46 protein-coding genes, 1 pseudogene and 1 riboswitch (2 of these 48 only partly in view) are annotated in these 57,671 nt (G+C 68.3%); of the genes and pseudogenes, 33 read left to right on the top strand and 14 right to left on the bottom strand.

The window, feature by feature from the left end; genetic code table 11:
- Both eruA and WNB94_RS08645 read right to left on the bottom strand, forming a co-directional pair.
- Positions 1 to 2,088, bottom strand: partial view of an NACHT domain-containing antiphage protein EruA gene (gene eruA / locus WNB94_RS08650; RefSeq protein WP_341389720.1) — the 5' portion only. The gene continues 1,995 nt to the left of window position 1, outside the view; 2,088 of the gene's 4,083 nt are visible here — the first part of the coding sequence; its start codon is at positions 2,086 to 2,088; its stop codon lies beyond the left edge, outside the window.
- A gap of 2 nt (positions 2,089 to 2,090) precedes the next feature.
- Positions 2,091 to 3,374 (bottom strand): ATP-binding protein, encoded by a 1,284-nt coding sequence (locus WNB94_RS08645; protein ID WP_341389719.1) that lies wholly within the window; start codon positions 3,372 to 3,374, stop codon positions 2,091 to 2,093.
- 190 nt (positions 3,375 to 3,564) lie between these two features.
- Between WNB94_RS08645 and WNB94_RS08640 the strand changes: the two genes are divergently transcribed.
- Entirely contained in the window at positions 3,565 to 4,797 is a 1,233-nt protein-coding gene (locus WNB94_RS08640) for a cyclic di-GMP phosphodiesterase (RefSeq protein WP_341389718.1), read from the top strand.
- A 16-nt stretch (positions 4,798 to 4,813) separates the two neighbouring features.
- Here the strand turns inward: WNB94_RS08640 and WNB94_RS08635 are convergent, their stop codons facing one another.
- The 4 genes from WNB94_RS08635 to WNB94_RS08620 form a co-directional block, all read right to left on the bottom strand.
- Positions 4,814 to 5,743: an esterase/lipase family protein gene (locus tag WNB94_RS08635; RefSeq protein WP_341389717.1), complete on the bottom strand. Its 930-nt coding sequence runs from the start codon at positions 5,741 to 5,743 to the stop codon at positions 4,814 to 4,816.
- A 6-nt stretch (positions 5,744 to 5,749) separates the two neighbouring features.
- Positions 5,750 to 7,189 carry a serine hydrolase domain-containing protein gene (locus WNB94_RS08630; protein WP_341389716.1) on the bottom strand — a complete coding sequence of 480 codons (1,440 nt, stop codon included), beginning with the start codon at positions 7,187 to 7,189 and terminating at the stop codon, positions 5,750 to 5,752.
- A gap of 82 nt (positions 7,190 to 7,271) precedes the next feature.
- Positions 7,272 to 7,844, bottom strand: a complete 573-nt coding sequence (locus WNB94_RS08625; RefSeq protein ID WP_341389714.1) for a TetR/AcrR family transcriptional regulator — start codon at positions 7,842 to 7,844, stop codon at positions 7,272 to 7,274.
- A 14-nt stretch (positions 7,845 to 7,858) separates the two neighbouring features.
- On the bottom strand, positions 7,859 to 9,475 hold the full coding sequence (locus tag WNB94_RS08620) for a peptide chain release factor 3 (RefSeq protein WP_341389713.1): 1,617 nt from the start codon (positions 9,473 to 9,475) through the stop codon (positions 7,859 to 7,861).
- 149 nt (positions 9,476 to 9,624) lie between these two features.
- Between WNB94_RS08620 and WNB94_RS08615 the strand changes: the two genes are divergently transcribed.
- A complete protein-coding gene (locus WNB94_RS08615; RefSeq protein WP_341389711.1) occupies positions 9,625 to 10,371 on the top strand; it encodes a PEP-CTERM sorting domain-containing protein in 747 nt (248 codons plus the stop codon).
- A 9-nt stretch (positions 10,372 to 10,380) separates the two neighbouring features.
- On the opposite strand, the gene WNB94_RS08610 is transcribed toward WNB94_RS08615, so the two are convergent.
- On the bottom strand, positions 10,381 to 13,767 hold the full coding sequence (locus WNB94_RS08610) for a PAS domain S-box protein (protein ID WP_341389710.1): 3,387 nt from the start codon (positions 13,765 to 13,767) through the stop codon (positions 10,381 to 10,383).
- A gap of 197 nt (positions 13,768 to 13,964) precedes the next feature.
- Positions 13,965 to 14,043, top strand: a riboswitch (S-adenosyl-L-homocysteine riboswitch).
- An 84-nt stretch (positions 14,044 to 14,127) separates the two neighbouring features.
- Here WNB94_RS08610 and ahcY point away from each other — a divergent pair.
- The 4 genes from ahcY (at position 14,128) to WNB94_RS08590 (ending at position 18,062) form a co-directional block, all read left to right on the top strand.
- Positions 14,128 to 15,564, top strand: a complete 1,437-nt coding sequence (ahcY, locus tag WNB94_RS08605) for an adenosylhomocysteinase (protein WP_341389709.1) — start codon at positions 14,128 to 14,130, stop codon at positions 15,562 to 15,564.
- A gap of 32 nt (positions 15,565 to 15,596) precedes the next feature.
- Positions 15,597 to 16,373 carry a TlyA family RNA methyltransferase gene (locus WNB94_RS08600; RefSeq protein ID WP_341389707.1) on the top strand — a complete coding sequence of 259 codons (777 nt, stop codon included), beginning with the start codon at positions 15,597 to 15,599 and terminating at the stop codon, positions 16,371 to 16,373.
- 8 nt (positions 16,374 to 16,381) lie between these two features.
- Positions 16,382 to 17,233, top strand: coding sequence for a methylenetetrahydrofolate reductase [NAD(P)H] (metF, locus tag WNB94_RS08595; protein ID WP_341389706.1), 852 nt, complete (start codon positions 16,382 to 16,384; stop codon positions 17,231 to 17,233).
- Between the two features lie 223 nt (positions 17,234 to 17,456).
- Positions 17,457 to 18,062: an OmpW/AlkL family protein gene (locus WNB94_RS08590; RefSeq protein WP_341389705.1), complete on the top strand. Its 606-nt coding sequence runs from the start codon at positions 17,457 to 17,459 to the stop codon at positions 18,060 to 18,062.
- A gap of 517 nt (positions 18,063 to 18,579) precedes the next feature.
- Here the strand turns inward: WNB94_RS08590 and WNB94_RS08585 are convergent.
- A complete protein-coding gene (locus WNB94_RS08585; RefSeq protein ID WP_341389704.1) occupies positions 18,580 to 19,275 on the bottom strand; it encodes a PEP-CTERM sorting domain-containing protein in 696 nt (231 codons plus the stop codon).
- Positions 19,276 to 19,425: 150 nt separating this feature from the next.
- Entirely contained in the window at positions 19,426 to 20,007 is a 582-nt protein-coding gene (locus WNB94_RS08580; RefSeq protein WP_341389703.1) for a 5-formyltetrahydrofolate cyclo-ligase, read from the bottom strand.
- Positions 20,008 to 20,037: 30 nt separating this feature from the next.
- Here WNB94_RS08580 and WNB94_RS08575 point away from each other — a divergent pair, with 30 nt between their 5' ends.
- The gene (locus WNB94_RS08575; RefSeq protein WP_341389702.1) at positions 20,038 to 22,290 is read left to right on the top strand and encodes a lytic transglycosylase domain-containing protein; all 2,253 of its coding nucleotides are present in this window, start codon (positions 20,038 to 20,040) and stop codon (positions 22,288 to 22,290) included.
- Between the two features lie 37 nt (positions 22,291 to 22,327).
- Positions 22,328 to 23,308 (top strand): complex I NDUFA9 subunit family protein, encoded by a 981-nt coding sequence (locus WNB94_RS08570; protein ID WP_341389701.1) that lies wholly within the window; start codon positions 22,328 to 22,330, stop codon positions 23,306 to 23,308.
- Between the two features lie 24 nt (positions 23,309 to 23,332).
- Here WNB94_RS08570 and WNB94_RS08565 read toward each other — a convergent pair whose 3' ends face one another.
- Positions 23,333 to 23,557, bottom strand: a complete 225-nt coding sequence (locus tag WNB94_RS08565; protein ID WP_341389699.1) for a DUF1272 domain-containing protein — start codon at positions 23,555 to 23,557, stop codon at positions 23,333 to 23,335.
- 95 nt (positions 23,558 to 23,652) lie between these two features.
- Between WNB94_RS08565 and WNB94_RS08560 the strand changes: the two genes are divergently transcribed.
- Entirely contained in the window at positions 23,653 to 24,570 is a 918-nt protein-coding gene (locus tag WNB94_RS08560) for a LysR substrate-binding domain-containing protein (RefSeq protein WP_341389697.1), read from the top strand.
- 250 nt (positions 24,571 to 24,820) lie between these two features.
- Here the strand turns inward: WNB94_RS08560 and WNB94_RS08555 are convergent.
- From WNB94_RS08555 to WNB94_RS08545, 3 genes and pseudogenes are all read right to left on the bottom strand, one after another.
- Positions 24,821 to 25,207 (bottom strand): annotated as a pseudogene (locus WNB94_RS08555) (barstar family protein); the annotation flags it as partial.
- A gap of 105 nt (positions 25,208 to 25,312) precedes the next feature.
- Positions 25,313 to 25,780, bottom strand: a complete 468-nt coding sequence (locus WNB94_RS08550) for a guanyl-specific ribonuclease (RefSeq protein WP_341389694.1) — start codon at positions 25,778 to 25,780, stop codon at positions 25,313 to 25,315.
- Positions 25,781 to 25,962: 182 nt separating this feature from the next.
- Positions 25,963 to 28,257: an NADP-dependent malic enzyme gene (locus tag WNB94_RS08545; RefSeq protein WP_341389693.1), complete on the bottom strand. Its 2,295-nt coding sequence runs from the start codon at positions 28,255 to 28,257 to the stop codon at positions 25,963 to 25,965.
- A gap of 138 nt (positions 28,258 to 28,395) precedes the next feature.
- Here WNB94_RS08545 and thiL point away from each other — a divergent pair, with 138 nt between their 5' ends.
- The 3 genes from thiL to WNB94_RS08530 are packed head-to-tail and all read left to right on the top strand — an operon-like array spanning position 28,396 to position 30,529.
- Positions 28,396 to 29,394 (top strand): thiamine-phosphate kinase, encoded by a 999-nt coding sequence (gene thiL, locus WNB94_RS08540; protein ID WP_341389988.1) that lies wholly within the window; start codon positions 28,396 to 28,398, stop codon positions 29,392 to 29,394.
- Positions 29,391 to 29,990, top strand: coding sequence for a phosphatidylglycerophosphatase A family protein (locus WNB94_RS08535; RefSeq protein ID WP_341389692.1), 600 nt, complete (start codon positions 29,391 to 29,393; stop codon positions 29,988 to 29,990). Before thiL ends, WNB94_RS08535 begins: the two co-directional genes overlap by 4 nt.
- A 38-nt stretch (positions 29,991 to 30,028) precedes the next feature.
- A complete protein-coding gene (locus tag WNB94_RS08530; RefSeq protein ID WP_341389690.1) occupies positions 30,029 to 30,529 on the top strand; it encodes a CinA family protein in 501 nt (166 codons plus the stop codon).
- A gap of 32 nt (positions 30,530 to 30,561) precedes the next feature.
- Here the strand turns inward: WNB94_RS08530 and WNB94_RS08525 are convergent, their stop codons facing one another.
- Positions 30,562 to 30,933, bottom strand: a complete 372-nt coding sequence (locus WNB94_RS08525; protein WP_341389689.1) for a phage holin family protein — start codon at positions 30,931 to 30,933, stop codon at positions 30,562 to 30,564.
- Between the two features lie 160 nt (positions 30,934 to 31,093).
- On the opposite strand from WNB94_RS08525, the gene WNB94_RS08520 reads away from it, so the two are divergent.
- The 21 genes from WNB94_RS08520 to WNB94_RS08420 form a co-directional block, all read left to right on the top strand.
- Positions 31,094 to 32,257 carry a GGDEF domain-containing protein gene (locus WNB94_RS08520; protein ID WP_341389688.1) on the top strand — a complete coding sequence of 388 codons (1,164 nt, stop codon included), beginning with the start codon at positions 31,094 to 31,096 and terminating at the stop codon, positions 32,255 to 32,257.
- Positions 32,254 to 33,411, top strand: coding sequence for a GGDEF domain-containing protein (locus WNB94_RS08515; RefSeq protein WP_341389686.1), 1,158 nt, complete (start codon positions 32,254 to 32,256; stop codon positions 33,409 to 33,411). The genes WNB94_RS08520 and WNB94_RS08515 overlap by 4 nt, the downstream gene beginning before the upstream one ends.
- 131 nt (positions 33,412 to 33,542) lie before the next feature.
- Positions 33,543 to 34,193: a Pvc16 family protein gene (locus tag WNB94_RS08510; protein ID WP_341389685.1), complete on the top strand. Its 651-nt coding sequence runs from the start codon at positions 33,543 to 33,545 to the stop codon at positions 34,191 to 34,193.
- Positions 34,190 to 35,110 carry a hypothetical protein gene (locus tag WNB94_RS08505; protein ID WP_341389684.1) on the top strand — a complete coding sequence of 307 codons (921 nt, stop codon included), beginning with the start codon at positions 34,190 to 34,192 and terminating at the stop codon, positions 35,108 to 35,110. Before WNB94_RS08510 ends, WNB94_RS08505 begins: the two co-directional genes overlap by 4 nt.
- A gap of 53 nt (positions 35,111 to 35,163) precedes the next feature.
- Positions 35,164 to 37,038, top strand: coding sequence for a phage tail sheath family protein (locus WNB94_RS08500; protein WP_341389682.1), 1,875 nt, complete (start codon positions 35,164 to 35,166; stop codon positions 37,036 to 37,038).
- A 40-nt stretch (positions 37,039 to 37,078) separates the two neighbouring features.
- On the top strand, positions 37,079 to 37,528 hold the full coding sequence (locus WNB94_RS08495; protein WP_341389681.1) for a phage tail protein: 450 nt from the start codon (positions 37,079 to 37,081) through the stop codon (positions 37,526 to 37,528).
- A 3-nt stretch (positions 37,529 to 37,531) separates the two neighbouring features.
- A complete protein-coding gene (locus tag WNB94_RS08490) occupies positions 37,532 to 39,655 on the top strand; it encodes a phage tail sheath C-terminal domain-containing protein (protein WP_341389680.1) in 2,124 nt (707 codons plus the stop codon).
- A gap of 4 nt (positions 39,656 to 39,659) precedes the next feature.
- Positions 39,660 to 40,208, top strand: coding sequence for a phage tail protein (locus WNB94_RS08485; protein ID WP_341389679.1), 549 nt, complete (start codon positions 39,660 to 39,662; stop codon positions 40,206 to 40,208).
- The gene (locus WNB94_RS08480) at positions 40,205 to 41,488 is read left to right on the top strand and encodes a CIS tube protein (protein ID WP_341389677.1); all 1,284 of its coding nucleotides are present in this window, start codon (positions 40,205 to 40,207) and stop codon (positions 41,486 to 41,488) included. Before WNB94_RS08485 ends, WNB94_RS08480 begins: the two co-directional genes overlap by 4 nt.
- Positions 41,489 to 41,505: 17 nt before the next feature.
- The gene (locus tag WNB94_RS08475) at positions 41,506 to 41,691 is read left to right on the top strand and encodes a hypothetical protein (RefSeq protein WP_341389676.1); all 186 of its coding nucleotides are present in this window, start codon (positions 41,506 to 41,508) and stop codon (positions 41,689 to 41,691) included.
- A 19-nt stretch (positions 41,692 to 41,710) separates the two neighbouring features.
- Positions 41,711 to 42,805: a phage late control D family protein gene (locus WNB94_RS08470; RefSeq protein WP_341389675.1), complete on the top strand. Its 1,095-nt coding sequence runs from the start codon at positions 41,711 to 41,713 to the stop codon at positions 42,803 to 42,805.
- Positions 42,802 to 43,482: a phage baseplate assembly protein V gene (locus WNB94_RS08465; RefSeq protein WP_341389673.1), complete on the top strand. Its 681-nt coding sequence runs from the start codon at positions 42,802 to 42,804 to the stop codon at positions 43,480 to 43,482. Before WNB94_RS08470 ends, WNB94_RS08465 begins: the two co-directional genes overlap by 4 nt.
- Positions 43,483 to 43,492: 10 nt before the next feature.
- Positions 43,493 to 45,385, top strand: a complete 1,893-nt coding sequence (locus tag WNB94_RS08460; protein ID WP_341389672.1) for a hypothetical protein — start codon at positions 43,493 to 43,495, stop codon at positions 45,383 to 45,385.
- Entirely contained in the window at positions 45,382 to 45,828 is a 447-nt protein-coding gene (locus WNB94_RS08455) for a GPW/gp25 family protein (protein WP_341389670.1), read from the top strand. Before WNB94_RS08460 ends, WNB94_RS08455 begins: the two co-directional genes overlap by 4 nt.
- A complete protein-coding gene (locus WNB94_RS08450) occupies positions 45,828 to 48,098 on the top strand; it encodes a putative baseplate assembly protein (protein WP_341389669.1) in 2,271 nt (756 codons plus the stop codon). Before WNB94_RS08455 ends, WNB94_RS08450 begins: the two co-directional genes overlap by 1 nt.
- Before the next feature lie 13 nt (positions 48,099 to 48,111).
- Positions 48,112 to 50,397: a phage tail protein gene (locus WNB94_RS08445; protein ID WP_341389668.1), complete on the top strand. Its 2,286-nt coding sequence runs from the start codon at positions 48,112 to 48,114 to the stop codon at positions 50,395 to 50,397.
- Complete coding sequence (locus WNB94_RS08440; RefSeq protein ID WP_341389666.1) at positions 50,394 to 52,115, top strand: hypothetical protein; 1,722 nt, start codon at positions 50,394 to 50,396, stop codon at positions 52,113 to 52,115. The genes WNB94_RS08445 and WNB94_RS08440 overlap by 4 nt, the downstream gene beginning before the upstream one ends.
- Positions 52,108 to 54,234: an AAA family ATPase gene (locus tag WNB94_RS08435; RefSeq protein WP_341389665.1), complete on the top strand. Its 2,127-nt coding sequence runs from the start codon at positions 52,108 to 52,110 to the stop codon at positions 54,232 to 54,234. Before WNB94_RS08440 ends, WNB94_RS08435 begins: the two co-directional genes overlap by 8 nt.
- A complete protein-coding gene (locus WNB94_RS08430; protein ID WP_341389664.1) occupies positions 54,231 to 55,604 on the top strand; it encodes a coiled-coil domain-containing protein in 1,374 nt (457 codons plus the stop codon). The genes WNB94_RS08435 and WNB94_RS08430 overlap by 4 nt, the downstream gene beginning before the upstream one ends.
- A 22-nt stretch (positions 55,605 to 55,626) precedes the next feature.
- Positions 55,627 to 56,817, top strand: coding sequence for a hypothetical protein (locus WNB94_RS08425; RefSeq protein WP_341389662.1), 1,191 nt, complete (start codon positions 55,627 to 55,629; stop codon positions 56,815 to 56,817).
- Positions 56,818 to 56,825: 8 nt separating this feature from the next.
- Positions 56,826 to 57,671, top strand: partial view of a hypothetical protein gene (locus tag WNB94_RS08420; protein WP_341389660.1) — the 5' portion only. 2,715 nt of this gene lie beyond the right edge of the window; the window shows 846 of its 3,561 coding nt (coding positions 1–846); it begins with the start codon at positions 56,826 to 56,828; its stop codon lies beyond the right edge, outside the window.

Here is a 57,671-nt window from a genome sequence, read left to right as displayed (position 1 = left end):
AGTAGCCAGTGTCAGCAGCCACCGATGCCAGTCTCTTGGGAGCCTCACACCATGCAGCAACTGGCTGGCCTCCCAGAAGTGGGGCGGTGTGGATGCGGGCAAGGCCAGCGTCAGCACCGATTTCTGAACCTGTGCGTGTGCGCTCAACCATTCTCGGATTGCCTGGCCTTCATCCCCCTTCAGGGACCAGAACCCGTGTTCATCCACGGCAGTCATGAGCCAGCGGTGAACCCGCGATGCATCGATGGGCTCGGCCAAGCTGTTCAAGGCCGCAGCAATGATGTTGGCCATTACCCGAGGCATATCGAAGTGGCTTCGGAATGATTCGATGTCCGGATCCAGGTCTGCCAAACCGTCCGCCAGGATGGGAAGAGCAACAGTGGGTGTGCGGGGAATCAGCTCACGACGCCAGAAGCCCATGTAGCTGCCATGAAAGTACTCTGCTTTCGGTGGCCTGAAGTACTGCATCACTTCACTTGGGAGGATGTGGGCGGGGTACAGCGCCTCAAGCAGTGTTCCTGCCAGTTCGTCTTGCGGATCGTCGATCACGTCTTGACGAATGTCGTGTAGCCATGTCAGAGCGGTCCGCATGTCCAGCGACAGCAACCGCGCTTGAGCCAACCAAGCATCCGCTGCTTTGGTGTGAGTGTATGGGGTGTAGCTGTGGTCACGCACGACCTGGTCCAGCGCAGGCAAGAGGTCGGGCAATGGTTGACCGTGCGTGATGGCATCAAGCACGCAATGCAGCATTGACTGATGCGCTTCGGATCGGTCTGGGTTCTCGAAAAACCCTTGGTACGTCTGCTGCATGTCGGCGGTTCCGAGACCACCGAAGGGGTGATCGGCCCAATCGCCATTGCGGAACCAGGCGAACTGTTTTGCCTCCCGTTCGAGCGCTTCAAGAACGTGCAGCTTTTCCTTGACGCTGAAGTCGCTCACGTCTCCGTAGAGCACCACACCAAGCGGATCACGTTCGATCAATGCCAGTCGGTGTTCTGGGCTGTGTGCAGCCAGCCAGGCATGCAAGCCTCGCAGGGGTTGGGCGACGCCGCCATCTTCTGCACACATCAACGCCAGCACCCGAGCAACAGGCAAGGCGCTTTCGCGTAAACGCCGGGCGATCTCTTTGGCGCCAAGGTACTCTGCAACGCTGCGATGCACGGGCTGGATGCTGTCGCCTTCTGACTTGAAGAGCTTGGTTTCCAAGACCGTTCGCAACACCCCTTGCGAAACGTCAAGCGGCAGTGATTTCAGGTGCAACTCATCGGGGCTGTTGAGGGGATCCTCCGTCCACCCTTCGGCGCCGCTCAGCAACTGGATGGCGCACATCATGCCCGCATGACTCAACAGTTCGGATGTGCCGGGGGTTCGATCCCGTTTCTCCAATCGATGAACATCGTTCGCTTCCAATGCAAGGCTTTGGCATGCTCTCTCGAAAGTCTGTGAGCGAGTCTCTGGCAAACGGCCTTGAGTGTCCGCTGCCTCCATCATGAGACGCAGGAAAAGGGGGTTGCCCATCACAGGCATCAAGCCCTGCTGTTCGGCTTGTCGGCAGAACTGATCCACAGCCTCGCCATCACTCAGGCGGGCCCCCAGAATCTGTCGGATCTCTATTTCAGTGAGGGGCTCGAGCTTGAGTTCGACCACGGGTTGCTGGTCGCCCACCAATTGCGAGACGATGCCGCCGTCCAGCGCTTCGATCCAGTCTGCCTCTCGGCAGCTCAAGCGAAAGGGCGGATGTCCCATCGCCTTCAAGATGCCGCAGACAGCGTAAAGAGGACGATTTCGAGGACCATCCCCATTGCCCGCGCGGGCTTCATCTAATCCGTCGATGTACAGGACCTGTCCAGGGGCCAAAGCGGGGGGACTCCAGCTTGGGCTCATCATGTCATGGGCCCTGACGCATGGAGAACCGTTGTGTGCTTCAGCCTCGGTCACCATCGCAACAGTCTTGCCTGCGCCTGGCGGTGCCAGCAACACATAGGCCCTCTCGTACCGCCAATGCGACAAGGGCTGGACCGCCGAGCGCCCCTGGGCCTCGCGAGCGGTCGCGTGGCGGGCAATACGTACCTCAGCGGCGAGATTCATACTCAAGCCACCCAATGTGCTGCAGGGTGCCGCAAAAACTCACCCAAGGGCAGGGCGTCGCTACCCACCACCCACTTCTTGCATGCCGGAAAGCGCTGAGTGAACTCGTCGAGCCCGGCGTGCCGTGCGCTAGCACCAAACCTTCCGCTTTTCACCTCCAGCGCAGCCAGTCGGCCTCGGTGCTCGATCACGAAGTCCACCTCCAGTCCGCCTTCTCGCCAGTAGTGGACGCGGGTGTCCTTGTCGGCAGAGTTGACCAAGTGAGCACCCACTGTGCTTTCCACCAGTCGACCCCAATGACTTTTATCTGCCAAGGCCTCGGCAAAGCGGTGCTGCCCCTTGGCGCTCATCAGGGCGTTGTTCAACACTTGAAACTTTGGGGGCGACTGGCGCTTTCGCAAGACCTGGGCGGCGTGCTTGTGCAGGCCGGACATCAGTCCTGCATGGCCCAGGAGTTCAAGATATCTGGCCAGTGTGGTCACATTGCCAGCGTCGTTGAGGTGGCCCAAGGTCTTGTCCAATGACACGATCTGCCCGGAAAAAGAGCAACCCACCTCGAACAGCTGTTTTAACAAGGCAGGCTTGTCCACGCGGGTCATCATGAGGATGTCGCGTTCGATGTTGGGTTCGATCAGGCTGTGCACCACGTAGTCGCGCCAGCGCGATTCGTCGTGGATGTAGCTTGCGCTGCCGGGGTAGGCGCCAAAGAAGATGTACTGGTCAAGGGAGAAGTTGAACGCGCTGTTCATTTCTTCAAACGACCAGTGCGTGATGGGGATGACTTCGTAGCGCCCAGCCAGGCTTTCAGACAACCCTTTTTGCATCAACAGCGGCGACGATCCAAGCAACATGACTTGCATCGGGTGCGCGGTGGCGACTTGCCGGTCCCAAAGGCCCTTGATGTGATCTGACCATCGCGGAATTTTCTGGACTTCGTCAATGACCAGGACAAACGGTAGGCCAGATGTTTGCCCGAGCGCCGATAGGTGCCATGCCCTTGCGGCCTTTTCAGCGCTGGACCATTGATCGATCAACCATTCGGCATCAAAACTGGCGGCGGGGCGCCGGGTCACAGCACTGTCCCAGTCGTCAACTGTGTTCAGGCTGGTGATGTGGGGGCCATCGGCCGCGACCAGCATGACGGACTCCGCCGGGCGGTCCGCTCTGAACTGATGCACCAGCGTTGTCTTGCCCACTTGGCGAGGGCCGGCCAAAATTTGCAGGCGACGAGGGACTTCATTCAGTCTGTCGGTGATGACCTTCAGCAAGGGTCGACGGTATTCCATGAGTATTATGAGTAAATTTACTCAACATTATCATGAGTGAGTTGGCCTTGTCTATCCAAGTCACCTGATCCTGGACGTCCAACAATGTCGCAACCTTGGGCTTTTCTGAGCATCGCCCTGATGAGGGGCCCGTTAGGATCCTGCAACACGCGCGGTTTTTGTCTTTATTCGTGCGTCTAACCACAGGACCATGCTCCGAAAGATCCCCACCCAGCAACTGCGCGTCGGCATGCACATCCACGAGGTGTGCGGCTCGTGGTTTGCGCATTCGTTCTGGCGCTCGTCGTTCAGGCTCAACGATGCCAGGCAGCTGGCCGAGCTGCGGGCCGTCAGCCATGTGGTGATCGACACGGCCAAGGGCCTGGACATCGAGGCCGCCGGTGCGCCCACCACGCTCATGGACGATGTGGAGGTGGGCAGCGCCGAGGTGCCCGAGACCTCCTTGGGCGGCCTGGAAGAGGCCCCGGCGCCCGACGCCGCCTGCAGCTTCGAGCAGGAGGTGGTGCGTGCCTCGCGGCTGATTGCGCAGTCGCGTCAGGCCATGCAGACCATGTTCCAGGATGTGCGGCTGGGCAAGGCGGTGGACGCCGAAAACTGCCTGCCGCTGGTGGCCGACATCGAGGCGTCGGTGGCGCGCAACCCCGGCGCCATCGTCAGCCTGGCACGGCTGAAGACCAGCGACGACTACACCTACATGCACTCGGTGGCGGTGTGCGCCCTCATGGTGGCCCTGTCGCGCCAGCTGGGGCTCAGCGCGGCCGACACCCGCGAGGCCGGTCTGGCCGGCCTGGTGCACGACCTGGGCAAGGCCCGCATGCCGCTGGAGGTGCTCAACAAGCCCGGGGCCCTCACGCCCGAAGAGTTCACCATCATGAAAGGCCACCCGCAGGCCGGCCACACCATGCTGGTCGAGGGCCGGGGCGTGGGCCCGATCCCGCTGGACGTGTGCCTGCACCACCACGAAAAGGTCAACGGCAAGGGCTACCCGCATGGCCTGAAGGGCGAGGAGATCAGCCTCTTCGCGCGCATGGGCGCGGTGTGCGACGTGTACGACGCCATCACCTCCAACCGCCCCTACAAGGCGGGCTGGGATCCGGCCGACTCCATCCAGAAGATGGCCCACTGGGCCAAGGACGGCCACTTCGACGAGCGCATCTTCCAGGCCTTCGTCAAGAGCATCGGCATCTACCCCACGGGCTCGCTGGTCAAGCTCAAGTCGGGGCGGCTGGGGGTGGTGGTGGAGCAGGGCAGTGGCTCGCTCTTGCAGCCCCTGGTGCGGGTGTTTTACTCCACCCGGGCCAATGAGCCGATCACGCCCGAGCTGGTGGACATGGGCGCCTCGGCCGATCAGATCATCTCGCGCGAGTCGCCCACGGCCTGGGGGTTCGAGAACCTGGACAGGTACTGGCGGCCTCCGGCTTGAGCCTCAGGGCCTGTGCTCACAGCCCCTTGAGCTTGAGGCGGTTCACGTGGTTTCGATAGAACGCCACCGGGTCGGGGGCGCCCTTGGCCAGCAGCCCGAAGACGTGGTTCATCTCGTCGATGTGGTTCCAGGGCAGGTCTTCGCGGATGACCTTGCCAAACCGCGCAGCGCACACGGTGATGATGCCGTCGCTGGGCGCACTCATGACAGCGTGAAACGCATCCGAGATGTCCCACCGGTTGGTCTTGGGTTGGTTGCCCGTGAAGGAGTACAGGTACATGCCTGATTCGAACTCCTTGCTGTCAGTGCTGCAGTACGTGGACGGCACACCGGCAGGGAAACGCACGGCGAACTCATTGACCTCGCGCCCGAAGTCCTTGATGCCCTCCACGTCCTGAGGCAACTGCTTGTTGCCCGAGATCCAGGCCACGAACGAGCCAAAGAAGCTCACGGCCTTGCTGTAGTTGTTGATCAGGTCGTTGACGGGGTTGTCGGCATCTGACGGTGCCATGCGGGCCGGGCTGCCCACCGTGGTGATGCTGGCCACCAGTTCGGGCGCCACGCCGGCCACGTAGCGAGAGGTGGGGCCGCCCTGGCTGTGGCCGATCAGGTTGAATTTCTGGACGCCGTCGCGGGCCGCCCAGGCGCGCATCTGTTGCAGCAACTGTTCGCCGCGGGCCTCGGCGCTGTTGACCTGCGAGACGGCGGCCACGTAGACGGTGGCACCGTTGCTGCGCAGGTCATCAGGGATGCGGTAGAAGTAGTCCACCCCCAGGATGTCGTCAAAGCCCATGAAGCCGTGCACCAGCACAATGGGGTACTTGGTCTGGGTGACGTTGGCAGGGGTGGTGGACGGGGCTGCCTGGGCAGTCTGAACGGGCAGGGCCACGGTGCCGATCACGGCAGCGGCAGCAATCACGAGGGAAGACAGGAAGGTTCTGGACATGATGGGTCACAACGCCGCGAGCAAGTCCGCGGCCAAAGCCATTGTTTGTGTGCGGGCCAGGTCTTTGTCAAATGCCACACCCATGCGCAAGACCACCAACTGGCGCGAGGGTACCACCACCATGAACTGGCCCATGTGCCCGGCAAACCAGACCATGTCTTGTGGCAGCCTGGCCCGCAGGTCTGCGGGAATCATGTCCGAGGGTTGTCGCCAGACCATGCCGCCGTACTCGGGGCTGGCTGGCGAGGGCGCCGTCATGAAATCCATGTAGTCGGTGTCGATCAGCGTCTGCCCTTGCCATGTGCCGTGGTTGGCCACCAGTTGCCCCAGGCGCAGCCAGTCCACCGGGCGCAGCAACCCGCGTGCGCCACCCACCGGCGTGCCGGACGCGTCCAGCTCGACCAGGCCGTGGCGGATGCCCAGCGGTGCAAAAAGCCGCTGCTGGATGTAATCGTGCAGCGCCTGGGGCGAGCCTCCCAGCAGTTGGCGCATGGCCAGCATGGCCACATTGGCAAACCCGGTGGAGTAGGTGAACACGGTGCCTGGCGTGCTGGTCAACGGCCGATCGGCGGCCCAGGCACCCTGGTCGGGCTGCGAAAAGAGCATCTGCGTGGCGTCGCTGAGCCCTTCGTAGCCTTCGGTCCATGCAAGGCCAGGGGCCATGTTCAACAGGTGTCGCCACGTGATGCCCGACTTGGCCGTGGCCTGCCATGTGCGCAAGGGCACCCCATCGTCCAGCGCCAGACGGCCGTCCGTGTGCATGACGCCAGCCACCAGCGCCGTGAGGGTTTTGGTCATGGACCACCCCAGTTGCGGTTGTTCGCGTTGGTAGCCCGGGCGGTATTGTTCATGCACCAGCGCACCTTGGTGGGCCACCAGCAGCGCCGTGGTGTTCAGGCGTTGATTCAGCGCTGCGCTGGGCTCGGTGAACATGGCTTGTGCATGCGCGGCCAGCACCTGCGAGGCCGCGCTGCCCAGCGGCGCCTGGGTGGTGGCCTCGCCCACAGGCCAGGCGGCGCTGGTAGGGGGTGGCGCACTCGTGGCCCGGATCGGCTGCAGCCGCACCCCCCATTCCGTGGCCCCAGGCGGCACCAAGGTACAACCCAGGCCCTTGCGGTGGATGGCCACTCGGCGGTGCATGATCAGCGGCACCACCGAGCGCACCGACACCTTGGCGCCTGGGTAGTAGTCCACGTCCCATACCCAGGGCAAGGGCTGCACTTTGGGGCCGGCGTATTGCAGCCGCACCCGCCAGTAATCGTCACCCGAGGCGATGACGCGGGTACAGAGTTCCCAGGCCGCGTAGCCGGTGCCTGCGGGGATGTCGTCCAACAGGCTCTCGGCCCTGGCCGTGATCGGTTGGAGCAGCCACAAGCCCGCGCTGGCCAACAGGCTCAGCGTGCGCCAGATCGGTCGACGTGAAGGGCGGGCAAGGTGGTGTGTCATGGGCGACTTCCAGAGGAGGGTGCAAAAATGTACCAAGTGGTACATTCGTTCACCATCCCTCGGATACCCTGACCCGTCGACCTCAGGCTGGCGGTGGTGGCTCGATGCTGCGCACGAAGCGCGCCATCGCTGCTGTGGTGCCCTCCAGGTCGCCGGTGGTCAGCAGGTCAAGCATCAGCCCCCGCATGACGGCCAGGTACAGCCGCGCCTGGGTTCGCGCCGCCGCCGGCGCCAGTTGGTGTTCTGCCTGCAGGACCTCGGCGATCATGTCGATCCACTGGTTGACGAACTCGTGCAGAAAGTCCGGGTGCTGGGCTGGCTGACCCAGGGCGGTGCCATACACCTGGAAGAGCAGCCGAAACAGCGATTGGTTCCTGGGCGTGCTCAATTCGGCCCAGACGTCCATCAGCCCAGGGCGCGACGGGCCGTGGGTCCAGGGACTCAACGCCTGCATCTGATCACGCCGCAAACGCTGAAACACCGCCTGCCAGAACTGCGTGCCCGACCCGAAGTAATAAATCAGCATGCGATGGCTGGTGCCGATCTGCTCGGCCAGCGTGCGCAGTGACAAATCATTCGAGCCGTGTTGCACCAGGTGATCCAGCGCACGCTGAAGCAGTTGCTCACGTTCGATGGTTTGGCGGCTGGCCTTCATTCACCATCACCAGGCTATTGGCTCGACAAACTCAAGCCCGCGTGCTCGCGCAGCGGATGGAAGTGCACCTGCGGGTGGCGCTCGGCCGTCAGGCGCAGGTCGTAGCTGGAGGTGATCATGTAGGCCAGGGTGTCGGCCGCGTCCAGCGCCAGCTTGCTGGCGTTCTCGTCGGTGAACTTCTTCAGTGCCTCCGGCGTGTCGGCCGTGATCCATCGCGCGCCGCTGAAGCGGCAGGGCATCAGGCGGATCTCGACGCCGTATTCGGCCATCAGGCGGTGTTGCACCACTTCAAACTGCAGTTGCCCCACGGCGCCCAGCAGCATCATCCCGCCCACTTCGGGCCGGAAGACCTGAATCGCGCCTTCTTCACCCAGCTGCATCAGCCCGGCCTGCAGCTGCTTGCTCTTCATGGGGTTTTTCAACTCCACGGCCTGGAACAACTCGGGAGCGAAGAAGGGCAGGCCGGTGTACTGCAGGGTGATGCCATCGGTGATGGTGTCGCCCAGCTGCACGCCGCCATGCGTGGTGAAGCCGATGATGTCGCCGGCAAAGGCTTCATCGACCGCCTCGCGGCGCTGTGACAGGAAGGTCACCACCGAGGTGGGGCGCAGTTCTTTGCCGTTGCGCTGCACCTTGAGCTTCATGCCCGGGGTGTACTTGCCCGAACACACGCGCACGAAGGCGATGCGGTCGCGGTGGGCCGGGTCCATGTTGGCCTGCACCTTGAACACCACGCCCGAGAAGGCCTCCATCTCGGGGGCGATCTCCTTTTTGCTGCCGTCTTTTTCGGTGCTGAAGCGGGGGCGGGGCGAGGGTGCCAGGTCCACCAGCGCATCCAGCACCTCTTGCACACCGAAGTTGTTCACGGCCGAGCCGAAGAACACCGGTGTTTGTTTGGCCGCCAGAAACTGCTCGATGTCGAACGCGGGGGCGGCTTCGGCCATCAGTTCCATGTTGGCCTCGGCCAGCTCCCAGTCGTGGCCGAAGCGGGCGTGCAGCTTGTCGCGCTCGTCCAGCGAGACCTCTTCGTACTCGTCGCTGCGCTTGTCGCCACCCGCGTCAAACAGGCGCATGGCCCGGGTGCGCAGGTTGACGATGCCGCCAAAGGCCTTGCCCTGGCCCACCGGCCAGGTCATGGGCACGCAGGGCATGCCCAGCTCTTGTTCGACCTCGTCCAACAGCTCCAGCGGGTCGCGGCCCTCGCGGTCCATCTTGTTGACGAAGGTGATGATGGGGGTGTCGCGCTGGCGGCAGACCTCGATCAGGCGCTTGGTTTGGGCTTCCACACCGTTGGCCGCGTCGATCACCATCAGGGCCGAATCCACGGCGGTCAGCACGCGGTAGGTGTCTTCAGAGAAGTCTTTGTGGCCCGGGGTGTCGAGCAGGTTGACCACGTGCTCGCGGTAGAGCATCTGCATCACGCTGGACGCCACCGAGATGCCGCGCTGCTTTTCGATTTCCATCCAGTCCGAGGTGGCGTGGCGCGAGGCTTTGCGGCCCTTGACGGCCCCGGCGATGTGGATGGCGCCCGAGAACAGCAGCAGCTTTTCCGTCAACGTGGTTTTACCGGCGTCGGGGTGGGAAATGATGGCGAAGGTGCGGCGGCGGTGGGTTTCGGGGGCGTAGGTCACGGCGCAGGGCTGGCAGGGGCCAAAGACGTCAAACCCCGTATTGTCGCAGCCCGGGGGCTGATGCCAACGGCAGGGGGGGCTGTCATGGCCACTTCATGCGCCACCGGCAGCATGCACGGCAGTTCAACACCTTCGCAAAGAGGTCTGCCATGTTCGCTGTTCGCTTGTCTCATGCCGCCCCCCTCTTGACCGGACTGCTGCTGGCGGGTGCCGCCCAGGCCAATGTCCAGGCCGATGTCATCAGCCAATGGAGCTTCAACTCCAACCCCGCCGACACCAGCACCGCCACGGGCAGCACCCTGCCCAGCACGGGCGCGGGCGTGGCCGATGTTCTGGGCGTGAACGCCAGCTTTGCCAGTGGCGCCTCCAACGGCGGTTCGTCCGACCCGGTTGCCTCAGACAACTCGGGCTGGCAAACCACCGGCTACGCCGCGCAAGGCACGGGCGACAAGACCACGGGCGTGCAGTTTGCGGTCAGCACGGCGGGCTTTGACGCCATCACCGTGAGCTACGACCTGCGCCACAGCAACACCAGCGCCCGCCATGAACTGTTTCAGTACAGCCTGGATGGCCTGAATTTCGTGGATTTCATCGGCTTTGAGGGCGACGCGGGTGACACCTGGTTCAACCGCACGGTGGACCTCTCGGGCATCGCCGGTGTGGCCAACAACGACAGCTTCGCGTTTCGCATCGTCTCCACCTTTGCGCCGGGCACGCAGGCTTACGCGGCCTCGCGCGCGTCCAGCAGCTATGGCACGGGCGGCACCTGGCGCTTCGACATGGTGACCGTGTCGGGCATGGCCGTCACCCCGGCCGTGCCCGAGCCCGAAACCTATGCCCTGCTCGCCGCTGGCCTGCTGATCGTGTGGGTGATGTCCAGCCGCCGTCTGGGTTGAGCGGGCGGATCAGCCTGCCGAGGCGGGCTGAACGTGGCAGCCCAGCACCGCCTCAATCGGTTCCGGCTTGTGCACCAGGTAGCCCTGGGCGTGGTCCACGCCCAGTGAGCGCAAGGCCGACAAGGTGGGCTCGTCTTCGACGAATTCGGCGATCGTTCTGAGCCCCAACACCCGGGCCACGTCGCAGAAACTGCGCACGGCGGCCTGGTCCAGGGCGTCGTTCACCAGGTTCTTGATGAACTGTCCGTCGATCTTGAGGTAGTCCACCGGCAAGGCCTTCAAGTAGCCATACGACGAGGCGCCGGCGCCAAAGTCGTCCAGGGCCACGCGCACGCCCCGCTGCCGAACGGCCGCGATGAAGCCTGCGGCATCTTGCAGCTTGGTGATGGCGGCGGTTTCCGTCACTTCCAGGCAGATCTTGCGCAGGTTGACCGTGGTGCGGTCCAGCAGTTCGTGCATCCATTGCTGGAAGGTGGGGTCGCCCACCGACTGGCCCGACAGGTTGATGGCGATGGTGTCCACCGTGGCCAGGGCCTCGGGCCAGGCCTCCAGCGTCTGCAGGGTGTGCTTGAGCACCCAGCGGTCGATGCGCGGCGCCATGTGAAAGCGCTCGGCCGCCGGCAGAAACGCCCCGGGCGGGATGAGCTTGCCGTCGTCGTCCCGCAGGCGGATCAGCACCTCGCAGTGCAGGCCACGGCGTGGCGCCCGCACAGGTGCGATGCGCTGCGCAAACAGCACGAAGCGGTCCTCGTCCAGGGCTTGTTCCAGCCGGTTGGCCCACTGCATCTCGCCCCGGCGTGCGCGCAGCGCCTCGTCGGTGTCAAACCAGGCGTGCACCCGGTTGCGGCCGGCTTCCTTGGCGGCATAACAGGCCGAGTCGGCGGCCTGCATCACCGCATCGCTGCTGCTCCAGCGCTTGTCCAGCGGCACCAGCCCGATGCTGGCACCCACCCGAAAGCGCCGGCCCTCGTGCGTGAAGCGAAACTCTTCCATCTCGTCGCAGATGGACTGCGCCACGCGCATGGCCTGCTCGACGGTGCAGCGCGTCAGGATCACGCCAAACTCGTCGCCCCCCAGGCGTGCCAGGGTGTCGCTGTTGCGCACGCACCGCTGCAGCAATTGGGTGACCTGGCACAGCAGCTGGTCGCCCACGGCATGGCCACAGGCGTCGTTCACGAGCTTGAACTGGTCCAGGTCCAGGTACATCAGGGCGTGTTGCTGCTCCTGGTCGTGGGCGTTGTTCAAGGCCTGCGAAAGCTGGCGCTCGAACTCGGTTCGGTTGATCAGGCCGGTCAGCTCGTCGTGTGAGGCCCTGAAGCGCATCTCGTGGCCCATGCGCCGTTGTTCGGTCACGTCATGGAAGACCAGCACCACGCCCAGCACCTGCCCCTGGTCATCGCGGATGGGCGCTGCCGAATCTTCGATGCCGAACTCCTGACCGTGGCGCGAGATGAGCAGGGTGTGGTCGATCTGGCCGTCGTAGCCGGGGTCGGTCAGGCAGCGCAGCACCGGGCTGGGCTCAGGCTCGCGCGTCTGCTCGTTGACGATGCGAAACACCTGCTCCAGGGCCAGGCCGCGCGCGGCTTCGGTGTGCCAGCCCGTCATGCGTTCGGCCACCGGGTTGAGCCACTGCACACGGCCATGGGCGTCGGTGGTGATGACCGCGTCGCCGATCGAGTGCAGGGTCACCCGCAGCAGTTCGTGCTTCTCGGCCAGTTCGCGCTCCATGGCCTTGCGGTCGGTGATGTCGTAGTTCACGCCCAGCACCCGCAGGGCCCGACCCTCAGCATCGCGGAATACGGTGGCACGGCCCATGATGCTGCGCACCCGGCCATCGGGCAGGCACACCCTGAAGTCCACGTCCAGCGGCCGGTCGCCTGCGATGGCGGCCTTGAAGGCTTCCATGGCCATGTCCAGGTCGTCAGGGTGCACCCGGTCGGACCAGTCACTCAGCGCGCCCGTGAACTGCGCCCGGTCCACCCCGTAGATCTCGAACATCATGGGGTTCCAGCTCAGGTGCTGGGTGGCGACGTCCATCTCCCAGATGCCGATGCCGTTGGCCTGGGTGGCCAGGGCCAGGCGCTCCTGGTTGGTGCGCAGTTCGGCCTCTACACGATGCTGTTCGGTCACGTCCTGCAAGACCGACAAGGCCCGCAGGGGGTTGCCATTGATGTCGCGCTCCAGGATGGAGGAAATCGTCACGTCGATCACCCGGCCATCAGCGCGGCGCAGTTGCAGGCCCCCGTGGCCATGCCCCGCCTCGTGGAGGCGAGGGGTCAGCACGTCCAGGAACAGCCGCTCTGAGGTGATGGGCATGAAATCCGTGAAGGGCCGTCCGATCACGGCCGCGCGTGTGTGGCCCAGCGTGCGCAGCCAGGTGTCGCTGACCGTCAGCAGCCGGCCTTGCGCGTCCACGGATTGCAGCATGGCCGGCGTGGCCTCATACAGTGAGCGCAGCCGGGCTTCGCTGCGGCGCAAGGATTCTTCTGCGCGCTTGCGGTCGGTGGTGTCGCGCCCCACGGAGTGGATGCCCATGACCTCGCCCTGCGCATTGCGCAGGCAGCGGTTGGTCCAGGTCATCCAGTAGCGTTGCCCGTCGGGGCGCATCACCGAGTTCTCGCCGGTCACCGGGCCGTCGCTGTCCAGCACCCGCTGCAAATGGGCGCGCACGTGTTCGCGCTCTTCCATCGGCACGTGCAGCAGAAAGTTCTCGCCCGTCATGCGTTCGGGCGTGCTGCCAAACCAGCGTGCGTAGGCGGTGTTGACGAAGGTCAGCGTGCCGTCTGGCAGGGCCAGCGAGATCAGCTCGGTCTGGTCTTCCACGATGGCCTGGTAGAGGGTCTCGCGGTCTTGCAGCGTTTGCGCAAACGTCAGGCGCTCGTGCGCCTGGTCGTGCAACAGGTGCGCGCGCAGTTGCAGCGCTTCGGCAGCCAGGTGGGCCAGTTGCTTGAGCAGGGCGCGCTGTGCCGGCGTCAGTTGGCGCGGTGCGCGGTCGATCACACACAGGGTGCCGATGCAGGCCCCATGGCGCAGCGTCAGCGGTGCCCCTGCATAAAAGCGGATGTGCGGTGCGTCGGTGACCAGGGGGTTGTTGGCGAAGCGGGGATCCTCCTGGGCGTCGGGCACCTCCAGGATGCCACCTTGCAGGATCGCATGGGCGCAAAAGGCCACGTCTCGTCCGGTTTCGCTCACCCCCGGCAGGCCCACGCAGGCCTTGAACCACTGCCGTTCGGCATCCACCAGCGAGATCAGGGCGATCTCGGTGCCGCAATGCTGCGCGGCCATGCGGGTCAGGGCATCGAACAGTGGTTCGGGCGGGCTGTCCAGCACCAGCAACTCGTGCAGGCTCGCCAGGCGCTGGGGTTCATCGGCGGGCAGGGGGGCGGGATGGGTCATGGGCAGGTTGAAAGAGACCGGCGTGCTCGGGCGTCAGCATCATGAGTGTGCCCACAAGCCCCACAGGGCATGAGGCAGATCAAGGCCGCCAAATGCGTGCATCTTTCTCGTGCATCTTTCAACAAGCGCCCCCGCCCGCCGCCGGATTGTCTCGGCCAGGGGTGTCCGGGCGGTCCCTGCCCGCCTATAATCACCCGACTGTCGAGGAGCGTTGCAAGGTCTGGCTCACAGGCCCCAGGCTCGACAGTTTCTGCATTGCAACGGCGCTCACCCGCATGTGTCCCGCTGGGTGAGCTGTGTCCATTTCTCATGTTCCCGGCAGCGCACGGCGGCTTCTGAACCCCCTTTAGGAGCTCTGTCATGAACGCTGTTCTCAAGCCACTGGCCACCGACCAGTACGTTGTTGCCGATTTGTCGCTGGCCGACTGGGGCCGCAAGGAACTCACCATCGCCGAGCACGAAATGCCCGCGCTGATGGCCATCCGTCGCGAATACGCCGCCAGCCAGCCCCTGAAGGGCGCGCGCATCACCGGCTCGCTGCACATGACCATCCAGACCGGCGTGCTGGTCGAAACCCTGCAAGCCCTGGGCGCTGAGGTGCGCTGGGCCTCGTGCAACATCTACTCCACGCAAGACCACGCGGCCGCGGCCCTGGTGGCCAACGGCACACCGGTGTTCGCTTACAAGGGCGAGTCTCTGGAGGATTACTGGGACTACACCCACCGCATCTTCGACTTTGCGCCGAAGGGCGCCAAGGGCGAAGGCCCCAACATGATCCTGGACGATGGTGGAGATGCCACGCTGCTGATGCACCTGGGCAAGAAGGCCGAGACCGACCCGTCGGTGCTGGCCAACCCCGGCAGCGAAGAAGAGCGCATCCTGTTCGCTGCCATCAAGGCCAAGCTGGCCCAAGACAGCACCTGGTACAGCCGCAAGAGCGCCGAGATCATTGGCGTGACTGAAGAAACCACCACCGGCGTGCACCGCCTGAACGAGATGAGCGCCAAGGGCACGTTGATGTTCCGCGCCATCAACGTCAATGACTCGGTCACCAAGAGCAAGTTTGACAACCTGTATGGCTGTCGCGAATCGCTGGTCGATGGCATCAAGCGGGCCACCGACGTGATGGTGGCCGGCAAGATCGCCGTGGTGTGTGGCTATGGCGACGTGGGCAAGGGCTCGGCCCAGGCCTTGCGCGCCCTGAGCGCCCAGGTGTGGGTGACCGAGATCGATCCCATCAACGCCCTGCAGGCCGCCATGGAAGGCTACCGCGTGGTGACCATGGACTACGCCGCCGACAAGGCCGACATCTTCGTGACCGCCACCGGCAACAAGAGCGTGATCACCTACAAGCACATGGAGGCGATGAAGGAAAACGCCATCGTGTGCAACATCGGTCACTTCGACAACGAGATCGATGTGGCCGAGGCCGAAGCCAAGTGCCGCTGGGAAGAGATCAAGCCGCAGGTCGACCATGTCATCTTCCCCGATGGCAAGCGCATCATCATGCTGGCCAAGGGTCGCCTGGTGAACCTGGGCTGTGGTACCGGCCACCCCAGCTACGTGATGTCGTCGAGCTTTGCCAACCAGACCATCGCGCAGATCGAGCTGTTCACCCGCCCCGAGGCCTACGAGAGCGGCAAAGTCTACGTGCTGCCCAAGCACCTCGATGAAAAGGTGGCCCGCCTGCAGTTGGTCACGCTCAACGCCCAGCTGACCGAGCTGACGGAAGAGCAGGCCGCTTACATCGGCGTGTCCAAGCAAGGCCCCTACAAGCCTGACACTTACAGGTATTGATCTCGCCCCTGCGGCCCATTGTTAGGAATTGCATGCCACGCGCTGACCAGCTACTCGTTCAACATGGGCATGCGCCCACCCGCTCTGCCGCCCACCGCCTGGTGGACGCGGGCGCCGCACAGTGGCTGGGCCCCAAGGGCTGGACCACGCTGCGCAAGGCGGGTGAAGACCTGCCCGAGGACGCGCAGCTGCGCGTCACCAACGACGACGAGCTGCGCTGGGTGTCGCGTGCCGGTCTCAAGCTGGAGGGCGCCCTGGCGCACATCGGCCTGAGCCCGGCAGGCATGACCTGCCTGGACGTGGGCCAAAGCACGGGTGGCTTCACCGATGTGCTGCTCACGCAGGGCGCGGCCCGCGTGGTGGGCGTGGACGTGGGCCATGGCCAGTTGCACGACAAGCTCAAGGCCGATGAGCGCGTGGTGTGCCTGGAAAACCTCAACGCCCGCGAGCTGGACGGCAGTGCGCTGCGCGAGCACGCGCCGGCCGAGGGCTTTGATTTGATCGTGGCCGATTTGTCTTTCATCGCGCTGTCCAAGATCGTGCCCGGCCTGGGCCCCTGGCTGAAGCCCGGTGGCCAGGTGGTCATGTTGATCAAGCCGCAGTTCGAGGTGGGCAAAGAGCACGTGGGCAAGGGCGGCGTCGTCAAAGACCCGGCCCAGCACGCGCGTGCCCGCGACATGGTGCGCCGCGCCTGTACCGACCTGGGCTGGAAGGTGCACAAGGGCTTTGCCAGCCCGATTGCCGGTGGCGACGGCAACCTGGAATTCTTCATCTGGGCGCAGTCGCCGCTGGCGCCCGAGCAAGCGTGATCTGACTCATGACCACCGTAGACCCCACGCAGCAGCGCCTGCCCATCAGCTTCGAGTTCTTCCCGCCCAAGACGCCCGAGGGCGTGGACAAGCTCTCGGCCGTGCGCCAGCAGCTCTACCCGCTCAAGCCCGAGTACTGCTCGGTTACCTACGGCGCCGGCGGCTCCACGCAGGACGGCACCATCCAGACCGTGCGCGCCATCCTGGCCGAAGGCTGCGATGCCGCGCCGCACTTTTCGTGCATCGGCGCCAGCAAGGCCAGCGTGCGCGAGCAACTGGCCCAGTTCAAGGCCGATGGCATCACGCGCATCGTGGCCCTGCGGGGCGACCTGCCCAGCGGCTATGGCGGCTTTGGCGAGTTCAAGTACGCCAGCGAACTGGTGGCCTTCATCCGCGAAGAAACCGGCGGCCACTTCCACATCGAGGTGGGCGCCTACCCCGAGATGCACCCCCAGGCCCGCAACCCGCAGGCCGATCTGCAGGCCTACGTCACCAAGGTGAAGGCGGGTGCCGACGTGGCCATCACCCAGTACTTCTACAACACCGACGCCTACTTCCGCTTCGTCGATGAAGCCGAGAAGGCCGGCGCCACCATCCCCGTGGTGCCGGGCATCATGCCCATCACCAACGCCAGCCAGTTACTGCGTTTTTCGGACGCCTGTGGCGCCGAGATCCCGCGCTGGATCCGCACCCGCCTGGAAGGCTTTGGCGACGACAAGGCCTCCATCCAGGCCTTCGGGCTGGACGTGGTGGTGGACCTGTGCGACCAGCTGCGCTGCGCCGGCGTGCCGGGCCTGCACTTCTACACGATGAACCAGGCCACCACGGTCAAGGCCATCTGCGAGCGCCTGGGCTGGTGAGCCCGCCGCCGGGCTGACGGCCGACTGTTGCGTGGCGGCATCGCCCACGGCGGCGGCCTCTGATCTGGCGCAAAGACACGTGGTGGTGGCCGTACCGGCGACGTGGGCGGCCCCTGGCGACTTGATGCAGCACAAGTTGGTGTGTGCCCGCGCTTGTTGAAATGACTCCATCGCGGCTCCGGTCGGGGCCGCAGGAATCCTGTTCAACAAGAAGGACACCACCATGACACACACCGCTGTTCGCATCGCTGCTGCACTGGCCCTGGCCGCCTCCACCCTGACCCCTGCTCTGGCCCAGTCGTCTGATGGCGCCTGGCTGGTGCGCGCGCGCGCCGTTCACCTCGACCCGGCCAACAAGGACACCATTGATGGACTGGACGTGGGCATCAACAGCAAGTGGCTGCCCGAAGTGGACATCACCTACTTCTTCACGCCCAACATCGCCGCCGAGCTGATCCTGACCTACCCGCAAAAGCAGGACGTCAAGGCCGATGGCAGCAAGATCGGCACCCTGAAGCACCTGCCGCCCGTGCTGACCGTGCAGTACCACTTTGACCAGGTCAACGGCTTCAAGCCCTATGTGGGCGCCGGTGTGAACTACACCCGCTTCTCCAGTGTGGACCTGCCTGCCGGCCTGTCGATCGACAAGAACAGCTTCGGCTTCGCGCTGCAAGCCGGTGTGGACTACGAAATCAGCAAGGGCATGTACCTGAACCTGGACGTCAAGAAGGTGCAAATCCGCACCGATCTGGATGCCGGCGGTACAAACTTGGGCAAGGTCAAGGTCGACCCGCTGCTGGTGGGCCTGGGCATCGGCTGGCGCTTCTGATCAGCTGATCTGATCGGCTGAACACCCGCGCATCGCCGCACCAAGAGCCTCCTTCGGGAGGCTTTTGGTTTTGGGCATATGGTTGGTGTGGGGTGGAAGGCATCAGGCCGCCGGGGGCGGCGGGCGGGCTTCACGATGCGGGCCCTGCTGGCGCCGGGCTTCCCTGCGGTGCTCGCCATGGGCTGGGGCCGTGGAACTCGCTGCGCTGGCGCTCCGCTCAAACATCCCCGGCCAGTCAGATCACGAAGCCGATCTTCGCCCGCGAAGCTCGGCCCAGCCCATGCCTGCGCGCCTCGGCCGCATCGAGGCGCCCACCCGCCACCCCCGGCGGCCTGATGCCTGACCGTGGCGTGCGACGGAGCCGGGCGCCGTGCCTGCCGTTGCGCGATGTGCCCGGGCTGGACGGGTGATCGGGCTCCGCGCCGTGGTTTGAACCCAGCAAAAAGCCCGCACAAGGCGGGCTAGGGCGGGCTAAGGCGGGCTTTCCAACCAGGTGCCCGTGAGGGCACGCCAGGGATCAGGCCTGACGGCGGCGGCGCGACACCAGGGCCATGCCGACCAGACCCAGGCCCATCAGGGCGTAGGTGGAGGGCTCGGGCACGGCGGGCACCGTGGGGGTGATCGACACGGTGCCGATGTTCACGGCGGTGATCATGTCGGCGATGTAGCCAAAATCATCGGGATTGACTTCGGCGTCGGTCAGGTAATCACGGAAGGCTTGCGACAGCACGAAGCCGCTGGCCGACAGGCCCAGAGTGCGGGCGCTGCCCGAGGAGGTCACGCTGGTGCCATCCACGCCACCAAAGCTGCTGCTCACGTTCGTGGCGGTCAGCAGGGACTGGTCGTTCAGGTTCAGGAAGATGCCCGCCTTCAGGTCACCATACAAGGTGTTGGTCGACAGGTCGAAGGTGAAGTCGGTCAGGGTGATGCTGGGGTTGAACGCCTTGGTCAGCTTCAGGCCGCCGGTTTCGGCAAAGTTGATGTCCAGGGCGCCGGGGCTGGTGTCCAGACCGAGCGACTCGACAGCGATCGTCAAGGTGCCACCGCTGAGCGATGCGGCACCCGTGGCGCTCAGGCTGTAGCCGGTGGCCGAAATGGCGCTGGCGTCGATGCCGACGGTGGCGTTGGTGGCGGTGAACGGCTGGTTGGCCGCGGAGGCGGCGGTGGCGACGGCCACCAGGGCGATGGCGGTGGACAGCTTCTTGATCATCATGATGGGTACTTCCTCAGAGATGTGCTGATGAACTTCCGGTGACGGGCTTCAGGTCGCCTGGGGAAGGCTGCCTGTTTGAGTAATCATCGCGCGGCGATCCCGGCCATGGCCCAGGGTTCACCATGATCACCCCCCGAGACATGGGGTGCGTTAAGCGCTCCAGGTGTGGCGCTCGGTGATCACCACCATCAGAGGGATATCGTGTTTACCCGCGGTCCAGCGCTCGGGCGGGATGTCGCCCACCTCCCATCCCAGACCGATGCTCACCACTTCGGGGTGTGCGGCCAGGTACCGGTCGAAGTAGCCGCCGCCGTAGCCCAGGCGGTAGCCGTCGCGGGTGTGGCCCACGCAGGGCACCAGCACCACGTCGGGCGTGACCGGCGCGCCGCTGGCGCAGGCGATCCCGTGGTCGTCGCGCTCGCTGGGGGGCTGGCCGTCCCACAACTGGTAGGCCATCGAGGGCGGCGATTTGCGCGCCCGCGGCAGCGCCAGGCGGCAGCCCAACAACCGCTGCGCCTGAAGGGCCAGGGCGTTCGGGTTAAATTCCCCAGGGAGTGCCCAGTACAGCCCCAGGCAATCCGGCTCCAGCTGTTGCAGCACCTGCCACAGGCGTTCGCCCAAGGCCGCGTCAGCCACATCGCGGTCTGCCGCGTTGTCCCACCAGTCGCGGCGTTTTTTTTGCAGTTCGCGACGCAGGGTGGTGCGGTCTTCGGAGTGTTCTGGGGGCAACATGGGCGCAGGCAGCAGCAAAGGAACAAGGACGTGCGATCAGTGTATGCGGGGGTGACGTGGGGTGCGAGGCTGCTGGTGGCGTGCGGGCTGGCCGGTGCCGCCTGGGCGCAGGACGCGCCCCTTCAAGACGGTGCCACCAGCGATGGCGACCGCACCGTGCTGGCCGCGCGCGAGGCCTTCCGCACCAGCGATCAGGCCACCCTGGCGCGCACCCGTGATGCGCTGACCCAGGCCGGGCATCCCCTGGCCCCCTGGGCCGATTACTGGGCCATCAACCGCCGTCTGCCCGAGGCGTCTGTGGACGAGGTGGACGCCTTCCTGGCCCGTTGGCCCGGGTCGTACGTGGCCGATCGGGCCCGCAACGACTGGCTGCTGGAGCTGGGGCGCCGTCAGGATTGGTCCACCTTCCTGCGTGTCGTGCCGGCCTTTCGGATGGACGACGACCGGGAGGTCAGTTGCTACACCTGGTGGGCCCGGTTTGACACCGGGGTGTCGATGGCCGGCACGCCAGACTGGGCCCAGCAGGCGCGTGAGCTCTGGTGGGGGCAGCGGGATGCCGATGCGGGCTGCCACGGCATGGCCAGCCGTTTGCTGGCCGCGGGTGTGTTCAAGCCAGACGATGTGTGGCGCAAGCTGCGCCTGACTGTTGAGGCCAACCGGCCGCGCGCCATCCAGCAGACCGGTGGCTTGCTGGGCGCCAGCGCGCCGGCCATCCTCTCCGCACTGATGTCCTCGCCTAGCGAGTTTTTGTTGCCAGCCACGTCGGCGGCCAAGGTTCGCGCCGACCGTGCCGGCCCCCGCACGCCGGGCGCACGCATGGCGCCCACGCCAGCGCCGGGGCGTTCGGTGCGTCGTGGCAAACAGGCCACCGAGGCGCGGGCCATGCCCGAGGTGACACCCGCCTGGCGAGGGCCGCTCAATCTGCTGGCCTTCATCCGCTGGGCCACCACCGACCCCGAGGCCGCCGCCAGTGCCATCGGCGACCCGGCGGTGCGCCAGGCCTGGCAGTGGCGCACCGAAGAGTCGGCCTGGGCGTGGGCGCACCTGGGTCGCCATTCGGCCTGGCGCTTCCTGCCCGAGGCGCCGGCGCACTTCGAGCGCGCCCTGGCCGACCTGGCCCTGGCCGTGTCCACAGGCGAATGGCGTCCGCACGCCGGCGGCGCCGCAGCGGCCGTGTGGTCCACCGACACGCTGGAGTGGATGGCCCGCAGTGGCCTGCGCGCCGCCGTGACCGGGCAGCCAGCGCGCTGGGCCCTGGTGGCGCAGGCCATCGATGCCATGCCCGAGGCCGAACAGCAGGAAGAGGCCTGGCGCTACTGGAAGGCCAGGGCCTTGCTGGCCGCGGCGCCCGCCGGTCCGGCGGGTGAGCCCGCCCGGCAGCGCGGTCGGGCCCTGCTGGCCCAGGTGGTTCACCCTTTGAGTTTTTATGGGCAGTTGGCCCAGGAGGCACTGCACGGGCGCGCCGCGCCGGCCATCACCCCGCCGGCGCCCCTGACCGACCAGGAGCGGCAGTGGGCCCTGGACCAGCCGGGCATCGACCGCGCACTGCGGCTGTTTGCCCTGGGCTTGCGCAGCGAGGCCGTGCGGGAGTGGAACTACACCCTGCGCCACAGCACGCCCGGCGGTTTCAATGACCGCCAGTTGCTGGCCACCGCCGATGCCGCGTGCGCGCGTGCCATCTGGGACCGCTGCATCAACACCAGCGACCGCACCCAAGGCGTCATCGACCTCAGCCAGCGCTACCCCACGCCCTTCCGTGACGAGGTGTTGCAGGCGGCGCGCGAGGTGGGGCTGCCCCCGTCGTACATGTATGGCCTGATCCGTCAGGAGTCGCGCTTCATCATCGCTGCGCGCTCTCATGTCGGCGCCTCGGGTTTGATGCAGGTGATGCCCCGCACCGCCGCCTGGACGGCGCGCAAGCTGGGCCTCGACTACCACCCCAGCCGCCTGACCGAGCTGGACACCAACCTGCGCATCGGTGCCGGTTACCTCAAGCTGGTGCTCGATGATTTCCAGGGCACCGAGGCCCTGGCGGCGGCAGCGTACAACGCCGGGCCCAGCCGCCCCCGGCGCTGGCGACAGGGCCCCACCATGGAGGCCGCCGCCTGGGTGGAGAACGTGCCCTTCACCGAAACGCGTGACTACGTGAAGAAGGTGCTGGCCAACGCGGTGGTGTATGCCCACCTGCTGCACGGCCATCCCCTGTCGATCACCCCACGGCTGGGGGCCACCATCGGTCCCCGGCAAGTGGACGCGCCGGCCGAAGCCGGTGACCTGCCCTGATTCGGGCGTCTGGCGTGCTCAAACAGGAGTTCAACACATGAAGCGCATCGTGGTTCTGGGTGGGACAGGTTTTGTGGGCCGGTCCGTGTGCGAACAGTTGCAATCGGCCTTGCAGACCCACACCGGTCTGGCGGCGGCCCGCATCGTGGTGCCGTCTCGCCGGCGAGAGCGCGGCAAGCACCTGTTCCCGCTGCCCCAGGTGGACGTCGTGGCCGCCGACGTGCACCAGGACCCCGACCTGGCCGCCGTGCTGCGAGACGCCGATGTGGTCGTCAACCTGATCGCCATCCTGCATGGCAGCCCGCAGGCCTTCGAGCAGGTGCATGTCATGCTGCCGCAGCGCCTGGCCGCCGCCTGCCGTGCCGCTGGCGTGCAGCGCCTGGTGCACATCAGCGCGCTGGGCGTGCCGGATGAGGCGGCACGGGCGCCATCCCACTACCTGCGCACCAAGGCCTTGGGCGAGGCCGCGTTGAAGGCCTCGGGCGTGCCCCTGGTCATCTTGCGCCCCAGCGTGATCTTTGGCGAGCACGACCGCTTCTTGAACCTCTTTGCCCAGTTGCTGCGCCTGGCGCCCGTGATGCCCCTGGCCGGCGCCCACGCGCGCTTTCAGCCCGTGTGGGTGGAGGATGTGGCCCGCGCCGTGGTGCGCGCCGTCACCGACCCCACCCTGGTGGGGCAGACCTTCGAGCTGGGCGGCCCCCAGGTGCTGACCCTGGCCGACCTCGTGCGCCTGGCCGGCCGCGCCAGCGGGCATCCCCGCCCGGTGCTGCCCGTGCCCATGGCGGTGGGGCGCGTGCAGGCCGCGGTGCTGGCTTGCCTGCCGGGCGAGCCCCCCATGTCGCCCGACAACCTGGACTCGATGAAGGTGGACAACGTGCTCAGCGGGCGCCTGCCGGGGCTGCACGAGCTGGGCATCGAGCCCGCATCGGTGACCTTGATCGCCCCGACCTACCTGGGGCAGCAGACCCCCTCGCTGGCGCGCCAACTGGACGCCTGGCGGATGCGGGCGCGGCGCTGAACGCGCGCCGCCGTCCATCGGTGTTCACCGACCAAAGAGCTTGCGCGAGAGTTGCGACCCCAGGGCCTGCAGTGGCGGTTTGGTGCGCAGCGGGCGCGCCACCAGATTGCCCTTGCAGTTGGGGCACACGGCCCCTGTGGCGGTGGTGCAGGACTCGCAAAACGTGCATTCGTACGAGCAGATGTAGGCGAGGTCGGTCAAGCCGGTGGGGGTGCGGCAGGTTTCGCAGTGGGGCTTCATTTTCAGCATGATCCGTGCACTGTAGGCATTCCGGGATGAGCACGCCAGCGATCGATGCTTGACTGCAGTGAAGCTAAACTTCACAAGCAATCCCCCTCCAGTCCATGCCTCGTCGTCCACCACCCCTGCAATGGCTGCCCGCCTTCGAGGCCGCTGCGCGGCTCATGAACTTCACGCGGGCGGCCGAAGAACTGCACATCACCACCTCGGCGGTGAGCCAGCAGATCCGGCAGCTGGAGGCCTACCTCAATCACCCCTTGTTCGTGCGCCAGGGGCGCCGGGTGGCCTTGACCGTGGAAGGCTGTGCCTACGCCGAGCTGGCCTCTGAGGTGCTGGCCCATTACCGGCGGGGGCATGAGCAGTTGATGGCCAGGCGCGCGCGCTCGGTCATTCACTTGTCGATGACGCCCTTGGTGGCCCACGAGGTGGTGTTGCCGGTGCTGGCCGATTTCCAGGCGGCCCACCCCGACATCGAGCTGCGCATCGAGTCGTCCATGTCGCTGAACACCCTCAGGGGTCCGCACCGCTGGGCGGCCATTCGGTATGGCGACGGTCGCTGGCCAGGCCTGACGAGCCAGTCACTGGGGGGCAGCAGCGCCACCTTGGTGGCCTCACCCGCTGTGGCAGAGCGCCATCCGGTGCGCACGGTGCAGGACCTGGCCCAGCACACCTTGATTCACCAGCGCGCCGATGTGTCGGATTGGGGGCTGGCGGCCCGCCTGCTGGGCGTCGATGAGGTGCCACGCCGTGCCGATCTGCTGCTGGACTCGAACCTCTCGGCCTTGCGCGCGGCCGAACAAGGCCTGGGCGTGGCCATCGGCGTCTGGCCGCTCATTCGTCCTGCCCTGGACGAAGGCCGGCTGGTGGCGCTGTGGCCGATGTTGCCCCTGGAGACAGGCGACCATTTCGTGCACCGCAAAGACGATCCGCGACCTCAGGACATGGCCGTGCTGTACCGCTGGCTTCGGGCACAGTTTGCCCGCCTGGCCCAATCGCGGCCTGCAGATGGGGATGGCCCATGAAAAAACCGGCCCGACGTCGCAGCGTCAGGGCCGGTGTTCAGGGGGCAGGGGGCAGGGCGCAGGGACCCTGCCGGGTTCAGGCGGCGGCCAGCAGGGCGCCGGTGTCGAACACGCTGCTCATGGGCGGCAGGTTCATCACGATGGGCTGCACCGCGTTTTTCGACACCTTCACCGGCTTGACCGGGGTGTCGTTCTGGGCCACGTCGGCCTTGTCCCAGTTGCCCACCGATTCTTTGCCCGACAGGGCCATCGAATAAAACACGCGGAAGGCGATCTTGCGCTCGCCCCAGAAATCGGCCGCATCGCGGAAGGCGTCCAGCAGTTGCTCGCGCGATTCGCGGTCGAACTCGGTGCCGCCGGGAATCAGCTCCAGCACCACCACAAAACCCGGCTGCGGCCCCGACTTGTGGACCATGTCGGTCATGCAGTCGTACAGCGCGTCGAGGTTCTTGCCGAAGTGGTCCGGGAACAGGAAGTCGCGGGCGATGACGTCCAGCACGTCCTGCTTGGTCTTGGCACCGCGAAGGTTGGTGTACAGGAAGTGGTGGCCGACCGCATTGGCCGCCTGTTGCAAATCTTCCGGGCGGTAGGCGCGGATGGCTTGAACGATGTTGGGTCGAACGGATTGCAACAACATGATCGCTGAGGGCCTTGAGGTCACCGAGGGTCGATGGCCTGTGGGGCAAGGTTGAGTTTCAGGGCAAAAGAACGAAAAGAACGATGGACCTGCTGGGCCACTTTGTCAACGTCGGGCGTCAATCTCGCGAAAGCTTTGATAGTGATCCTCGGTGTAGAAACAAGTTTCAGGCAGGTGCACCACCTTGCCCCCACAAACGATGCGCCGGGCTCCCCGGTGACGCACGCCCGGCGTGGGCACGGTGTATTCACGATAAAACCCGCGGGCTTGGCGAGGCAGCAGGCGCTCACGGTTGAAAAACACCGTGCCATCCTTGTCGTAACGGAATGGACCGCCACCGAGAATCTGTGCATGCACCTTGCGGGCCTGCGCAGGCAGTTCGCTCAAGGCCACCACCGGCAGACCGGAGGTGGCGACAGGGGCCTCGGCCCGAGCCTGCGGACGGCTCTCCGTGAAGGCCTGCGCCGAGCCCGGCAGACCCCATCCCAAACTGGCACCGACCAGCAGCGAGCCCAGCCAGGAAGCGAACACGCGACGACCTGTGGACGAGCGCGAGAAAATGCTCAGCACCATGTTTGGGTGTATCCTGCCGGATTGCCGTCAGCCAGTGGCTTCTTCGTGAAAGCCGTGATGCTATAGAAATCGGCCCAAAAGCTCAAGGCCCCTGTCCCGCAGATATGGCGAGACAGGGGCCTTTTTCCGGGGGCTTGACAGCTTGTGTTATACGCCGTCAGGGTCCGGGTGGGTGCTGGCGCTCAGCGAATCGCGTTGGCGTCGGCCACCGTCATGGCCGTCATGTTGACGATGCGGCGCACCGTGGCCGACGGCGTCAGGATGCACACCGGCTTGGCCGCGCCCAGCAGCACCGGCCCCAGGGCGATGTTGTTGCCAGCGGCCACCTTCAGCAGGTTGTACGAGATGTTGGCCGCGTCGATGTTGGGGCACACCAGCAGGTTGGCCTCGCCGGTCAGCGTGCTGTTGGGCATCAGTTGCTGGCGGTAGGGCTCGTCCAGGGCGGTGTCGCCGTGCATCTCGCCGTCGATCTCCAGCCAGGGGGCCTGCTCCTGGATCAGGGCCAGGGCCTCGCGCATCTTCACCGCCGAGGGCTGGTTGCTCGACCCAAAGTTCGAGTGCGACAGCAGCGCCGCCTTGGGGCGCTGGCCAAAGCGCATCATCTCTTCGGCACCCATGATGGTGATTTCGGCCAGTTGGGCGGCCGTCGGGTCGTAGTTGATGTGCGTGTCCAGGATGTTGACCGTGCGACCCGGCAGGATCAGGCCCGTCATGGCGCCGTAGGTCTTCACCCCCTCGCGCTTGCCGATCACCTGGTCGATGTAGTGCAGGTGCAGGGCGTGGTTGCCCCAGGTGCCGCAGATCAGGCCGTCGGCGTCGCCCTTGTGCACCAGCATCGAGCCGATCAGCGTCAGGCGGCGGCGCATCTCGATCTTGGCCATCTGCTGGGTCACGCCCTTGCGCTCGGTGAGCTGGTGGTAGGTTTGCCAGTAGTCGCGGTAGCGCGGGTCGTTTTCGGTGCTGACCACGTCCACGTCGGTGCCCACCCGCAGGCGCAGGCCGAAGCGCTCGATGCGCTGCTCGATCACGGCCGCCCGGCCGATCAGCATGGGCCGGGCGATGTTCTCGTCCACCACGATCTGCGCGGCGCGCAGCACGCCTTCGTTTTCGCCCTCGGCGTAGGCGATGCGCTTGTGCAGCGCCCGCTTGGCCACGCTGAAGATGGGCTTCATCGTGTTGCCCGAGGCGTAGACGAAGCTTTGCAGCTTTTCGGTGTAGGCGTTGTAGTCGGTGACGGGGCGCAGGGCCACACCCGAGGCCTCGGCCGCCCGGGCCACGGCCGGGGCGATCTTGATCATCAGGCGCGGATCAAACGGCTTGGGAATCAGGTATTCCGGGCCGAAGCTCAGGTTCGAGCCCGCATAGGCCGCCGCCACCACCTCGTTTTGCTCGGCCTGGGCCAGCTCGGCAATCGCGTGCACGGCCGCGATCTCCATCTCGTCGGTGATGGTGGTGGCGCCCGAATCCAGCGCACCCCGGAAGATGTACGGGAAGCACAGGACGTTGTTGACCTGGTTGGGGTAGTCGGTGCGCCCCGTGGCCATGATGGCGTCGTCGCGCACGACCTTCACGTCATCGGGCAGGATTTCCGGGTTGGGGTTGGCCAGCGCAAAAATCAAGGGATTCGCCGCCATCTTGGCCACCATGTCGGGCTTGAGCACGCCACCGGCCGACAGGCCCAGGAACACATCCGCGCCGTCGATGACCTCGGCCAGCTTGCGCTGCTCGGTCTTTTGTGCAAACAGCGCCTTGTCCGGGTCCATCAGTTCGGTGCGGCCCTCGTAGACCACGCCGGCCAGGTCGGTCACCCAGATGTTTTCGCGCGGCAGGCCCAGCTTGACCAGCAGTTGCAGGCAGGCCAGGGCGGCCGCACCCGCGCCCGAGGTGACCAGTTTGACCTGCTTGATGTCCTTGCCCACCACCTTCAGGCCGTTGAGCAGGGCCGCACCCACCACGATGGCGGTGCCGTGCTGGTCGTCGTGGAACACGGGGATGTTCATGCGGTCGCGCAACTGGCGTTCCACATAAAAACAATCGGGCGCCTTGATGTCTTCGAGGTTGACCCCGCCAAAGGTCGGCTCCAGGCTGGCGATGATCTCCACCAGCTTTTCCGGATCTTTCTCGTTGATCTCGATGTCGAACACATCGATGTCGGCGAACTTCTTGAACAGGACGGCCTTGCCCTCCATCACCGGCTTGGCCGCCAGGGGGCCGATGTCGCCCAGGCCCAGCACGGCCGTGCCGTTGGTGATGACGGCCACCAGGTTGCCCCGGCTGGTGTACTTGAAGGCGTTGACCGGGTTCTCGACGATCTCCTCACAGGGCGCCGCCACCCCGGGCGAGTAGGCCAGGGCCAGGTCACGCTGGTTGGTGAGCTGCTTGGTGGCGCTGATGGCCAGTTTGCCGGGCGTGGGCCACTCGTGGTATTCGAGGGCGGCCTTCTTGAGTTCTGCGCGTTTTTCTTCAGGGGTGGTCATGAGCGTGCCTTGTGTGGCGTGGCGGCAAGAGCGCGGCCTAACCCCCTGATTCTAGGAACTCCCGAGCGGTGTGGCGTGTGGATCTCCGCAATACCTTCGAAGAGCGCGTCGCTTGGCGCGACAATCCCACCCATGAGCCTGGGCGAATTCGACCTCATCGAGACCTTTTTCTGCCGTCCCGCGGGCGTCGGTCCGCGCCGTGCCGTGGTGGGCAACGGTGACGATTGCGCGATCATCGCGCCGTCGCCGGGCCAGCAACTGGCCGTCTCCACCGACACGCTGGTGGAAGGACGGCACTTTCTGTCCACCGTCGATCCGGTGCGTTTGGGCCACAAGGCCCTGGCCGTGAACCTGTCGGACCTGGCCGCCTGCGGCGCCCGGCCCCTGGGCTTCACCCTGGCGCTGACCCTGCCCCGGGTGGAGACGCCCTGGCTGGCCGATTTCGCCCGGGGCTTGTTCCAGCTGGCCGACGAGCACGACTGCGAGCTGATCGGCGGCGACACCACGGCGGGGCCACTGGCCATCGGCATCACGGTGTTCGGCGAGGTGCCCCCTGGGCAAGCCCTGCTGCGCAGCGGCGCCCGCCCCGGTGACGACCTGTGGGTGAGCGGCACGCCCGGTGAGGCCCGCCTGGCCCTGGAGGCCTTCCGGGGGCGCCTCAGCCTGTCGGCCGAGCATTTCGAGGTGGCCCGCCGGGCCATGGAGTGCCCGCAGCCCCGGGTGGCACTGGGCCTGGGCTTGCGGGGGCTGGCCACCGCCGCCGCCGACGTCTCTGATGGCCTGCTGGGCGACCTGGGGCACATCCTGCGGCGCAGCCGGGTGGGTGCCTCGGTGGTGCTGGACGCGCTGCCGGTCAGCCCCGTGTTGTGGGCCCGCTCAGAGGCTGAGCGGCACGATGGCATCCTGGCCGGGGGCGATGACTACGAACTGGTCTTCACGGCGCCGGCCGATCGGCGCACCGAGGTGCAGGCGCTGGGCGACGCCCTGGGCCTGCGCGTGAGCCGCATCGGCGCCATCGAGGCCGAGCCTGGCCTGCGCCTGTGGCGGGGCGAGCTGGACGCCTGGCCCGACGACGCGCCCCGGCAGGCCGTGGCCAACCGCTGGACCTCGTTTGACCACTTCAAGGTGTCGGCATGAACCCCGCAGACGTCTCGGACGCTGTCCTGACCCAGCCGCCGCGCAGGCCGTCTGCCCGGCTGATGCTGTCTCATCCGGCCCACCTGCTGTCGTTTGGTGCGGGCAGCGGGCTCAGTCCCATCATGCCCGGCACGGTCGGCACCTTGTGGGGCTGGCTGGTGTTTGCTGCGCTGGACGGGGTCTGGGGCCGGGGGACGGTGGCGGATCTCTACTGGGCCCTGACCCTCGCGGCAGGCTGGCTGCTGGGCTGGTGGGCCTGCACCCGCACGGCGCAGGCCTTGCGCGTGGCCGACCCCGGCTCGGTGGTGTGGGACGAGGTCTGGGCCATCTGGCTGGTGTTGTGGGTGGCCTCACCTGTTGACTGGCGGGGTGAGCTGGTGGCGGTCATCACCTTTCGGGTGTTCGACATGGCCAAGGTCGGCCCCGTGGGCTGGGCCGATGCCTTGTTCAAAGCCCGCCCGGGGCGGTCCATCGGCTGGGCCCAGGGGCTGGGCATCATGTTCGATGACCTGGTGGCGGCAGGCTGCACCCTGTTGCTGCTGGCCCTGGCGGTGGCCTGGCGGCAAGGCGGCCCGGCGGTGGGCCTGCTGGGTTGAACACCGCCCATGCGCAACATGGTTCAGGAGCGTTTTACATGGACACCGTGACCCACCTGCCCGCCGTCGAGGCGCTGGCCACCTTGTTGCTGGCGCGCGGCGAGCGCCTCGTGACCGCCGAGTCCTGCACGGGGGGGCTGATCGCGGCCTGCTGCACCGAGCTGGCGGGCTCCAGCCTGTGGTTCGAGCGGGGCGTCGTCACCTACAGCAACGAGGCCAAGGCCGAATGGCTGGGCGTGCCAGCGGCCTTGATCGCCGAGCATGGTGCGGTCAGTGAGCCGGTGGCCCTGGCCATGGCCCGGGGCGCGCTGGTGCACAGTGCGGTGCCGGCAGACTGGGCGGTGGCCGTCACCGGCATCGCCGGGCCCGGTGGTGGCAGCCCCGCCAAGCCGGTGGGCACGGTGTGGCTGGCCTGGGCGCATCGCAGCGGGGCGGCGCACGCGGCTTGCCACCATTTCACGGGCGACCGTGCGGCCGTGCGGCAGGCCACGGTCGAGCACGCGCTGGCGGGCTTGCGGCGGCGGCTGGCCCCCCTGTGAGCCCTCCAGGATGGCCGCTCACGGACCGGCGCTCAGCGATCCTTGATCAGCATCCGGCGGCCAAACAGGCGTTGCAAGGCCGTGTCGATCACCAGGCCGCACGCGCTGTAGAACAGCGAGCCCAGCAAGGCGCTGCCAAAACCCTGCACCTGCAAGCCCTCCAGCAGCCCAGAGGCCATCTGGAAGGTCAGGGCATTGATCACGAACAGGAACAGCCCCAGGGTGAGCACCGTCACCGGCAGGGTCAGCAAGATCAGCAGCGGCCGCACAAACGCGTTGAGCAGGCCGATGATGAACGCCGCCCACAGGGCAGAGCCAAACGACTGCACCTCGATGCCGATGTTCAGCTGCGTCAGCAGCAGCAGGGCCGAGGCCAGCAAGAACCAGCGCAAGATCAGAATCATGCCCGTGAGCATAGCCCAGACGGCCTGAAGGGGCCTTGTCCTGCGCCAAGGCCCCAGGGCCCGTGCAGTTTGCACGCTGGTGTGCCTTGTTCCCCGCAGTGGCTTGCCGATAAACCCCCCATGGTTCATCCTTTGACCAGGCAACACTGGAAACGCCCCCGTGCGTGATTTTTTCGAGCGGATCCTTGTCAGCTCCACTCCCGCGTCCCGCGTGCTGCTGGCCGTGTGGTCCAGCACGCCCTTTTTCGTGATCGTGCTGGCGCTGCATGGATGGGCCCTGCTCACGCCGGCCGTCAGCGCTTCGCTCCACATGCCGTCCATGTGGGGCTTGCAGGCCCTGATCACGCTGTGTGTGCTGGTCAATGCGGGCCTGGCCTGGTGGATGTGGCCGCGTCGTCATGCGCGGCAGCGTCAGGATGCGGCCAGCCTGCTGGTGTGCCTGTCCATCGGGGTGGGCTACACCGTCATCACCATCCTGGCCGGCACCTTCACCGCCGGCACCAACCTGGTGCTCATCGGGGTGCTGGCCATCGGCCTGCTCATGTTTCCCATGCGCATCATGGTGGTGGCCTACGTGGTGTGCGCCACCATGTTGTTGTGGCATGACCTGGGGGTCTTGCTGGCGGGCTGGACCTACGCGCCGGCCTTGGGGCAGGGGCTGTTTGTCAACGACCGCCCCATGTGGTGGTTCGCGGTGTGGCGCGAGTATGTGTTTTATGCCGGCTACGGCGTGCTGATGTACCTGTTGTTGTTGCTGTTCGGGCGCCTGGACGAGATGCACGCCTCGCTGACCCAGCTGTCTCACACCGACGAGCTCACGGGTCTGTCCAACCGGCGCCGGTTCATGGCCGCCTTGCAGGCCGAGCTGACCCGCCGCGAACGCAACGGCCTGCCCTTGTGCGTGGCCCTGCTGGACGCCGATCACTTCAAGCTGATCAATGACCGCCATGGGCACCACGCCGGTGATGAGGTCTTGCGCACGCTGGGTGCCATCATGCTGGGCACCTTGCGCACCCCCACCGACATCGCGGCACGGCTGGGTGGTGAAGAATTCGCCTTGCTGCTGCCGCAAACCCGGCTGGAAGACGCCCAAAGGGTGTGCGAGCGCCTGCGCAGCACCGTGGCCGCGCAGCGGTTCAAGGACGGCGCGCACACCTTTCAGGTCTCGATCAGCATCGGCCTGGTCGAGGCGCCCGGCCCGGACGCTGATGCCGAGGCCGTGCTGGTCGAGGCCGACCGCCAGCTCTACCAGGCCAAAGCCGCCGGTCGCAACCGCGTGTGCAGCCGCCTGTGCGCGCCTGACGCGATGCGGGAGGGCACATGACAACGCCCGCCTGGCTGGAGACACTCGACCAGCGTGTGGCGCAACGCACCGACCGTGCCAGCGTGGTGCTCTACATCCTGGCCATCTGGCCCGTGCTGGCCATCCTCTGGCTGCTGCAGTGGGCGCCGATGCTGAACCTGGGCGCTGCCCAGGCCTTCGACGCACGGTGGTGGCCTGTGCTGCAGGCCGGTCATGGTGCCGTGCTGCTGTGGATGGCCTTGTGGGCGCTGTGGCTGTGGCCGCGCCGGCTGGATCCGGCGCCCGACGCACTGGCCGTGCAGGCCGTGCTCTTGCCCACGATGCTGGGCCTGGTGATTCTGGCCTTGGGCATGGGCATCAAGGACACACCCATGGGCATGTTCCTGCTCATCACCTTCGTGGTGGGCCGGGGGTTGTTCAGCATGGCCCAGATGCGCGTCGGGCTGTGGGCCTGCCTGGTCTTGATGCTGGCCCACGAGGCCGCGCAGTTGCTGGACTGGTTGCCCTACGCCTTCTTGTTGCACCGCCCTGTGTACGTGGGCGAGGCCCTCACGCCCTGGTGGAGCCTGTGGCTGCGCCTCACCGCCTTGCTGGCCCTGCTGCCGCTGTCGGGGGTGTTGTTCTTGCTGGCGTGGTTGCTGCAGCGTCGGCAACGTGCCCTGAAGTCGCTGGTGCTCAGTGATGCACTCACCGGTCTGGCCAACCGGCGCGCCTTCATGGGCCAATTGGCGCGCGAGGCCCATCGGCAAGTGCGTCACGAGCGCCCCTTGAGCATCCTCATCATGGACATCGACCATTTCAAGCAGATCAATGACCGGTGGGGGCATGCCGTTGGCGACGACGTGCTCCGGCAACTGGGGCAACTGCTGCGTCAGCACACGCGCGAACGCATCGACCTGGTGGCGCGCTATGGCGGTGAGGAGTTCGTGGTGCTGCTGCCCGACACCGATCTGGTCGGCGCCCAGGCCGTGGCCGAAAAACTGGCCGTGCGCCTGCGTGAGCACCCATTCGTCGCCAAAGGGCAACGGTTCCAGGTGTCCATGAGTCTGGGTGTGGTGCAGTACACCGGCGGTGATCCTGACCAGGCCCTGCGCGTGGCCGATCGCAACCTCTACGCCGCCAAGGCCCGGGGCCGCGATTGCATCGTGGCCTCGATGGTGCCCCAGGCCGCGTGAGACCGCCGCGCCGGCCCGGCGCGTACACATGGTGTTTCAAGTGTGACGGTGGGGCCCCCTACCCCTAGGGATGGCCGCTGTGCACCACCGCTGGGCACACTTCGCCGACTCGAACAGGGGATGTCGATGTCGTGAGCGGATGTCCCCAACTGGGGACACACGTGGGTGGTTACGCCAGCATTGCAGCCGTCGGCAAAAGCATCGAACGCCTCCTGGCGCAAGCCTTTCTGGAGCGCCAACCCGTGCCCGGACGGGCCACCAAGGCCGTGCTCATCCGCACGGAAGACCTCAGCGATGCGCTGCTGGCGTCGCGCATCGGCACCTACGCGCTGTCCATCTTGCTGTACCGGGTGGATTTCAACCGCACCATGCGCAGCACCTGGTCGGCCGTGGGCCATGGCGATGGCCGCGGCCACCTGGCGCTTGACCTGCACTTCCTGCTCACGCCCTGGGCTGAAAACGCCGAGTACCAGCACATGATCCTGGGCCGGGCGCTGCAGGTGCTGGAGGGCACGCCCTCGCTGACGGGCCCCTTGCTGTACCAGCCGGCCTTGCCACCAGCGTACGCAGACGAGCCCACCTTGCAGCCCACCGACTCGGTGCAGCTCATGCTGGAAGAGATCTCCACCGAGGCGCTGATGCGCACCTTCGATTCGCTGCCGGGCGAGTACCACCTCTCGGTGCCCTACGTGGCGCGGGTGGTGCGCATCGACACGCGCGTGGCCCTGCCCACGCCGCCGGTGACGGATGCCGACATCCAGCTCGAGGGCGCCTCATCGTGAGCGCCATCTTGCCCCCCGTCATGGGCCATCCGCTCACCCCGCAGGACACCGTGCCCATGGGCCGGGTGCGTCATCGACTGCTGATGGGGGTGCAGTGGCGCGATGCCGTCACGCAGTACCCCGTCACCCTGCCGGGTGGGGCGCTCCTGCGCACCGAGCTGGAGGCCGTGGGTCAGCGACCCTGCCCCATGCCCTGGGTAGGCCATGGCGAGGGCCGTGTGGCCTTGCGGCACGAAGGCCGTGTGGCGCGCCTGCTGGCGCGTGCGCTGGAGCAGGCCGAGCCGGTGGACGATGGCAACCCGGCCAACGATGCCGATGGCCTGCGCCTGCACCTGCGTGCACAGGACGGGCTGCGCTGGTTCGTGCCTCGTCGCTTGTCGGTGCCGCCGGTGCTGAATGCCGGCGTGCCGCCCGCCACGCTGGACAACATCCGCGAGGCCTGGTTGTGGCCCGGGGCGCGCTACCCCCTGCCCAGCCACGCCACCGCCGTGCGAGGCACGGTGTGGCGCACGGCAGCGCCTGGCGTGAACGCCCGCGTGCCCTGGGGCCGGGTCGTGATCACCCGCCCGGGCAACGGCGCGCCCAACGTCGCCACCGAGGCCCGCCTGGCCCATGGCCATGTCGACGACCGTGGCGAGTTCGTGGCCGTGCTGGGCCCGGGGGCCGTCACCGGGGCGGCCCTGCCGGCCCAACTGCCGGTGCACCTGTGGGTGTACCTGCCGCCCGCCATGCCCGACTTTGACGCCGAGCACCCCGAAGACAGCCTGCCGCTGGAGCGCGCCTCGGCGGCCCGGTTGGATGACGTGCTGCGCGGCACCCAGGTGCCTGCCGGCTACACCGTGCAGGCCGTGCGCCCGCTCAACCTCGTGCTGGGGCGGACGCACGTCGTGCCCGACGCCAGCCTTGTCTTTGCCTGAATTTTTCAGATCGTTTTCGGACCACCCCCAACCGCAGACCAGAGGGAAACACCATGCCCGAGTACCTTGCCCCAGGCGTTTATGTGGAAGAAGTGAGCTTTCGCTCCAAGTCGATCGAAGGGGTGCCCACCAGCACCACCGGTTATGCCGGCGTGGCCCGGTTCGGGCCGGTGCAGTTCACCGGCGGCCCGAAGGCCACCGAGCCGCGCCTCATCACCTCGTTCACCGAGTTCGAGCGCGTGTATGGCGGGCTGGACGCCCTGACCATGAGCGGTGAGCCCGAGCCCCGGGCCGCCTACCTGGCGCATGCGGCCCGCGCGTTTTTCAACAACGGCGGCACGCGGCTGTACATCTCGCGCGTCTTCCGTGCCGGCGCAGGCCTCACGCCACGCGACCACACCGCCCGCCTGGACGCCTCGCCCACGCTGGGCACCGCGCTGTGGTGGGCCCGCTGGCCGGGCAGCGACGGCAATGTGCTGCTCGACACGCAAGTGGTGCGCAGCAAGAACCTGGCCTTCCGCCACCCCTCGGTGGTGGGCGACCTGCTGGCCAAACACACCTGGGGCATCCAGGTCAAAACCGCGCGGCATGGCACGGTGGTCGAGGTCACGCAGGCGGCCGACACGGCGCTCAAGGGCAACGACGCCGTGGTGACGGGCCGCCTGTTGGTGGTGCAGGTGGACGCCGATGGTCGTCAGACCTTCGTGGGCTCGGGCGGCGTGGTGGACAACGCCATCATCGACCAGCCGGGCGTGCAGCTGGCCATCGTCGAGATGCGCACCACGGTGTATGGCCCGCGTGGTCGCATCGACAGCTACGAGCAGCTGGCCGCCCACCCCGATCAGCGCCGCTTCATCGGCACCGTGCTGGGCCTCAACGACCCTGAAGACGACAACGCCATGGTGGCCCTGCAATGGACGGACGCGGGCGAGGCCTTCTACCCGGCCGCCCTGGTCGCCGCACTGCAAGGCGCCGACAAGCGCCTGGCCCAGGGCAGCGATGGCGTCGTGCCTGAGCCCGATGATTTCCGTGGCGCCGAGGCCGATGTGGACCACGCCGAGGTCAAGGCCACCGGCCTGGAGGCCCTGGCCGAGCTGACCGACATCGCCATCGTGGCCTTGCCCGATGCGGGCGCGCTCGATGGTGATGAGCGCGTGCAGGCCGCCGCCGGCCACCTGATCGCCCACGCCGAGAAATGCCGCTACCGCATCGCCGTGGTGGATGGCCCGCCGCGGGCCTCGCTGACCGACATCCGCGAATTCCGCGGCAAGTTCGACAGCAAGTACGCCGCGCTCTATCACCCGTGGATCGAGATCCTCGACCCCACCGTGCCCAACGCGCCGGGGGTACCCCCCCGCAAGCTCATGCTGCCGCCGTCGGGCTTCGTGACCGGCATCTACGCCCGCAACGACATCGAGCGCGGCGTGCACAAGGCCCCCGCCAACGAGGTGGTGCGCGGCCTGACGCAGTTCGAGATCAACATCAACAAGGCCCGCCAGGACGTGCTCAACCCCGAGGGCGTCAACTGCCTGCGCTTCTTCGAAGGGCGCGGCCACCGTGTGTGGGGTGCGCGCACCATGAGCTCCGACCCCGAATGGAAGTACGTCAACGTGCGCCGCCTGTTCATCTACCTGGAGCACTCGATCGAGAAGGCCACGCAGTGGGCCGTGTTCGAGCCCAACAACGAGCGCCTGTGGAAGAACATCCGCTCCGCCGTGGAGGACTTCCTCTACGTGCTGTGGCGCGATGGCGCGCTGCTGGGCAGCAAGCCTGAAGAGGCTTACTTCGTGCGCTGCGACCGCAGCACCATGACGCAGAACGACCTGGACAACGGCCGGATGATCTGCCTGGTGGGGGTGGCCCCGAGCCGCCCGGCCGAGTTCGTCATCTTCCGCGTGGGCCAGTGGACGGCCAACGCCTCGTCCTGATCCTGCTTGACACCGCACTCAACACGGAAGGCACCACACCATGGCCACCTTGCGCAACAACCCCTACGGGGCATTCAACTTCCTCGTCTCGCTGGGCAATGGCGATGAAACCAGCGTCATCGCTGGCTTCTCCGATGTCAGCGGGCTGGGCACCGAGATCAACTACTCCGAGTACCGCAACGGCAACGACGCCGTCAACACGGTGCGCAAGGTGCCCAACACCTTCAAGCAGGAAGACGTCACGCTCAAGCGTGGCCTGGTGGGCTCGACCGACCTCTTCCAGTGGGTCAAGGAGGTGCGTGAAGGCGCCGACCGCCGCCGCTCCGTCACCATCACCCTGCTGGACGAAGCGCGCAACCCGGTCAGCGCCTTCAAGCTGCTCAATGCGCAGCCCAAGAAGTGGGTCGGCCCCACGCTGGCGGCCAAGGGCGGTGGTGAGGTGGCCATGGAAGAGCTGCACCTCACGCACGAAGGCATCGTCTACGAGTAAACCGTGCTGCGCTCGGCCCGATCACCGCTGGGGGCGCCCGGCGTCTTTGCCCTGCCGGATGTGCGTCCCGTGACGCTGCACCCGCAGCGCATGGACGTGGCCGCCTTCGTGGGCGTGGCCCCGCGCGGGCCGGCCTGGCAGCCCGTGGTCAACGACGAGTGGCCCCCCCACTGGCAGATGGTGACCGAGGCCGCACGGCCCCTGCGGCGCAGCGTGGCCGTGCCCGTGCGCAGCTTTGACGACTACGTGCGCATCTTTGGCGGCTTTGAAGGGCCGGGCCTGTTGCCGCACGCGGTGGCCAGCTTCTTCGAGCAAGGTGGTGAGCTGGCCTGGGTGGTGCGGGTGGTGCATGAGCGCGCCGCGCAATTGGGCGATGCCTACAGCGCGCAACTCACCTTGGCGGCCCCGTTCACGCTGCCGCTGGCCTTCATCGCGCGCAACCCGGGCCGCTGGGGCGAGGCGGTGCGCGTGCAGTGCAGTTTGAGCGCGCAGGCCGTGGCCTTCGAGCCCGTGCCCTTGCTGCCACCCCATGTGGCGGCGATCACGGTGTCGGCCGATGCGGCCTTGCCGAGCTTGCAAGTCGGCGATGCCGTGCGCCTGTGGGCCGCCGATGGCAGCCAGGTGCTGGCCTGGTGCGAGGCCTTGAACCCCATCGCCGACCCCGATCTGCCCGGCGTGCACGCGGCCTTGCCCCGCCTGGCGCGCGCACCGCGCACGCGCTTGCAGCCGGTGTTCGACCTGGGCGATGAGGCCGCCGTGGAAGTGGCCCTGGGCGGCCCGGTGGTGCGCCTGGAGGTGCTGCGCGCCCAGTTGCAGATCGACGATGGTCGTGGCCTGGTGGAGCGCTTTGACGACCTGGGGCTTTCGCCCACGCACCCGCGCAGCCTGGTGTCGGTGCTGGTGGCCGAATCGGCACTGGTGTGGCCGCATCCCGACTGGGCCGCGCAGCCCTTGGTGCCGGCCTCGCTGGCGTCGGTGGCCTGGCAGGGCGTCAGCGCCTTGAGCCAAGCCGGGCGTGACGATCACGCCGAGATCACCCCGGCCGATTTTTTCGATGCCCTGTGGTCGCCCACAGACGATGCGCCGGGCCAGGGCCTGATGGCGCTGGCCGTGCCCGATGCCGACCTCGGTCAGGGCGATGGCCTGGCGGCGGTCACGCAGGTGCTGGTGCCCGACCTGTACGTGCCCGCGGCCTTCGTGCCTGCCGACGATGCCGACGCCGCCCCGGAGAGCGGGGCCTCGGCCGTGTTCAGCGCCTGTGTCGATGCGGTGCTGCCCGCCACGGCGGGGCCGGTGTCGCCCAGCGTTTTGCAAGGCCTCATCCTGGATCCGCGCAAGCCCACCGAGCTGCTTGAGATCACGCGCTGGCAGCAGGCGGTGCTGGCGTTTTGCGAGGTAACCGGCCGCATCGCCTTGCTGGACGTGCCCCCCGGCTTGTCGCAAGGTGCGGTGGAGCGTTGGCGGGCGGCCTTTGATTCGAGCTGGGTGGCTGCGTACCACCCCTGGTTGAGACCCGCACGCCGGGGCGCGGGCGGGCGTGCTGCGACCGACACCCGTGCCCTGAATGTGTTGCCGCCGAGCGCCGTGGCCGCTGGCGTCATCGCCTGGCGCGAGCGCGAGATGGGCTTGCAGGTGGGGCCCGCCAACGAAGTGGCCCGTGATGTGGTGGACCTGGCCGAGCCGCAAGCCGATGGCCGCGTGGACGCGCTGCACCCCTTGGGCCTGAACGCCTTTGTGCGGGGCCCTCGTGGCATCGAACTGGTGGCCGCGCGCACCCTGTCGATGGAGCGGCAATGGCGCCAGTTGTCGGTGCGCCGCCTGGTGCTGATGCTGTGCCGCACCCTGCGCGTTGAAACGCAATGGGCCGTGTTCGAGCCCAATGGGCCGGCCCTGTGGCGCGACCTGCAGTCGGCCATCGAGGCCCTGTTGCGCCGCTTCTTCCAGCGGGGGATGTTTGCGGGCCGCACCGAGGCCGAGTCCTATTTCGTGCGCATCGACACCGACGCCCGCCGGCTGGACCGTGGCGAGTTGTGCGTCGACATCGGCGTGGCTCCGGCCGAACCGCTGGAGTTCATCCTCGTGCGCCTGCGCCGCGATGGCGACGGCACCTTGCGTCTGGAGGCCTGAGCCCGTGTCCGATCTCTTGCTCACCACCTTCCGCTTCGATGTGCGCCTGATCGCCTCGGCCGAGGTGATCGCCGGGCGGCAGCGCCTGCCCGGCGCCCAGGGCGGCTACAGCGAGCCCCAGGGCAGCCAGACCTTGGGCAGCGGTGCCTTTCAGGAGGTCTCGGGCCTGGACATCGAGATGGACGTGCAGGACTACATCGAGGGTGGTCGCAACAACGGCATCGTTCGCCGGGTGGGCCGCGCCAAGTACGTGCCCCTGGTGCTCAAGCGCGGCATGTTCCATGCCCCGAAAGACGATGCCCGCGTCAACACCGAGCTGTGGCATTGGCTGCAGCGCATCGTCAATGGCGTGCGTCCGGTGCGCCGCTACGACGGCGTCATCCACGTGATGGGCGCGGATGGCACCGTGCGGGCGAGTTGGGTGTTCGACCGCGGCCTGCCCCAAAAGATCAAAGGCCCCGAACTGAACGCCCGCACGGGCGAGATCGCCATTGAGGAGTTGACCATCGCCCACGAAGGGCTGCGGCTCTTGCCTGCGGAGGCGCCGCTGTGAGCGAACTGCGCAAAGCCCGCCTGGGCGAGATCGGCTCCGGTGATGGCCCGCAAGAAGGCAGCCACTGGGTGGACGTGCAGTTCAACCCCACCTCGCTGCGCGTGCAGATCAGCAACCGCACGGCCGGTGGTCAACAGGCCGGGGCCCAGGCACGGCAGCGCCCCGGCACGGGCGAGATGCAGGTGAGCTTCGACCTGGTGTTCGACACGGCCGACGAAGGCACGACGGACGAGCCCGTGGACGTGCTCAAGCGCACCGCCTCGGTGGAGCGCTTTGTGCGCCCGCGTGGCACGCAGCCGGGGCAGGAGGCCCCGCCGCGCGTGGCGTTCGAGTGGGGCAGTTTCCAGGTGCAGGGCGTGATGGAAAGCGCCAACATCGACCTCGACTTCTTTGACGCCTCCGGTGTGCCCTTGCGCGCCAAGGTGTCGGTCACGATCAAGGGGCAGGACCCGCGATGGGCCTACGAGCCCGACCCGCGCCTGGCCGCAGGCGCCGCCAACGCCTCAGGTGACGGTGGCGGGCGTCAGGCGGGCTCGGGCCCGGCCGCCTTGCAGGCGCCTCCTGGGGGCGCGGGTGGGCTGCCCGCCGGGGCGCCCGGCACGCAGGGCGCCAAGGGCCCCGTGCAACAGTTGCTGCAGGCCATGCCGGGCGAAAGCCTGGCCCAGTTGGCGGCCCGCGCCGGGGTGGCGGCGTCGGCCTGGCGCGCGCTGTCGGCCTCGGGCGGCGGGGCTGTGGGTTCGCAAGGGCTGGCGCTGGGTCAGGAGGTGTCGGTGCCTGCAGGCTTGGGCGGCGGGCAGGGCGGTGGCCTGGCCACCGGCCGGCAGACCGCAGGCCGCGACCCCGGGCGCACGGCGGCCCAACTGCCGCTCACGGCGGGCGCGTCCGGCACCCCGTCGGCATCGGGGGCGGTGGCCACGCCGGCGGTGCAGCAAGGCCAGGCTCTGGCGGCACTGGGTGGGGTGGGTGGCGCGATCCAGCAGCGCCACGATGCACACCATCAGCGCGGTGCCGCCGACAGCCTGCGCGCCTTTGGCCAGGCGGCCGGCGCCACCGAGGCCACCGACGATCGCCCCTGGGGCGCCGGTGTGCCGCTGCGGCCTCGCCTGGGCGCGGCCAGCCTGGGCGGCGGTGCCCGCAGCACAGGCACCTTCATGGCCTCTTCGGGTGCCCCGGCGGCCATCACCCCCACGACCTCATCCACCAGACCCTCCAAGCCCGCCGCCACCAAGGCCGCCAGTGTCGCTGCACGCGGTTGTGGCTGCCGAGGCCGTCGTCGCTGAACACCGGAGACATCACCATGCCCATCGCCATCGGACAAATCGACAGCACCGTGGAAGTAGAGGCCGGCGACACCGCCTCGGCGGGCGGCGAGGCGGCGCAGGCGCGTCCGCCGCAAACCGTGGAGCGCTGGCGCTGGGAACTGCTGGCCCGCCGCGAAGCCGAAAGCCAGTCGCGCGTGTCCGCCTGGGGCTTTGAGGACTGAACAAGGACCGAGCCGCACCATGTCGCTGCAACGCATGCCCCTTCAGGCCGAGACCCGTCCGGCCATCAACGTGGCCAGCCAGGCCCAGCCCCAGCTCACGCGTGATCTGGTGCGCCTGAACGTGCGCCACGACATCGATGGCCTGGCCCGCCTGGAGATGACGCTCACCGCCATCGGCCACCACGAGGGTGAGGCGCAAGAAACCCTGCTGTGGCTGGATGGGCAGGTGCTGGATTTTGGCCGCGAGCTGGACATCACCATCGGCGCTGGCGATGGCCGCGCCAGCGTGTTCACCGGCCGCATCAGCGCCGTCGAGCTGGACATGAGCCAGGGCCGCGCGCCCGAGGTGACCGTGCGCGCCGAGGACCGCCTCATGGACCTGCGCATGACGCACCGCTTCAAAACCTACGAGCAGCTCAGCGATGCCGAGCTGCTGCAACAGATCGCGTCGCAACATGGCCTGCAGGCCCAGGCCGATGTGGATGGGCCACGCCACGCCTGCCTGCAACAGTGGAACCAGAGCGACTTGGCCTTTCTGCGCGAGCGGGCCCGCCGCCTGGGCGCCGAGCTGTGGCTGGACGGCCGCACCCTGCACCTGGCCACGCGCGAGCAACGCCAGCAGCCGCTGGTCACCCTCATCCAGGGCCACAACCTGGTGCACGTGCAATTGCGCGCCGATGTGGCCCACCAGCGCAGCAGCGTGAACGTGGCCGGTTGGGACGATGCCCAGGCCGAAGGGGTGGACGAAGCCGCCAACGACAGCGACGTGCAGGCCGAAGCGCAAGGCGGCTCGCACGGGCTCGCCGTGCTGCAGCGGGCCTTTGGCGAGCGCGCCAGCCACCGCACCCGCGAGGTACCGCTCAAGGGCGATGAGGCGCGGGCCTGGGCGCGGGCCCAGTTGCTGACCCGGGCGCGGCGCTTTGTGCGCGCCAGTGGGGTGGCCGAGGGGGATGCGGGCCTGCAGGTGGGCAGCCGCCTGTGCCTGCAGCGCGTGTCGCCGATGTTCGAGGGCGAGGGCTATGTGGTCACGCAGGTGGAGCATCGCTTCGATTTAGCCCAAGGCTACCGCACGCATTTCGAGGCCGAACGGGCCTGGGTGGGGCAGGGCGCATGAGCATCCCGGGCATCGACCCCCGCCTGCCGCCCGATGGGCACGGGCCCCATTGGTATGGGCTCTATCCGGCCGTGGTGACCGACCTCGTGGACCCCGATCGCAAGGGCCGCATCCAGGTGCGCTTTCCCTTCCTGGGCCAGGCTGGCGAGGCGGTTCGCGCCTGGGCCACCTTGCTCACGCCGTATGCCGATGACGACCAGGGCCTGGAGATCCTGCCCGAGGTCGATTCGCAGGTGGTGGTGGGCTTCGAGGCCGGTGACCCGTCTCGCCCTTACATCGTGGGCGCCTGCTGGAACGGGCGCACCACCCAGCCCGAATCGCCCGAGGCGGCCAACAACCTGCGCACGCTCAAGACCCGCTCGGGCAGCGTGCTGCAGTTCGACGACACTCAGGGCGCCGCCAAGGTCACGGTGTCCATGGCCAGCGGCCACCAGCTGGTGATGGACGACGCCGCGCAAGAGGTGTCGATCACGCACAGCAACGGCTGCACCATCGTCATCAACGTGGCGGGCCAGGTCAGCATCACGGCCAACAGCACGGTGGAGGTCAACGCCTCGGCGGTGAACCTGCACGCGCCCATGGTCACGGCCGATGGCGTGGTGCAGTGCCAGACGCTGATCGCGCAGACCGGGGTGATCTCGCCCAGCTACACGCCCGGTGCGGGCAACATCTGGTGAGGCCGGCACGATGACCGCGCACACGAACCACCCCTGGCTGCTCTCCGGCCCCTGGTACCGCTGGTCGGCGCCGGGCTTGCCAAGCGCTGGGCGCGTGAGTGCGCCGGCCTTGCAGAAGTTCGCGGGCGACGACTTCATCCAGGCCTTCATGGCCCGGCCGCAGGCCTCGCTGAAGTTCGACCCGGTGAGCGATGTGGTGCACCAGCACGACCTGGTGTCCATGAGCCGCTTCAGCCCCTTGGGCCGCTGGTTGCTGCTCAACCGCGATGGCCAGCCCGCCAGCGCCGCCGAGCAGGCCAATGGCCAGGCCTTCAAGGCCCGTCTGGCGCCCACGGGCCTGCGCAAGCTGTACCAGCCCACGCACGATCGGCACTACGTCGTCAGTTGCGAGCTGCACTGCGACGTGCCGGGCCTGCCCTCGGTCACGCGCCAGCAGGTGTGCCAGGCGGGCTTTGTGGTGCGGCGTCGTACCAGCGTGCAGCCCGCCGGGGCCGATGTGAACGCCATCGATGAAGCCTTGAAGGCCGTGCGCGCCGCCGAGGCCGACTGGCACGAGCTGGTGCACCTGGCCCGTGCGGGCGACGAGGCCGCACCGGGCTCGGACCTGCGCCGCAATGTGCTGCGTCGGCAGCAGGCGCTGGTGCAGGCCGCCAGCCCGGCGGTGGCCAGCTGGGAGGCGCTGCTGTCGCGTTCGCTGGCCACGGTGGACGAGGCCCGCGCCGCCTTGCAGGCCGTGCAGACGCGCGAGGGCGTGCGCGTGCAGATCGAGGGCTGGTTTCCGCAGGTGGTCAATGGCCGACCCAGCCCGACATTCGGCGAGTGGCGTGCGCTCAACGACGACGCGCAGCAGGCCGATCCCTGCGGTGTCATCGGTGCGAGCGCCGTCCCCACGACCACCACCGAGCAGGTGTACCCCCTGTTTGCGCTGGTGGCCGACCCCCGCGACACGCAGCACGATGCCGCGGGTCGCACCATGTACTACGGCGTGGTGCCCACGGCCAGCCTGCAGCACGATCTGCAGGGCCAGGCACGCTTTCACGACCAGGCCACCTACGAGGTGCGCTGTTTTGTGCGCCGCCACAGCCCCTGTCAGGCCCGCGTGGGCAAGCAGCCCGACTGCTTTGGCGCCGTCACCTGGAGCCGGCCCACCGAGGCCTTCCGCGTGGCCGCGCCGTTCGACGTGCTGGGCTCGGCCAACCGCCCCATCACCATCAAGCTGCCGGACCTGCGCGAGCTGGCGGCCCAGGCGGCCATGCGCCCCAAGGGCCGCTTGTCGCCCGTGCGCATGGTGCAGCCGCAGCACCTGTCGCCCAACACCGATGGCAGCGGCCTGTCGGGCGGCACCATGGGCGGCGAAGCCATCTGCAGCTTCTCCATTCCGCTGATCACGCTGGTGGCGCTGTTCGTGCTCAACCTGTTCCTGCCCATCGTGGTCTTCGTCTTCCAGCTGTGGTTCCTGCTGGTGTTCCGCTTCTGCATCCCGCCGTCGGTGCAGGCCAACCTCACCCTGGATGCGGCCCTGGCCGCCACCCCGCCTGGTGTGGATCTCGAAGCAGACTTCCAGGTCGAGGTGGCGGGCGTGGACACCCTGGTCAAGGCCACCGACCTGGCCGCCCACCTCATGGGCAACGGTGGCATCGGCCAGATGGAGCTGCGCATTCGCCAGTCCGCCGGGCTGAACACCACGCCCTCGCTGGAGGGGCGCGACAACCAGACCCTGGGCAGCATCGACCAGTCCTTCCAGGACCACGCCGCCTTGCCCTCGTCGCTCACGCCCGTGAGCAGCGGTGGGGCTGCGGCCTTGCCGCCGGTGGGTGAGCGCCTGGAGACTGAACCCCCCGTCGTGCCCGTGTGGCCCGTGGGCTTGACCAAGGGGTCCACGCCTCAAGGAGCCTCCGCATGAGCAGCCTGTTCGCCACCTCGTCAGCCGCTCTGGCGGCCGAGGCCGCCCAGACCGAACGCCACCGCCGCCTCGGCCAGGGTTGGGGCCAGCCCCTCACCCCCGATGCGCAGGGCCGCCTGCCCGTGGTGTCCGGCCCTGAAAAGGTTCGCCAGGCCATCTTCACCATCCTCGACACCGAACCCGGCGAGCGCGTCATGCGCGCCGATTTCGGCTGCGGCCTGCGCCGCTTCCTGATGCAGCCGAACAACCCCGGCACGCGCGCCGGCATTGAGCGCGTGGTCACCCAGGCGCTGGTGCGCTGGGAGCCGCGCATCCGTGTCATCGAGGTGCAGGTGCTGTCCACCGACGACCCGGCGCTCGTGCACATCGACCTGCATTACGCCCACGTGCTGGACGGTCGCCAGGACGTGCTGGTCTACCCCTTCTATCTGGAGCAGCGCTGATGCCCCTGATCACCCCGGTGCTTGATGACCGCGACTTCGAGTCGCTGTATGCCGAGCTGCGTGCCCGCATCCCGGTCTACAACCCGCAGTGGACGGACCACCTCGACAGCGACCCCGGCATCACCTTGCTGCAGCTGTTCGCCTACATGGGCGAGGGCCTGCAGTTCCGCCTCAACCAGGTGCCCGAGGCCACGCAACTGGCCTTTCTGCGCCTGCTGGACCTGCCCCTGCATCCGTCGCGACCAGCCCATGCCCTGGTGCGCGCGGTCAGCGAGGCCGAGGTGGGCGTGAGCGTGTACGCCGGTGACCAGCTCAAGGCGGGCAACACCGTCTTCACCGTCACGCAAGACGCCACCCTGTGGCCGCTGGATTGCGTGGCCGTGGCCCGTGTGCGCGAGATCGCCGAGGCCACGCCGCAGGCCCTGCAGACCTTCATGAAAGACCTGGACCCGGAGGTGCACGACACCTTACAGGCCAGCATCGACGCCGTGGCCCGCCAGACGCCGAGCGTGTCGGCCGTGGCGCCTTACACCGTGCAGCGCCTGGAGGCCGATGGGCGCTCAGAGCCCGTGGACCTGGGCCAGACGGTGGACAACTGTTTGTGGATCGCCTTGCTCAAGCCCGAGGGCCTGCCCGGCTTCGACCCCGCCATCGCCCTGGACGCGGGTGCGGGCCGCACGGTCTCGCTCAGCCTGGGCGTGATGCCCGAGGCGGTGCGCCCGGCGATGGACGAGGTGAGCGCCTGTGGCGCCAGCGCGCTGCCCACGCTGTGGTGGCAGGTGTCGCTGCGCACGCCCGGGGCCGACGGCCAGCCGCGCTTTGCCGCCGTGCGGGTGTCGGGCGACGACACCCAGGGCTTGCGACAAGCGGGGGTGGTGCGCCTGGAGCTGCCGAGTGCGGCCAAGATGGCGGAGTGGGGTGTGCCCCCGGTCGAGCCCGGACTGGCCGGCACCGGCCACCATCCGCCCGAGCTGGACGATGAACGCGCCGACCGCGTGTGGTGCTGGTTGCGCGTGTGGCCGGGCGATGGCAGCCGCCTGGGCCCCGTGCGTTGGGTGGGCCTGAACGTGCTGCCGTGTGAACAGGTGGTGCACGCCGCGCCCGAACTGCTGGGCAGTGGCGATGGGCAGCCTGAAGCGGTGTTTCAGCTGGCCCACCGCCCGGTGCTGCACGATGTGCTCCACCCCTTGCCCCTGCAGGTGGAATCGCAAGGCGTCTGGCAGGACTGGACCCAGGTGGACAACCTGGATGCCAGCGGTGTGGACGACCGGCACTTCGTGCTCGACCGCGAAGCGGGCACGGTGCGCTTTGGCCAGAATGCGCCGCAGATCGGCGAGCGCGTGCGCGTGGCCAGCTACCGCTGGGGCGGGGGCGAGGCGGGCAATGTGCCAGCCGAGGCCATCGGCCGCTGGGGCGATCTGCGCAACTCGCCCGTGCCCCCACTGCCGCTGCGCCGGCCAGCGGGCTTGTCGATCAAGCTGGCCAACCCCTTCGCGGCGGTGGATGGCGAGGACGCCGAGTCGATCGAAGAGGGTCTGCGCCGCATCCCCACCGAGCTGCGCCGCAACCGCCGTGCCGTCACGTCGGACGACTTCGCCAGCCTGGCCCTCGAGACGCCCACCGTCAGCCTGGTGCGGGCCGAGTGCCTGCCCTTGTTCCATGCGCCCACGCAAGTTCGGCAGCCGGGGTGCGTCAGCGTGGTCGTGTGGCCCGCGCGAGACCCCGACCATCCCCAGGCGCCACGCCCCGACAGCCGCGAATTGAGCGAGGTCTGCCGCTGGCTCGACCAATGGCGCCTGGTCACCACCGAGCTCTACGTCATCCCGCCCACTTACCAGCGCGTGGCCGTGTCGGTCTCGGTGGCCGTGCAAGCGGGCTATGGTCTGGATGCCGTGCGCGACTGGGTGGCGCAACTGCTGCATCAGTACCTCTCGCCCCTGCCGCCCTTCGGGCCCGATGGGCGTGGCTGGCCCCTGGGCCGCACGGTGATCGCCCGCGAGCTGGAGGCCGTGGCCATGCAGGCCGAAGGTGTGGCCTATGTGGAGGCCTTGCAACTGGCCCGCGAGTCCCTGAGCGTGGACGCCGAGGGCCGCACGCAAAGCACCTGGACCGTGATCGAGCGCGCCACCCTGGCCGACTGGGTGGTGCCCGAGTTGGCCGCCGTCACCGTGGTCGATGAGGCCACGGCCCTGCCTGCGCCCGGCGCAGACGTGGCCCCGCCGTTGACGGACGCGCCGGTGCCCGTGCCGGTGTTGCCCACTGTGTGTTGAGCGAGGCCCACCCATGCGCTTGACCCCCGATGCCGCCACCCTCTGGATGCGAGGCCTGCCCCACTGGCGGCGCTGCGCGTTCGACGGTGTGGCGTTGCTCGGCGACGACCTCGTGCTCGCGGCCGACCCGACGGCCCCGGCACCGGCCTGGCCGGTGGCTCCCGCCCAGCGCTGGACGGGCATGGCCTTCGACACGCGGTGCCGCCTGTTCCGCGCCATGCCGCAGGCCGGCGCGACGGATGCCGAGCCCCTGGCGGATCTGGCCTACGTGATCTGGGGCCAGACCTCGGCCCTGGGCGTGCACAACGCCACCGTCCACCCCTTGCACCTCAGCGGCATGGGCACCGAGGGCGCGGGTGACCCTGGTGAGGTGCCTCAGCACCTGGTGGCCGTGGGCGTCGATGCCCATGACCTGCTGTACGCGACCGACCCGGTGCGGCGTGCGGTGTGGGTCATCGACCCCTGGCAGCGCGAGGTGTCGCGGCGCATCGAGTTCACGGCCATCCCGCTGGACGTGGCCACTTGTGGCGACGCCGTGTTCGTGCTGACCGACGACGGGCAGGTCTGGCAACTGTCGGCCTGCGAGGCCCCGCAAGCCATGCCCTGGCCCCGTCGTGCCGGCGCGGTCCGCCTGACGGTGAGTCGGGCCGTGCAGGCCCTGGACGCGGGCGCCCAGGCGATGGGTGCCGGGCCCTGGCTGGCCTGGGTGCTGGTCAACCCCGGGGCGGCGCTGTCGCGTGTGCACGCCTTGCACAATGGCTCGGCCGTCACGGTGGCCGACGCGCTCGACCTGGTCAGCGGCGACGACGACGCCCGCCTGGGCACGCCCCTCACGCTGGCCATGACGCCAGGGCAGGACTTCGTGCAACTGCGCTGGCTGGGCGCGCAGCCCACGGTGCAGGGCGCAGGCTTGTCCGCACCCGGTTACGACGACACCGGCATCGCGCTGGCGCCGGATGGGCGCGTGGCCTACTGGAGCCCCGGCGGCTTGCGCCACGCCTCGCCGGCGCGGGCCCGCTACCGCACACGCGGCCAGGTGCTGGGCTTTGCGCTGGACAGCGGTCACGACCAGCGCAGCTGGGGGGCGGTGCGCGTGCAGGCCTGCGTGCCCCAGGGCACCGAGCTGCGCGTGTGGATGGTCACCCGCGACGAGCTGGACCACACCGACCCCGTGCCCCACACGGCGCCCGTGGGGGCCTTGCCCGACTTCACCGACGTGCCTGAGCCCGAGCGCACACCGCTGGTGTCCTCGCTGAGTTGGGCGCTGCAGTTGACGCAAACGCCCCAAGGGCACGCGCTGTACCGCGACACGCACCAGCCCCGTTTGCTGGACGCCCCCGATGAGGGCATGCAGTGGTTCGAGGTGCCGGTGATGGCCCCGCCCGGACGTTACCTGTGGGTGATGCTGGAGCTGCGTGGCACGCGCCACAAGAGCCCCAAAGTGCGCGCCGTGCAGGTGCAGCACCCGGGCCACCGCTGGCTGCAGCAGCTGCCCCGCACCTTGTGGCACGAGCCCGCCTCGCGCGATTTTTTGCATCGCTATCTCATGCCCCTGGCGCGTCTGCTGGACGACTGGGACCGCAGTGCCGCCGAGCGCCATCGCCTGCTCGACCCCCGCATCACGCCCGCCGAGGCCTTGCCCTGGCTGGGCCGCTTCGTGGGCCTGGCGATGGACCCGTGCTGGCCCGAGGCCGTGCAGCGACAGCTTGTGGGCGAGGCCGCGCGCTTGTTCCGCACACGCGGCACGGTGGCCAGCCTCAAGCGCATGATCGGCATCCTGGTGGGCGACGCCGAGGTGGTGCTGCTCGAGCATTACCGCCTGCGCGGCGGTGGGGTGATGGGCAACGAGGCCGCGCGCGAATCCCAAGCCGTGCTGGGCGCAGGCTTCCGCGTGGGCGGGCTCATCGGCGAGCCCAACACGCGCCCACTGGCCGACACCGAGCCCGTGCGCTTCGACGACTTCGCGCATCGCTTCACGGTGGTCATTGCCACGGTGCTCACCGAGGCCCAGCGCGCCTGCGTCGAGCGCCTCATCGAGCTGCACAAACCGGCGCACACGGCGTTCACCCTGTGCACCGTGCAAGGTGGCTTGCGCCTGGGTCTGGGCTCGCACCTGGGCGTGGCCACGGTGGTCGGGGCCTCGGGTGGATTCCAGCCCGCCATCACCGGCGAGGCCGCGTTGGGCCAAGGCTTCATCCTGGGGCGGCCCGAGCTGGACGCGCCCGCCACCCCCGGCACCACCGGCACGCATGAGGCAGGGGCGGACTTCGCACCCCATCCCGAGGAGCCCATCGCATGAGCCTGCCGTCCGGTGCCCGTCCTGATCCGAACGCCGCCGTGCAGGTGGGGCGTTTGCATCAGCGCTTCGTCTGCGCGGATGCGGCGCAGGCGGCGGCCTTGTCGGGGCAGTGGCCCGAGCTGAGTGCCGCCTGGCAGGGCAGTCTGCAGGATGTGGATGAGGCCGTGCTCAACGCCCTGCCCGACGACCCGGAGGAGTGGGTGCTGATCCCACGGGTGCAGGTGCAGTCGCGCTGGCGGCCTGAGGCGCCCACGCCGCAGTGGGGCCAGGACTGGTGGCAGGCCGTGGGCCGCGCGGTGGACGACTGCGTGCAGTCGCCCCAGACCCACGCGGTGCTGCGTTACCGGCGCCGCAGCGTGGCCTTGGCCGACCTGCTGTACCGCAGTGCGCTGGGCGACACCTCGCGGCAATGGGCCTGGCAGTGCATGGGCCTTATTGGCCGTGGCGACCGTGCCGACCTGTCGGCCGACGAGGCGCTGCAACAAGGCTGGTCGCACCTCTGTGCGCAGCCGGCCGAGGTGGCGCCGGTGCTGCAAGCGCTGCTGCGGGCCGAACGAGACACCGGGGCCTGGGGCGCCGTGCTGCGTCGACTGAGCTTGAACGATTGGCGCGTGTTGCGCGCGGCCTTGCCGGGCGCGTGGGCGACCGAACTCCAAGGCCGCCACCCCTCGGGCACCCATCAGGAGGCGGCCGCGTCCGAGCCCGGGGTGGCTGCCCCTCTGAACACACCCGTGCTGATGGCCTGGCAGGCCTGGGTGAAGCGTCAACCCGCGCTGGTGGCGCGCTGGGCTGCCAGCCCCGACATTGGCGATGCGCTGGCGGCGCTGCTGGGCGCCTGGTGCTGGCCCTGGGCGCAGGCGGCCGAGGTGCAGGCCCGGTGGCCACGCTGGCGGGCCCAGGTGTTTCAAGGGGTGGCGCACGGGCAGGCCGCCACAGGTCGCCAGGCGGTGCGCCGTGCCGTGCCTGAGGCGTCCCCTGCCGCCCCATGGCCGCAGCCCGCTGTCCGGCCGTCTCAGGCGGGGTCGAACCCTGGCGAAGCCCCCACCGTGGCGCATGAGCCTGCAGACCGCGAGGTCGCGGCTCAGACGCATCAGCCATCACGTCGTGAGGTCGGTGAACCCGTGGTGCCCGAGTTGCCGCAGCAGCTGGATGCGCGCCACACCCTGGCCACCGCTTGGGCGGGCGCCTGTTTCTGGTTGGGGCGCTTGCCCCGGGTGTGGCCCACGCTGTGCGCCGAACTGGCCTCGCGTCTGTCTCCGGGCGCGGGTCACGCCAGCCTGTTGCACGCCGAAGCCTGCCTGGGTGCAGCGCTGGCCGAGGCCCTGGGCGTGCCCCCCCACGACCCGGTCAGCCGCTTGTGGTGCGGTGGCTTCGGCGTGGTGGCCGAGGGCGGCAGCCCGGGCACCGAGGCGCTGAGCCCCGAGCACTGCGACGCCGTGCACCGCACCGCCCGTCAGCAAGTGCGGGATTGGTCTGAACGCCTGTGGGCCGACCTGGGTGAGGACGCCCATGCCCCGGGGCCCGATGGCTTCGCCACCCCTGAGGCGGCCATGGCCTGGCTGGTGCAGCGCCCCGCCATCCTGCGGGTCGAACCGGGCTGGGTGGAGGTCTGTTTCGAGCCCGATCAGGTGGACACCCGCATCCGCCGTCTCGCGCTCGACCTCGACCCAGGCTGGGTGCCCTTGTGCAACGCCGTTGTGAGGTTTCGCTATGCATGAAGTGCCGCGTGATGACTGGCTGCAGCAGGTGTGCCTGCACACCCAGCTGGCCGTGGCCGACGTGGCCCTGCGCCTGGCGTCGCACCTCTCGACGGCGATGCCCGCCGAAGAGCCGTCGCGCGCCGCACAGCGCGCCCGCACGGTGCAGGCCGTGCAGGCCTGGGCGGAGCCTCGGATCATGGCCGCCGGAGAGGCGGCCATCACGGTGCCCGACCAGCATCCCCTGGCCCGCATGGTGGCCCTGGGCACGGCCAACGCACGTGACGAACTCCCGGCCGATGTGATGGCCGACCTCCTGGTGCTGGCGGCCTTGCCCCACGCCCACGAATGCCTGGCGGCCCTGTTGCGCCTGTGGCACCCGGACGGAGCGCCCTGCGCCACCGTCACCCTGGCCCTGTCGTGGCTGGAGGCCCATGGACGCATGGTGGATGAAGACGCGGCCCGCGAGGCCTTGCGCCGTGCCGTGACCATCGGCCCACTGGCCCGTCTGGGCCTGTGGCACCTGGGCGGTGAGGGCCCTTGGCACGGCCGCAGCCTGCACCTGGACGAGGTGGTCTGGGCGGCGTGGTGTGGCCGTTCGCCGGACGGCATCGGGGCCCCCTTGGACGGTGGCGCGGCCTCGGTGCCCGGTCTGGACGACTGGCTGGCCCAGACCGAGGTGCAGGCCGCCGCGCTGGCCTTGCGCCAGGGCCAGCCCTGCCAGATCGTGGTGCAAGGTGGCACGGCGGCCATGCGTCGCACCCGCGTGCGGGCCCTGCTGGGGCTGGCCGGCGTGGCGGCGGTGCGGGTGCCGAATCAGCACACCGGCCTGGGACAAGCCTGGTTGTACCAGGCCGCCTGGTGGCTGGAAGACACGCAGGATGCGCTGCCCGGGTCGGGCCCCGACGCCGCCGCACATGGCGATGCGGACGAAGATGTACCCGGGGCCCCCGATGCCCCCGATGCCCCCGGTGCAGCCTGGCCCTGGCCGCTCACGCAGGTGTGTAGTGCGGCCCACGCCGGGGCCGTGCCCGTCACCGGTTTGCCGCGTCTGCGCCTGCAGGTGCGCGCCTTGACCCCGGTGGCCCGCCGCAGCCTGTGGCGCACGCTGTTGCCGCAACTGGGTGACCAGGCGGCGGTGCTGGCGGCGCGCTATCCCATCGAGCCCGATGAAGCCCGCGACGTGGTGCGCGACCTGGCCCTGCGCCAGACCTTGCTGCAACGCCCCTTGGACCTTGACGACGTGGCCGATGGCGTGCGGGCCCGCGTGAGCGCCGTGCAGCGCGCGGGCGTCACCCGGGTGGTGCCCCATGCCGACTGGTCGGCGCTGTTGCTGCCCGACGAGGCGGTCGAGGCCCTGCAGTCTGCCGTGCGGCGTGTGAGCCAGCAGCTCACCGTGCTGGACGACTGGGGCTTTGCGCAAGGGCGGGGCGACCGGCGCGGCGTGCGCCTGCTGTTCCACGGTACCCCGGGCACCGGCAAGACCCTGGCCGCCGAGGTGATGGCCCGCGCCCTGGGCGTGGACCTGCTGGTGGTGGACCTGGCCAGCCTGGTCAGCAAATGGATCGGCGAAACCGAGAAGAACCTGGCGGCCGTGTTCGACCTGGCCGAGCGTTCGCGCGCCCTGTTGCTGTTCGACGAGGCCGACGCGCTCTTCGGCAAGCGCACCGACACGCAAGACGCGCAAGACCGCTACGCCAACTTGGAGACCGCCTACCTGCTGCAGCGCCTGGAGCGCTACGAGGGCGTGGCCGTGCTCACCACCAACCTGCGCTCCCAACTCGATGCGGCCTTCTCGCGGCGCTTCGAGTTCATCGTCGAGTTTCCCGAGCCCGAGGTGCGGGTGCGCCAGGCCCTGTGGCGCCTGCACCTGCCCGAGCAGGCCCCGCTGGCCGCCGATGTGGACCTGGCCGAGCTGGCCGACTGGTATCCCCTGTCGGGCGCCCAGATCAAGAACGCTGCCCTGGCCGCCGCCTTCCTGGCCGCCGCTGAGGGCCACGCGACCCACCGAGCGATGGGCCAGCGCCACTTCCTGGTGGCCATCGAACGCGAATACGACAAAGCAGGCCGCGCCCATCCGGGCTTCCCGGCCCACCACACCCTGAACCCGTCCGGCATGGACGACTGGAGGACTTCATGAGCACGCTCATCACCTACTGGCAAAGCGAGGCCAGCCGCATCCTGCAGGCCCAGGCGGAGGCCCGCGCCCGGCTGGCCACCCTGCGGCAGGAGGGAGCCGTGACCCGGCAGGCGCTGCGCACCGCGCAAGACCAGGCGCTCACTGCCGCCGCCGAACAGGAGCGACTGCGCGCCGCACTGGCCCGCGTCACCATGCCGGCGGACGCCACACCGCTGCTCAACGACCTCAGCGCCGCCCGCGTGGCGCAGGCCCAGGCCCTGAGCGATCAGGCCGAGGCCGAGGGCGTGCTGGCGCAACAGGCCTTTGATCAGGACGTGCTGTCGCGCTGGTTGCAGGCCCTGGAGGCCGACGCCGCCCAGGTGGACGTGGAGCTGGCCCAGGCGCAAGCCGAGGCCACCGCCCGCACGGCCTTCGTCAACGAGTTGCAGACCGGCCGTTGGCAAGAAGCCGCCAATGACGCCACCGCCGCACTGGCCGCGCACGAGACCACCGCCAAGGCCCGTGTGGAAGGCGCCTTCCCGGCCACCGACCCTGCCCAGCCCCTGTTGCTGCAACGCCTGCGCGACCGCGCCGAGGCCGCGCGTGATGGCACCCTCCGCGCCCAGAGTCGTGCGCAGAGCGCACACGCCGCCGCCCATCCGGCGCTGGCCCAGGCCGAGCGTGCCCACGCCCAGGCCCTGGCCGCTGTGCGCGAGTTTGCCGATGCGGCCACCAAGGTGGCTGACGACGTCGACACCTTGGCCGCGCTGGCGGCCTTGCCGGCCGGTCGTGGCCCACTGACCGACGCCCAGGCCGCCCGCTTGGCGTTCAATGGTGACGCCGCCTTGCTGGCCCAGGCCGAAGCGGCCTTGGCCCTGCTGAAGGCCGTGGACGACGCCGAAGACACGGTGCGCAGCAAGCAGTCGGCCTACGACCTAGCGTGGGCCGCCGCCCGCGCCACCACCCCCGACGCCACCCTCGCGGCCTTGCATGCGGGCGCGATCAAGACCCCGTTTGACGAACTGACCGCCGCCAAACTGAACCGCCGCAACGCCCACACGGCCTTGGCGGCGCACGCCGATCACCCTTTGCTGCAACGCTGGCTGGCCGACGTGCCCGATGCCTTGTGGGATGCGCTGGAGCGCCTGGATGCCGCGCTGGCCCGTTTGAAGCGGCTCAAGGACGGCACGCCTTTGAGCCAGTTGCTGTCGGCCTTGACGCTGGCCGAAAGCCAGCATGCCGACGCCTTGCAGGCCGCGCGCCTGGCCGTGCGCCAGCGTGAGGCTGCGCAAGCCGCATGGTCCTTGCTGGCCAGCCGTGCCGACGTGGCCCAGGCCGAGCAAGGCCGCCGGGTGCGCCTGGCCTGGCGCAGCACCGGCCTCGTGAACTGAGCCCCCCACAGGAGCCAAGAAGATGTCAGCCACCGTCACCCGCTTATCCAGCGCCTGCGACCCTGCGGCCGACGCCGACCGCTGCGCCGCCACCTTGCCCGAGAACCCGCAATGCACGCTCAACGTGCACTTCGGCCAATTGCTGGGCGTGGCCGATGTGCGCGCCCTGCAAGGCTTTCACGTGGGGCAGGCACGCCGCCATCAGCGCGCCCTGCATGGCCATGGCGTGGTGGCTGGCTATGCCGTCACGGTCGACGGTGAGACGGCCGAGCTGCGCGTCAGTCCCGGGCATGCCATCGACCTGGGCGGCCGCGACCTGCTGATCGAGCAGGCCCAATGCCTGAGCCTGGCCCGCTGGTGGGCTGCCCGCCTCAGCGAGAAAGACCCTGATTACGCCGAGTTCTGGGACCGCGACACCGCCCGCATCGACCTGCAGGTGCTGCTGTCGTACACCACCTGCCTGACCGAGCCCGTGCCCGCCGTGGCCGACCCCTGCCAGCGGCAATCCAGCGACATCGCCTACGCCCGTGTGTGCGAGTCTGCGCGCCTGAGCCTGCAGCGCATCGAGGCCAGCGACGAGGCGCCCGTGGCCCCGCCTTCCGGGCCGACCCCCGGCTCCGACCGTGATGCGTGGGTCGCCTTTCTGGCGGCGTTGCCACCAGACGCCGTGCCCGATGCCAACGATCCCGCCGCCATCCCGCCGGTGCCGCTGGCGCGCCTGACGGGCGTGCAGTTCGACCGGGTGGATGGGCAGTGGCAGGCCAGCGTCGACGCCGTGGACATGAGCGTGCGACCGCTGCTGCTGTCCACCGCCACCCTGCAGCGCGTGCTGATGCCGGCGCTGGCCACGCCGCCCCTGGTGGGCGGTCCGGTGATGGTGGCTGCGGGCAGCGCCGCCGTGGGCGCCACCGTGACCCTGGTGTTCAGCCAGCCTCTGGCGGCGGCCAGCGTGGCGGCGCAGGCCTTCACCGTCACCCAGTTCGATGCCACCACCGGCTGGCGGAGCCTGACCGTGGACGCAGCCACCTACACCGAACCCGCAGGCGTGCCCACGGTCACGCTCGCGCTCAATGGCCCCCGCGACGACACCCTGGCGGTGCGCGTGACGGCCCAGGGCCGTGGGCCCACTCCCTTGATGGGCGCCAGCGGTCTGCCGCTGGGTGCCTCTGAACCCCAGGCCGATGGCCAGCAACTGTCGATCACCCTTTCGTGAGGTCCCCCATGGGCAAGCAAGACGAACTCAAGACCGAATGCCTGGACACGGGCGTCACCGACGGCCGCGCCTTCATCGAAACGGCCTCGCCGCTCAACCGCCTGCATTACTTCGATGGCCGCTTCCTGCGCGCCGACGACCTGGCCCATGAACAGGCCTACCATCGCCTGCGCGTGCAACTGGCCAACCAGGCCGGTGGCTGGGGCGTGGTGCATGGCTTGGACTTCGAGGTCGAGGGCAACCAGATCACCGTGCTGCCCGGCATGGGCGTCACGCCAGCGGGTGAATTCGTCATGGCCGTGGGCGAGGTCTCGGCGGCGCTGAGCGAGTTGCTGGCCGTGGCCCAACCCGCGCCCACCACGGGCTCGGCCGGCTTCGAGCCTTGTGTCAGTGGCACGCCAGGTAGCACCACCACGGTGGGCGACGGCCTCGTGGTCTACGAGCTCACCGTGGGCCCCATCGACGCGCTGTGCGGCAACGAGCCTGTGCACGGCAAGCTGTGCGAATCGGCCTGCGTGTCCGACTCGCGGCACAGCAGCATCGTCGAAGGCCTGGTCATGCGCCTGCGGCCCATCGCCTTGCCACTGCCCAACAGCCCCTTGTTCGGCACCGCCCACCTGCGCAACCGCGTGGCCTCGGCCTACTTCGAGCGCGAGCGTCAGGCCGTGCCCCACCTGCTGAGCCCCCAGGGCCTGCGCGGCCCCGTGTGGTGCGGCCCCGCCCACATCGGCACCCGCAACGAGCTGGTGCTGGGCGTGCTGGTGCGCGAAGGCCAGAGCCTGAAGTCCATCGACATGTGGACGGGCCGCCGCGAGCGCATGGAGGCCCAGGCCCGCGCTTACTGGCAAGGCCGC

Origin of the sequence: Aquabacterium sp. A3, from assembly GCF_038069945.1 — a bacterium.
GTDB lineage: Bacteria > Pseudomonadota > Gammaproteobacteria > Burkholderiales > Burkholderiaceae_C > Aquabacterium.
The sequence above is the reverse complement of the archived record's forward strand: the minus strand, read 5'-3'. Positions and strand labels throughout refer to the sequence as shown.

Excerpts from the sequence above, each read along its gene's own strand:
- WNB94_RS08530 (WP_341389690.1), top strand. The coding sequence starts at position 30,029 with ATGGACACCGTGACCCACCTGCCCGCCGTCGAGGCGCTGGCCACCTTG.
- WNB94_RS08585 (WP_341389704.1), bottom strand. The coding sequence starts at position 19,275 with ATGATGATCAAGAAGCTGTCCACCGCCATCGCCCTGGTGGCCGTCGCC.
- WNB94_RS08580 (WP_341389703.1), bottom strand. The coding sequence starts at position 20,007 with ATGTTGCCCCCAGAACACTCCGAAGACCGCACCACCCTGCGTCGCGAA.
- WNB94_RS08495 (WP_341389681.1), top strand. The coding sequence starts at position 37,079 with ATGGCCACCTTGCGCAACAACCCCTACGGGGCATTCAACTTCCTCGTC.
- WNB94_RS08625 (WP_341389714.1), bottom strand. The coding sequence starts at position 7,844 with ATGAAGGCCAGCCGCCAAACCATCGAACGTGAGCAACTGCTTCAGCGT.
- WNB94_RS08645 (WP_341389719.1), bottom strand. The coding sequence starts at position 3,374 with ATGGAATACCGTCGACCCTTGCTGAAGGTCATCACCGACAGACTGAAT.
- WNB94_RS08475 (WP_341389676.1), top strand. The coding sequence starts at position 41,506 with ATGCCCATCGCCATCGGACAAATCGACAGCACCGTGGAAGTAGAGGCC.
- WNB94_RS08455 (WP_341389670.1), top strand. The coding sequence starts at position 45,382 with ATGAGCAGCCTGTTCGCCACCTCGTCAGCCGCTCTGGCGGCCGAGGCC.
- WNB94_RS08610 (WP_341389710.1), bottom strand. The coding sequence starts at position 13,767 with ATGACCCATCCCGCCCCCCTGCCCGCCGATGAACCCCAGCGCCTGGCG.
- WNB94_RS08425 (WP_341389662.1), top strand. The coding sequence starts at position 55,627 with ATGTCAGCCACCGTCACCCGCTTATCCAGCGCCTGCGACCCTGCGGCC.
- WNB94_RS08525 (WP_341389689.1), bottom strand. The coding sequence starts at position 30,933 with ATGATTCTGATCTTGCGCTGGTTCTTGCTGGCCTCGGCCCTGCTGCTG.
- WNB94_RS08515 (WP_341389686.1), top strand. The coding sequence starts at position 32,254 with ATGACAACGCCCGCCTGGCTGGAGACACTCGACCAGCGTGTGGCGCAA.
- WNB94_RS08460 (WP_341389672.1), top strand. The coding sequence starts at position 43,493 with ATGACCGCGCACACGAACCACCCCTGGCTGCTCTCCGGCCCCTGGTAC.
- metF (WP_341389706.1), top strand. The coding sequence starts at position 16,382 with ATGACCACCGTAGACCCCACGCAGCAGCGCCTGCCCATCAGCTTCGAG.
- WNB94_RS08450 (WP_341389669.1), top strand. The coding sequence starts at position 45,828 with ATGCCCCTGATCACCCCGGTGCTTGATGACCGCGACTTCGAGTCGCTG.
- ahcY (WP_341389709.1), top strand. The coding sequence starts at position 14,128 with ATGAACGCTGTTCTCAAGCCACTGGCCACCGACCAGTACGTTGTTGCC.
- WNB94_RS08465 (WP_341389673.1), top strand. The coding sequence starts at position 42,802 with ATGAGCATCCCGGGCATCGACCCCCGCCTGCCGCCCGATGGGCACGGG.
- WNB94_RS08560 (WP_341389697.1), top strand. The coding sequence starts at position 23,653 with ATGCCTCGTCGTCCACCACCCCTGCAATGGCTGCCCGCCTTCGAGGCC.
- WNB94_RS08545 (WP_341389693.1), bottom strand. The coding sequence starts at position 28,257 with ATGACCACCCCTGAAGAAAAACGCGCAGAACTCAAGAAGGCCGCCCTC.
- WNB94_RS08535 (WP_341389692.1), top strand. The coding sequence starts at position 29,391 with ATGAACCCCGCAGACGTCTCGGACGCTGTCCTGACCCAGCCGCCGCGC.
- WNB94_RS08445 (WP_341389668.1), top strand. The coding sequence starts at position 48,112 with ATGCGCTTGACCCCCGATGCCGCCACCCTCTGGATGCGAGGCCTGCCC.
- WNB94_RS08615 (WP_341389711.1), top strand. The coding sequence starts at position 9,625 with ATGTTCGCTGTTCGCTTGTCTCATGCCGCCCCCCTCTTGACCGGACTG.
- WNB94_RS08435 (WP_341389665.1), top strand. The coding sequence starts at position 52,108 with ATGCATGAAGTGCCGCGTGATGACTGGCTGCAGCAGGTGTGCCTGCAC.
- WNB94_RS08565 (WP_341389699.1), bottom strand. The coding sequence starts at position 23,557 with ATGCTGAAAATGAAGCCCCACTGCGAAACCTGCCGCACCCCCACCGGC.
- WNB94_RS08500 (WP_341389682.1), top strand. The coding sequence starts at position 35,164 with ATGCCCGAGTACCTTGCCCCAGGCGTTTATGTGGAAGAAGTGAGCTTT.
- WNB94_RS08635 (WP_341389717.1), bottom strand. The coding sequence starts at position 5,743 with ATGTCCAGAACCTTCCTGTCTTCCCTCGTGATTGCTGCCGCTGCCGTG.
- WNB94_RS08430 (WP_341389664.1), top strand. The coding sequence starts at position 54,231 with ATGAGCACGCTCATCACCTACTGGCAAAGCGAGGCCAGCCGCATCCTG.
- WNB94_RS08470 (WP_341389675.1), top strand. The coding sequence starts at position 41,711 with ATGTCGCTGCAACGCATGCCCCTTCAGGCCGAGACCCGTCCGGCCATC.
- WNB94_RS08440 (WP_341389666.1), top strand. The coding sequence starts at position 50,394 with ATGAGCCTGCCGTCCGGTGCCCGTCCTGATCCGAACGCCGCCGTGCAG.
- WNB94_RS08630 (WP_341389716.1), bottom strand. The coding sequence starts at position 7,189 with ATGACACACCACCTTGCCCGCCCTTCACGTCGACCGATCTGGCGCACG.
- WNB94_RS08590 (WP_341389705.1), top strand. The coding sequence starts at position 17,457 with ATGACACACACCGCTGTTCGCATCGCTGCTGCACTGGCCCTGGCCGCC.
- WNB94_RS08640 (WP_341389718.1), top strand. The coding sequence starts at position 3,565 with ATGCTCCGAAAGATCCCCACCCAGCAACTGCGCGTCGGCATGCACATC.
- WNB94_RS08600 (WP_341389707.1), top strand. The coding sequence starts at position 15,597 with ATGCCACGCGCTGACCAGCTACTCGTTCAACATGGGCATGCGCCCACC.
- WNB94_RS08570 (WP_341389701.1), top strand. The coding sequence starts at position 22,328 with ATGAAGCGCATCGTGGTTCTGGGTGGGACAGGTTTTGTGGGCCGGTCC.
- WNB94_RS08550 (WP_341389694.1), bottom strand. The coding sequence starts at position 25,780 with ATGGTGCTGAGCATTTTCTCGCGCTCGTCCACAGGTCGTCGCGTGTTC.